The sequence below is a fragment of the Idiomarina ramblicola genome (assembly GCF_003987255.1).
Taxonomy (GTDB): Bacteria; Pseudomonadota; Gammaproteobacteria; order Enterobacterales; family Alteromonadaceae; genus Idiomarina; species Idiomarina ramblicola.
In genome coordinates this window covers 1-56342 of the sequence record NZ_PIQC01000004.1, presented here as the reverse complement: position 1 = coordinate 56342, position 56342 = coordinate 1, and the positions used below count along the sequence as shown (strand labels likewise).

The following is a 56342-nucleotide window of genomic DNA, read 5'->3' as shown; positions in this document are numbered from 1 at the left end:
GTTCCGCCAACAAGGGTTCACCTGCTGCAACCTGGCCTATTAAAGGAAGGCCTTCGGCGATATCGTAGTCATCGGCAATAAGACGGATGCCGCGCGACATGCCGGGAAGTATCTCAATAACGCCTTTACGCGCTAACGCCTTGAGGTGCTCCTCTGCGGAGTTTGCAGAACGGAAGCCTAACTTATGGGCAATTTCGGCGCGTGTTGGTGGCATACCGGTCGCGTGTAAATTATCCTTAATAAGCTCAAGAATTTCAGATTGTCTTGGTGTTAACGGGCGCATAATGTACCTGTTTATTTGTACAGTGATACTGTGAGTATATACAGGTAAAACGATTTCGCAAGTAATTTCTTGAACGACATTTTTAAACGAAGTTGGTATCCTGTCATTCTGTTTAAAACAGAGGTCTCTCTATGAAAGGAATAAGCCGCTTTTTTCCAGTCTTTAAATATCCGTTGCGCTGGCTAACGCGATTTCAGGAAATTTGGGACGGTACAGAAGAAGAACATTCAGCAACCGTTGGCAAGCCGGTTGTTTATGTGATGCGTTCAACTTCAAAGGCGGATCTATCCATTTTGCAGCGGGCGGCGTTAAAGCGCGGCTTGCCTGACCCTGTTGAACCTCTTGCGGTGAATGGAAAATCCTATAGTCGCATCATGTATCTGGAAGAATTGGCTAACGATGCTTCGGAACAGACAGTTTCTGAGTTCCATCAGCTGCTGACATTGCATAAAGACAATACTAAATTAGATGTTCAATTGATACCGGCTGGTGTTTTCTGGGGGCGTCAGGCAGGACAAGAGGCTCATGCAGGTAATGCCATGACGGGTGACTTGGAGAACCCGGGCCACTGGCGTAAATTCTGGCTCATTTTATTTTCTGGTCGACAGGTGCTGGTGCGCTTTTCACGTGCCGTTAGCCTGGGCACGATGGCGAATGACCACGGTACTGACATGCGTATTGCGCATAAATTGGCGCGCGTAGCGCGAGTTCATTTCGTGCGTATGCGGCACGCAGTTGCAGGGCCTAAATTGAGCCAGAGAAAAGAGCTGATGTCGGCATTAATCAATACACCGGCGTTAAAGAAAGCGGTACTAGATGAAGCGAAAGGCAAAAAGATCAGTGAAGAAGCGGCTCGTAAACGCGCTTTGTCTTATATCGATGAAATAGCGGCCAATTATAATTCAACCCTGATTCGGGTGTTGGATCGCTTTATGACCTGGATGTGGAACCGGATATACAACGGTATTCATGTCAAAGGCGGCGATACCATTCGTCAACTAGCGCAGCAAGGGCACGAAGTCATCTATGTGCCCTGCCATCGCAGCCACATGGATTACCTGCTGCTAAGCTATGTCATTTATAAAGAAGGCCTGGTTCCGCCACACATTGCCGCAGGCGTGAATCTTAACTTTTTCCCGGTGGGCGGTATTTTTCGTCGTGGCGGCGCCTTTTTTATCCGTCGCAGTTTCCGCGGTAACAAGCTCTACTCAGCGGTATTTCGTGAGTACTTGTGTTGGTTATTCCAAAAAGGCTATCCGGTAGAGTATTTCAGTGAGGGCGGGCGCTCCAGAACCGGGCGCTTACTACCACCTAAAACCGGAATGTTAGCCATGACGGTACAGGGCATGCTTCGCGACCAGCAACGCCCGGTATCGTTGGTACCAGTGTACCTTGGTTACGAGCATATTATGGAAGTGGCGACTTATCTTAAAGAGCTTAAAGGTAAGGATAAGGAGAAAGAGTCCGTCTTTCAGATTCTAAAGACAGTGGCCAAACTTCGGAATTTTGGACAGGGATTTGTGACATTTGGCCAGCCGGTAAATTTGAAACATTATTTAGATAAAGCCGCGCCTAACTGGCATGAGTCTGTTACCCGGGGCGCACAGGAACCCGAGCGGCCCGGCTGGTTAAACCCGGTTGTTAGTGGGCTAGCCGAGCAGGTTATGCAGGGCATCAACGATTCGGCTGCGGCAAACAGCGTTAACTTAACGGCGCTGGCGTTATTAAGCTCTGAGCATCACGCGCTAATGAAAGAAGAGCTACTGGCCCAGTTAGATGTTTACCTTGGAGTTCTGCGGGAAGTGCCTTACAGCAATATGGTCAGTATTCCTGAAGAAAGTCCTGAAGAGCTGTGGCAACAGGCGTTGCGTACGGATAAGTTTACCGTCAGCAGCGATACCATGGGTGAGGTTGTTTCGCTGGAACATATGTCAGCCATCGCTATGACGTACTATCGAAATAACATTCTTCACATGATGGTGGTGCCGGGCATAGCCGCCTCCATTATTATGGCGAAGAAGAAAGTGAGCGTGGCTGAAATTGCCGCGCGGACGCAGGCTATTTATCCGTCTTTGAAAGCTGAATTGTATTTAAGCCACGACGTTGATGATTTGCCGCTCTGGATTGAAGCCATAGCGGAGGAACTGACGCGACAGAAATTGATTACACTGGAAGACGGAATTTGTACTATTGCTCAACGGGAAAGCGCTGAGTGGTATCGGTTACGGTTATTGGCTAACAGTGCCAGTGAAACTCTTCAGCGTTACTGTATTGTGCTGGAACTGCTACAACAGGCGCAACCTATTATGCGTGCCGATCTGGAGAAACAGTCAATTACACTGGCAGAGCGGCTAAGTTCAATTCATGGCATTGATGCGCCGGAGTTTTACGATAAGAAAGTGATGTCGACACTCATTGCCAGCTTAAAACAGCAAGGTTTTGTTGAAATTAATGACGATGGTCAGCAAATTGCCGCACAACCAGTAGGTGAGCTCAGCGATCAGGTCGATGAACTCATTGATGGGCCGGTATTACAAACCATTCGTCAGTCAGTTGAGCAGTTTGTACAGCAGCTTAAGGAGCAAGCTGAAAGCAAACCGGCTAAGAGTGATCAGAACCAATAATGCACGGCTAAGCCAATAGCGAAGACCATGCCAACGTAATGATTATGCAGAAAAGCCCGGAAGCACTTTCCGGGCTCCCTTTCACGTATCAACCAGTGTTGGTAACCGAATAACGCAGACACCACCACTAAAGCCAGCCAGACCCAAGGCTCAGCATTTATCAGATAAAGCACCCAGGCCAGTAGCGCTAACGTGACTAACTGCATAATACCAATGGCCAGACGGTCAAAACGGCCAAATAAAATGGCGGTGCTTTGCAGACCTATTTGCAGGTCATCTTCACGATCTGCCATGGCGTATTCGGTATCGTAGGCCACGGTCCAGATAACATTAGCAAGAAACAGCAAGCCGGCAATGAACCACTGTTCGGATTCCAGCGCTGTAAAAGCCATTAAGATGCCGAAGCTGAAGGCAATTCCCAGGACAATTTGCGGTAAATGCGTCCAGCGTTTGCAAAATGGGTACAGTGCGGCGACACCGGCAGCCAAAAAGCTCAGCATCACCGTTTGTGTGTTCAACTGCATAACCAGTGCGAAGGCAATAGCCAACAAGGCGATAAAGCCGATCATGGCTTCCGTAGCCGATATTTTTCCGGCTGGAATCGGGCGTTGTCGGGTACGGCGCACATGGCCATCAAAATTGCGATCGGCAAAGTCGTTAATCACGCATCCGGCAGAGCGCATCACAAAGGTGCCCAGCAAAAATATCACCACAATTCGCAGCGGTGGTTCGCCAGCACCGGCTATCATTAGCGCCCAGAGAGTTGGCCAGGCAAGTAGGTAGGTACCAATGGGTCTGTCGGCCCGCATTAACTGCCAAAAAGCGACTAACTTTTGCATGATAATTCCTTTTATAGTGACGAAGGATAAAGTGACGACGGCTCCATAAAAATTTCACTCACTAAGAGTTGTTCACCGCTGGTTGAAAACATTCTCCGGCGGCCGAGCAAAGCCCGTTGCTGTTGAAACCATTGATGATTTAACCGTGCAACTGCATGCTCCGAATGCACCTTTGCGATTTCAATGGGGCCGCAATGTAAATCTTCGCGGGCGAACAATGACTCACCAAGTGACTGATTTCCCAGTTTTTGCAAATTCAGCGTGTCCGAACTTTCGGCGCTAGGCAAAAACAGGCTGCGCGCAAAAACCCATGGCCGCTCATTACAGTATAGTAGAACTTCACGAACAACGGCCTGGCCATGATGGTTTAATCTTTTGCTTTCTTCTGTATGCGGATCAAGCAATTGCTGACCAAGTAGTTTAACGGAAAATTGCTCACCTACTTGTTTTAACCGTTGGGTCAGAGAACCTTCGTAAAGCAGCCAGTCGGCTTGTTCCGGGGTTAAGTCCAGTTGTTGTGGTGGCACCCAATGCAGCGTTTCGCTTACGGGAAAAGCTGGGGTAGCATAAAACTCTGTTGTCATTTGTGTTGGCGTTATTAAGCTCTGTCGCTATGATAGCAGAGAGAATTTAATTGAACAGCAATCGGGCCGGGTAGGGCTATGAAACTTCTGATAACAGTATTCGCAAGTATTTTTCTTTGGCTTAGCAGTGTACCTGGCGCATCAGCACAGGATGTTGCCTACTATGGTTTTGAGCCGGACATCACCACCAATTACCTGAAAGAGGGTAATGATTATCGGCTGGGGTTTATCCGTGTTGCGGTTGAAGTGATGGTGCCTGACCCGAGCTACATTAGTGTGGTAGAGCACCATGCGCCATTGTTGCGTAACGCTTTTGTTTCCATTTTAAGTACGGCAACAGAACGCCAGGTCAGAACCATGACCGGGCGTGATCAGTTGCGCTTAAAGTGTGTGGAAAGAGCAAAGGAGTTAATGCAGCAGGAAACCGGTAATCCGGTTATCCGGGATGTTATTTTTACCAAATATATTTATCAGTAAAGTCGCCGCATTTTAGGGTTTAACCAACGCACCACAAAGCCTGCAAAGCAGCCGGAAAGTAACCCGGCTAAGTGGGCTTCATTCGCCACATTCACCCACAGCATGTCGGTGTAGCCAATAACCAGCCACAGCAGCATAAAAATGATCAGCCCCGGCGGCAGATAAAGTGGAGTTGGGCGGTTAAAGCTGTATATCCAGCAGAAACCGAGTAAGCCATAAACCACACCGGACAGACCACCAAAGTTAGGCCCGTTGAACAGGTATTGGATAACGTTCGCAGTAATCCCGCAGAATAACAGCAGTGCCAGTAACCAGGGTATACCCAGAGAGCGCTCAATACGTCCACCCAGATACCACCACCAAAATACGTTAAACACCAGATGCAGTAGCGTAAAGTGCATGAGAATGGGAGTCACAAAGCGCCAGGGCTGGTCATAAGGCAGGGCGGCAAAGTACCGGCTAATTTTTAGCGTATCCAGAACGGTTTCGGGGTACATCTGAACCGCGGCAAACACCAGCAGTGTCAGTACCGCAACAATACGCGTGAGCCATCCACTTTGTTTCAGCAAACTAAAAGACAAAGAGGTCGAATGCGATGCCATTTTTTCCTTTGCCGGCTCAGCGGCTAATTCCGGGTTATCTTTAAACTGTTGAATCAGCGTTTTCGCAGCAGCTTCATAGCTGCTTTGATGTAACCACAATTCCAATTGCTCACCGCGTTCTGTAACGCTGACTGGCATGCCTTGCTGACGTAAATACTGATACAGTTTGTGCATCCAGTCTGAGTCACGGCTGCTGAGCAATCGTCGCATGGTTTAACTCCTGTCGGTGTGTTCAGGAAAAGACATGGACCACGCGGTGTAGCCGCCGTCCATGCTGTGCACATCGGTGAAGCCGTTGCCCGCTATGTAGTCAGCAGCGCCCTGACTGCTAATGCCGTGATAGCAAACCACAATGACTTTTTGGTTTTTATCAACCGAACTCAGGAACTGTGGCAGGTTGCTGTTATCCAGATGCTGGGAGCCCGGAATGTGTCCCGCAGCAAAAGACTGCGGGTCACGGATATCAACAAAGACTGCCTCGCCATTTTGCCAATGCTCAACGGCGATAGGTAATTCCATTAGCTGATAGTTGCTCATCTATTCGTTAATCCCAGTTCAGTATGACTTTGCCAGATTGACCTGAAATCATGGTTTCAAAGCCTTTCTCATAGTCATCAATAGGCATTTCGTGCGTCAAGATAGGTGAAATATCCAGTCCTGACTGCAGTAAGCTGGCCATTTTGTACCAGGTTTCAAACATCTCACGGCCGTAAATGCCTTTAATGACCAAGCCTTTAAAAATAACCTGGTTCCAGTCAATGGCGACATTTTCCGGCGGAATGCCGAGCATGGCGATTTTGCCGCCGTGATTCATGGCTTCCAGCATTTGTGAGAACGCTGACGGTACACCTGACATTTCCAGACCGACATCAAAGCCTTCTTTCATCCCCAGTTCGGTCATAACGTCTGACAACTTTTCTTTACTGACGTCCACTGCGCGGGTCACACCCATTTTACGGGCTAAGTCCAGACGGTATTCGTTGACGTCGGTAATAACCACGTGGCGTGCGCCAACGTGACGGGCAACGGCTGCTGCCATAATACCAATTGGACCGGCACCGGTAATCAGCACGTCTTCACCCACTAAGTCGAATGCCAGAGCGGTATGAACGGCGTTGCCGAAGGGGTCAAATACCGCCGCCATCTCGTCAGTGACATCGTCTGGCAGTTTGAAGGCGTTCTCAGCCGGTAATGCTAAGTATTCGGCAAAAGCGCCCGGACGGTTTACGCCCACGCCATAGGTATTACGGCATAAGTGACGACGGCCAGCACGGCAGTTACGGCAGTGACCACAGGTAATGTGGCCTTCGCCGGAAACGCGGTCACCAATTTCAAAGCCGCGAACGCCTTCGCCCATAGCGGCAACTTCACCAACATACTCGTGGCCGACCACCATAGGCACCGGAATGGTTTTTTGCGACCAGTCGTCCCATTTGTAAATGTGAACATCGGTACCACAAATAGCGGTTTTCTTTATTTTAATCAGTAAATCGTTGTAGCCGCACTCAGGTTTCTCAACGTCCGTCATCCAGATGCCGGGTTTTGCGTGCAGTTTTGACAAAGCTTTCATTCTTTACTCCTTAAATCAAACCCAGCTCTTTACCTATGCGGGTAAAGGCGTCAATGGTGCGATCCAGTTGTTCGCGTGTGTGTGCCGCAGACATCTGCGTGCGGATACGGGCTTTGCCCTTAGGAACGACAGGGAAAGAAAAGCCGATCACATAAATATCTTCTTCTAACAGACGGTCTGACATTTCTGAGGCCAGTTTGGCATCGCCTACCATTACCGGGATAATGGCGTGGTCTGCGCCGCTCAAAGTAAAGCCTGCGTTAGTCATTTGCTCACGGAAGTAGCTCGCATTTTCCCACAGCTGGCTGCGCAGCTCATGGCCTTCGGCCAGCATATCCAGTACACGAATCGATGCCTGCACAATGGCTGGCGCTACTGAGTTAGAAAACAGGTAAGGGCGTGAACGCTGACGTAGCCAGTCAATCACTTCTTTTTTACCTGAAGTATAACCACCAGAGGCACCGCCCAGCGCTTTACCCAAGGTGCCGGTGATAATATCAACACGATCAATAACGTCGCAGTATTCATGCGTGCCTTTACCATTTTCGCCAAGGAAGCCGGTGGCGTGGCAGTCGTCCATCATGACCAGCGCATCGTATTTGTCGGCTAAGTCGCAAACGCCTTTTAAGTCGGCAATAACGCCATCCATAGAAAAGACACCGTCGGTAGCTATTAACTTGTGACGTGCACCGTCTGCGTCAGCTTGTTTTAACTGCGCTTCTAAATCTTCCAGGTTATTGTTTTTGTAGCGGTAGCGCTTAGCTTTACTTAAGCGGATACCATCAATGATGCTGGCATGGTTCAGTTCGTCACTGATAATGGCGTCTTCCGGGCCCATAATGGTTTCAAACAAACCGCCGTTGGCATCAAAACAAGAAGAATACAAAATGGTATCTTCCGTACCCAAAAACTCGCTCAGTTTTTGTTCCAGCGTTTTGTGAATGTCCTGAGTACCACAAATAAAACGGACAGAGGCCGTACCGAAGCCATGTTCGTCCAGGCCTTGTTTTGCGGCTTTAATTAAGTCCGGGTGGTTCGCCAGCCCCAGGTAGTTGTTGGCGCAGAAGTTGAGTACCTTGCGGTCATTTACTGTAATTTCAGAGCTTTGGTCCGAACTGATAATACGTTCTTTCTTGTACAGGCCTTCGGCTTTGGTTTCGGCCAGTTGGTCGGCCAATTGCTGATAAAAGGCTGAGCTCATATTTTACTCCACTATTAAAAAACGTCAGTTACCATCTAGTTTACTGATGTTAGTCGCAACTCGCATCCTTAATTTGAATATCGGGCTTTTGTTTGGTGTGCACTTGCGTGTACTCTTTACTGAAAACTAGAAAAGGCTCAATAACGGTTTAGGAGACTCTATGCACCGCCGAGCAATTTATCCGGGAACTTTTGATCCAATTACAAACGGTCACGCCGACTTAATTGAGCGTGCATCAACTCTGTTTAGTGAAATTGTGGTGGGTATTGCCGAAAGTCCGAGCAAGAAGCCTTTATTCAGCCTGGAAGAGCGTGTCCTGCTGGCGCAACAGGTCACCGAAAACCTCGACAATGTCACTGTAGTCGGCTTCTCCGGCTTATTGGTAGACTTTGCTCATGAATACGATGCAACGGTGCTGATTCGAGGGTTACGCGCAGTGTCAGATTTTGAGTATGAATTTCAACTGGCCAACATGAACCGGCGTTTAGCTCCTAATTTGGAAAGTGTATTTCTGACGCCAGCGGAGGAAAACTCGTTTATTTCCTCGTCGCTGGTGAAAGAAGTGGCCCTACATGGCGGCGACGTTTCCGGATTTACTGACGCACGAGTGGCGTCAGCATTAGAACAGAAGTTTTCAGGTAAGCGGCCGGGCAAAAGCTAGGCCGGGGTCAACTAAAAGCGACGTGATAAAACACGATGCTCATCAGTACCGGGCAGAGATAACGAATATGCCAACGTAATAAAGTGAGGCCTATACTGCCCGCAGCAATGGCTTTTAAGTGGTTGCTGCGGTGCCATAACCAGCCAACGACCAGCAAGTAGAATAACCCTGACAGCGGCAACTGGAACTGTGTGACCGCAGTAACAACCCAGCCGAACAGCGGCTCAAAGAACAGGATTAACAACAGCGAGAAGGTCGCGATAACACTCAACGATAAAGCCGTTGCCAGTGGCCTATTCAGTTTTCGTTCCTCTATGCAGTAAGAAACCGGCACTTCCGCCTGAGCAATGGTTGAGGTCAGTGCTGCAATACTCAGCAGAATAAAGAATGCGAATGCAACGAAAGGCCCGGCTACACCCATACTATTAAAGAGTTCCGGCAATACAGCAAAAATGAGCTGACCTTCGCCAATAAGTTGGGAGCCTTCGCCGACATTGACGCCCAGGTGGATACCGGCATACAAAGCCGGGATAATCAGCAGACCGGCCAGAAATGCGATAAAAGTATCCAGTGCAGCGACCGATAAACTCAAGCGCCCTAAATTAGCGCCGGGTTTAAGGTAAGAGCCGTAAATCATCATGCCGCCCAGGCCAATAGAAAGCGAGAAGAAGGCCTGGCCCATAGCCGCCACCAAAATGCTGGTATCGGTCATTAGGCTAAAGTCTGGCACTAAGTATTTCTGCAACCCTTCGTCAGCACCGGGTAAGGTCAGCATGTAAGCAATGAGGGCAACCAGCAAAACGACCAAGGTTGGCATTAAACGCTTAGACCAGCGCTCAATCCCTTTTTCGACACCCTGAAAAACCACATAGGCCGTGGCCAGCAAAAAGACAGCGGTAAAAATTAAGTCGCGGGTTAGCGAGCTGTTAAGCAAAAATTCGGCAGCCGCTTCAATGCCAAATCCGCGGGCCAGAAAGCCCAGGGCGTGAACCAACATCCAGCCGGCCACCACATGATAAAAGCTCAGCATTAAGCACGAGCCCAGCACATTCAGATAACCCATTAGGCGGCCGATGGGTCGAGCACGGCCTTCAGACAACTGTGTTAAGGAGCGAACCGGGTTAGCTTGCGCGCTGTGACCAATGAGCATTTCACTGTAAAGCGCGGGTATGGCAAGTATAAAGATTACGCAAAGATAGACCAGCAGGAAGGCGCCGCCACCGTGGTTGGCCACTTGTGTCGGAAAGCCCCAAATGTTGCCCAGACCAACGGCCGAGCCCGCGGCTGCTAGTATAAAGCCAATTCGGCTGTGAAAAGAATCACGCATAAATGATCAGAAACCCACTGCTGCTTGCTTAAGTCAGGCGGGCATTCTATCGAACTGACAAAATTTTGCTCTATCTTTTTTGCCTGAATCGGGTTAACATTCGCGGCCTGAAAATTGACCAGTAAACCAGCAGCAAAACAGGATGTTTTGCGCGGTATTACTGCTGTTAACGTTAACGAACAAGACCGTAATCTCAGGAGCCTTACGTCATGCCAAATCTGGATCTGAGCCGCTACGGCATCACCGATGTCGAAGAAATCGTCCATAATCCGTCCTATGACCTTCTGTTCAAAGAAGAAACTCGCGATGACCTGCAAGGTTATGAAAAAGGAACGGTAACGGACCTTGGAGCGGTAGCTGTCGATACAGGAATTTTCACCGGACGTTCCCCCAAAGACAAATACATTGTCCGCGATGACACGACTCGCGACACCGTCTGGTGGGCTGACCAGGGCAAAAACGACAACAAACCCCTGTCGACAGAAACCTGGAACGAGCTGAAAGGCTTGGTCACAGAGCAGCTGTCCAAAAAGCGCTTATTTGTGGTTGATACCTATTGTGGTGCTAACGAAGATACACGTCTTGCGGTTCGCTTCATTACGGAAGTGGCATGGCAGGCACATTTCGTGAAAAACATGTTCATCCGCCCAAGCGAAGAAGAGCTAGAAAACTTTGAGCCAGATTTCGTTGTTATGAATGGTGCTAAGTGCATCAATCCTAACTGGCAGGAACAGGAACTGAATTCTGAAAACTTTGTGGCGTTTAACTTAACTGAAAAAATTCAGTTAATTGGCGGCACATGGTATGGCGGCGAAATGAAGAAAGGTATGTTCTCAATGATGAACTACTTCCTGCCGCTAAAAGGCATCGCTTCTATGCATTGCTCTGCCAACGTTGGTAAAGAAGGCGATGTGGCCGTTTTCTTTGGCCTTTCTGGTACCGGTAAAACGACACTTTCAACTGATCCTAAACGCGCACTGATTGGTGATGACGAGCACGGCTGGGATGACGACGGTGTGTTTAATTTTGAAGGCGGTTGCTACGCAAAAACTATCAACCTGTCGAAAGAAGCAGAACCCGACATTTATAATGCGATTCGTCGTGATGCTTTATTAGAAAATGTAGCGGTTGATGACAACGGAAACGTTGATTTTGACGACAACTCAAAAACTGAAAACACCCGTGTTTCGTACCCAATTTATCACATCGACAACATTGTTAAGCCGGTGTCTAAAGCGGGCCACGCGAAAAAGGTAATTTTCTTAACAGCAGACGCTTTCGGTGTATTGCCTCCGGTATCTAAGCTGACTAAAGAGCAGGCGCAGTACCACTTCCTATCGGGTTTTACCGCGAAATTGGCGGGTACCGAGCGTGGTGTCACCGAGCCTACGCCAACTTTCTCAAGCTGTTTTGGCGCGGCGTTCTTAAGTCTGCACCCAACTCAGTACGCAGAAGTTTTAGTGAAGCGTATGGAAGCGGCTGGCGCAGAAGCTTACCTGGTTAATACGGGCTGGAACGGCACTGGCAAGCGTATCTCTATTAAAGCGACTCGTGCCATCATCGACGCCATTTTAGATGGTTCGATTGAAGACGCTGAGTTCGTTGAGTTGCCGTACTTCAATCTGGCTATGCCAACTGAACTGGCCGGCGTTGCAGACAGTAACATTCTGGATCCGCGTAAAACTTACGAAGAGGACGGTGAGTGGGACGTTCGCGCCAAAGACTTAGCCGGCCGTTTTGTTGCAAACTTTGAGAAATTTACCGATACCGATAACGGTAAAGCGCTGGTAGCTGCTGGACCTCAGCTGTAAATTCATAGTTTGATACAAATTAAAGGGCTCGTAACACTTGTTACGGGCCCTTTGTGTTTCTAAGATAGGCGCTTCATAAGCAAATAACAGAAAAATAACATGCGCCTTTCAGTTAATAATGTCACTAAGCGTTATCGGACCGTTACTGCGGTAGATGCCATTTCGCTTAATATTGAACCCGGTAAGATACAGGCTCTGCTTGGACCCAATGGTGCCGGTAAATCGTCTTTGGTTCGTATGCTGGTTGGCCTGACCCGGCCCGACGAAGGAGAAATCCTCGTTGAGAACAACGGCGAGAGTATCGAACTGACCTATCACGACTTTGCTTACTTACCTGAAGACCGCGGTTTATATCAGGACCGATCTATTCTCGATAACCTCAGTTATATCGCTAGCTTACGTGGACTGAAGCTGAGTGATATTCGTGATGATATTGACAGATGGCTGGAACGGTTTGAACTGACTGACCGGAAGGACGAGCCATTGCGTCAGATGTCTAAAGGTAATCAGCAAAAAGTGCAGCTCATTGCAACATTGTTGCACGATCCGCAGTTAGTGATTCTGGATGAGCCTTTCTCAGGCCTGGATCCGGTGAATCAGGAGCATGTGTTGACGGTACTCAGTGAGCTCCGCGAGCGTGGTAAAACGGTGGTGCTCAGTGCGCATCAGATGGCACTGGTAGAACGTTTAGCCGATACCATGCTGTTAATGAATAAAGGCCGGGCTGTTGCGCAGGGAAGCCTGCAGGAAATTCGTAATACGTTGCTGCCCGAACCGATCTACCGTGTAACTACCGATGCCCAGCTGGCGATGGAAAAATGGAGTGGCTCTGAGCAGGTAGAGTCAATCCGTAAAGTGAATGATGAGCAAGTTGAGTTAATTTTTAACAAGGGTACTGAAATTGAGCAGTTGTGGCCTTCGCTGGCGAAACAGGTGCCAATAAAAGCTTTTGCGCCCATACAACCCGGGTTACATGACTTGTACCTGGACACGATACGCAAGCAAACCGGGGAGGTGCAGTCATGAAAGTTAGTTACTTACAACAGCTGAAAGCCATTGCCTGGTGGGAGTTCAAACGCTTTTTTAAGTGGAAGCAGGAGCTGTTCTCAGTTGCGATTTTAGTGCTGATTTTTGCAGTGAGCGCTGGCTGGGGCGCTATTACCCAAATTTTTTCCGACCAATATCAGGGCGCTATTTTCTATCAGGAGGATAAGCCACAAGGTTGGGAGTTCAAGGCGCCAAAAGATTTAACCCTGCGTAGCGCCGGCACCATGGAAGTGGATAAGTGGCAAACGCAGCTACCGGAAGACTTAGACACCTTGATTGTGATTACACCGGAGTTAACCGCTAAGGTTTGGGTGAAGAAGTCACAAAGCTGGCAGCAGGAGTTACGCAGCGAGCTGCAGGAGCAGTTGCAGACCCTTCGTATTCAACAACTGACACTGACGCCGGAAGAGCGCACAGTCATTGATGAGAAACCAGACATAACCTTTGCTATTGAAGAAAGCGAAGACGCTTCGATAGACGATGCCAGCGACGCTTCCGCCACCATGTTGCTGATGGTGATCATGGTCGGTGTTTTCACCGGTTTCGGATTGATGATGATGTCGATTACTGCCGAGAAGCAACAACGTGTGACGGAACAGTTGCTGACGATTGTGACACCCACGCAGTGGATGGACGGAAAAATCATAGGTATTACTCTGCACAGTATTAAGTCCATGGCCTTTATCGGTTTAATGATTTTGGGCGTGAGTATGGTTATCGCCACATTTTCTGAAGACGGTGGTTCAGGACTCGACTGGGGTATAGGAACCGCTTTGCTCAGTATTCTGTTTGTGGTGCTGGGAGCCGTTTTAATTAACGCAATGTTGGCTGGTTTTTCGGCAACCATCGACGACCCGAATCACTCATCGCGCAGTACGGTGATGTTGGTTCCGCTATTACCGGTGTTTTTAAGTTTCAGTGTGATTGGTGAGCCAGACTCTACTATCGCGACTGTTATGAGCATTATTCCGGTCAGTTCATTCGCAATGATGCCTGCGCGCTTAATGCAAACCGATGTTGCAGTATGGGAGTGGTTGCTGAGTTTAGTGCTATTGGGCGCCTTTGTTTACTGGATGCGAAATGTAGCGGGCCGGTTATTTGCCATGGGTATTCAGTATTACGGGAAAGAACCGGGCTGGAAGGAAATTTGGCAGGCCATAAAAGGCTAGAGAAGGAAGTTATCGTTTAAACATAAAAAGGCCGGGAGCTCGCTAAAAGTCCCGGCCTTTTTATTGGGCCTTCGTTTATTTAAGCTGTTCGGCGTGTGGCAGCTCAAACGATGGTTTCTCTTCCGCTTTCTCAACCAGGAAGCTATCCATCCAGCGCATTAGGCGCATGCTGTAGTCCAACTGTGCTGCAACTTTACGGTTACCGTGGCCTTCGCCGGGGTAAAGTACTAAGCGAACCGGCACGTTATCGTGTGTCTTCAGGTAACGGTACAGTTCCATCGACTGCGACGGATGAACGCGTGTGTCTTCTTTACCGTGCATGATCAGAATTGGCGTACGCGCTTTTTCTGCGTGGTAAATCGGACTGCGTTCTAAGTACCATTGCCATTTGTCCCACGGGTAGCTGCGGGCATGAACAGCGTGCATTTCTTTAGCAATGTCGGTCGTACCAAACTTAGATAAGTTGTCGCTGATACCAACGAACATGACACTGGCAGCGAAGTGCTCTGTCTGTGCGGTTGCACCCCAGGCTGAGGCATAACCACCGTATGATCCGCCGGTGATACCCACGCGAGACTCGTCCGCCAAGCCAATATCGACTAGGTGTTTCTTAGCATCAACAATGTCGTCGAACTCTTTACCCGCGTAATCGTTTTGACCCAGCTTAGAGAACTCAACACCGCGACCTGTGCTGCCACGATAATTCGGGAAGAACAGCGCATAGCCATTAGCTGCTGCGTGCTTCACCGGTGACGCGTAACGATCTAACCAGCCGTTACTGTAATGCGACTCAGGACCGCCGTGAATCACCATCACTAATGGATAGCTTTTGCTTTCATCGTAGTCTTTTGGATAAACCACAATACCTTCTAGTTGAAGCCCATCGCGCGCTTCATAGGTCATTGTTTCCTGGCGCGGCATGTCGATGTCAGCCAGCCATGGGTTGGAGTCGGTTAAACGCTCAAGACGGCCGTTGCTGTATTTGAACGCTTCGTTCGGGTGGCTTGGGCGGTGGCCCGTCAATACAAACTCTGACTTACCAGCTTCGCCATCCAGGCTGGTGAAAATGGCTTCACCCAGTTCTAGTAAGCTGCGGCTTTCCAAAAATTTAAGTGTTAAAGCCTGAACTTCCGTTTCGGTACCACGGTGTCCCAGCCAGACAATCTCTTCATTCGTGCGCCAGCTAAAGTCTTTAACGGCGCCTTTGTAGTCGGGTAACACGTTACGGTGTTCTTGCTCACGTGTATCGTAAACGAACAAGGTGCTGGCAGATGGGTCGTTATAGTCAGCCGCGCGGATCATCGCCAAATAACGACCATCCGGTGAAAACTCTGCGCGACCCAGTTTGCCTTCGCTTTTAAACGAAGTACTTACTTCGCCATCGAGCTCAATTAACTGGTACTGGCTGCTCATGTAGTTGTCATCGACAAGCGAGGTTGGCGCGGTACGTACCAACAGCTGTTCGTTGTTCGGGTGGAAGCTAACGGAAAGTGCGTGCTGGTTGTCTGCGGTAACCGCTTTTGCTTCCGCGCTCTCGTCGTTCAAAGCAACGTGGTAAACCTGAGTGTAAGTTAAGTCTTCTTCGTACACTTCGGCTTTAAAACCCTTTTTCGAAAGCTTTTCCTTATCGCTGTCTTTCGCGCCAGAAGATAAAAACACCAGTTGCTTGCCATCGTCGCTCAGTGCGTAGCTGCCAATGTTACCGTCAAACTCAAAGACCGACTGAACACCACCGCCACGTACCGGCATGCGATACAATTCCTGGTACTCATCGCCTTCTTCTTTTGCGGTAAAGTACAGGTATTCGCTCTGCGGACCAAAGCTGACCCGGCTGAACTTCTTATCTTTGCTTAGGTAAGAGGTTTCCTCGCCGTCAGCGTTAATAAGGACTAACTCACTGTAGCTGGAGCCGTCGTCGTCTTCGTACGGGGTACGAGGCGTTGAGCGGATAACCGCAGTGAACTGACCATCCGGTGACAATTGAGCCGAGCGAATGGCTTTTGTGGTTACGGTTTCCATTAGCGTCATTTCACGGGCGTCTAAATCTGCCGCCCAGACCGCTAATGCCATACCACCTACAGCGCGTAAAAGCATAGGTATTCTCCGTTGTTCTAGTTTATGTTCTGATTAAGTTTGTTTTTTTAGTAATCGGCGAGTCGCTTCGGCGCCTCTGGCAACTAAGCGAACTTGCAGAATCGTTTTTTCGGTAATGATTTCGCGTTCTTCTTCATCAACATCAAAGCAGTCTGCTCCGGCACTGAATACGATTTTAGCTATGGTATCGGATTGCAATTCGGCCAACTCGCGGGTAAAGGACTGTTCGTTAACTAAGTAATCTTCCAGCTCCGCTTTAAAGTGGTCTATTTCTCGCACCACCGCCAAACGGAAACTGCGCGAACGACCGGAGCGTTCTTGCAGCAGCAGCCGGAAAGTGGCGGTATTGTCCGCTACAAACTGCATAAAAGTTTCAATCGATACCCGAATAATAGAGCCGCCGGATTCTATTCGTTGGCGTGCCTGACGAAGTAGCTGACGTAGCGCCAGGCCACATTCGTCAACCAAAGTGAGCCCTAACTCATCCATGTCGCGGAAGTGTCGGTAAAATGAGGTGGGGGCAATACCGGCCTCGCGTGCCACTTCACGCAAGCTCAAGCTGGAGAAACCGTTTTCCGCGTTTAACTGATTCATTGCCGCGTTAATCAAGGCTTGTCGGGTTTTCTCTTTTTGCTTTGCGCGAATTCCAGCCATAGTCGTAGAGTCATTTTTGCGTGTGTATAAAGAATGATAACACAGCTTTTTACACTTTTACCGCTTGTAATTTGAACGGGAAACGCGTACATTCGGCGTACAGGTGTACGCTGTTTCGATACCTGCCTTTATTTGATTGTTTTAGGTTATATGCATGCAACAGATTTCTGAAAAGCCCCCCATCATTTGGTTGAACACCTTAGTTTTTGCCATTACTTTTGTCGTCGCCCTTATAGGCGTGCCTTTATACGCGTACAGCGTAGGTATTGGCGCCGCATTTTGGTGGGTGATGTTAGGCACGGCGTGTTTCGCCGGGCTATCGATTACCGCTGGCTACCATCGCTTGTGGGCTCATCGCACTTACGATGCCAACCCCGTAATCCGTTTTATTTTTGCCATTGGCGGTGCGGTTGCGTTACAAAATAGCGCACTTCATTGGTCTTCTGACCACCGTGAACATCACAAGCATGTTGATGACAACGACAAAGACCCGTATTCCGCTAAACGTGGGTTTTGGTACTCGCACATCGGCTGGATGATCCGTGAATATCAGGCCAGTCGTTATACCGATTACGACAATGTTCAGGACTTACAGAAAGATCCGATTGTTATGTGGCAGCATAAGTATTACCTGCCGCTGACCCTGTTTGTAAACTTTGGCTGGCCAATTGCCGCCGGTTTCATGCTGGGTGACGTGTGGGCCGGGTTACTGGTTATTGGTGTATTGCGTCTGGTGTTGAACCACCACACCACGTTCTTTATTAACTCGCTGGCGCACATTTGGGGTAAACAACCTTACACCGATAAAAATACCGCACGCGACAACGGCGTACTGGCCTTTTTAACCTTTGGTGAGGGTTACCATAATTACCATCACATTTTTGCAGCGGACTACCGCAACGGCATTCGCTGGTGGCAGTTTGATCCAACCAAATGGCTGATTGTTACCAGTAAATGGTTAGGGCTGGCGAAAAACTTAAAACGCAGCTCGCCGTATCAGGTCGAGCGGGCGAAATTGCAAATGCAGCTAAAGCGTGCTCAGAAAAAGGCTTTGTCAGCGCCGGAGTCTTTGTTTGAAAGAGCTCAGGAGCACTACGATCAAATGGGTCAACATTTGAAGGCTTACTATCAGGCTCGTAAAAAGCTTCTGGATACCAAAACGAAAGCGTTGAAAGAACATGTTCATCACGATATTGATGCGTTGAAGCATCAGGTAGATGAAATGAAAGCGGCTTTAGAAGAGCAAAAGCGTTCATGGAAAGCGTTGCTAAACCAAATTCAACAGCACGCGTAACTGGCGTTTAAAGTGGCAAGCGACGGTAGCGGTGAATGGTATTTGTCAGTACTTGAAAATGTTTAAAATATGACCGATACTGACAAGTACATTTGCGGTAACACGCCTTAGTGCGTGGGAGGAATGATTATGGAGATTGGCGCAGCTATGAACTCAGGCTTGCAGGGTATGCAACGTGCAAACCAGCAAGTGTCACAAGCGAGCCAGGAAATTGCTTCTGCTTCTACATCAGGTCGTAACGATGTTCAGCAGCAAGACAATGCCAATATCAGTGGTGGTGAAGTTGCAACGGAAGCGGCAGCAGAAACCAGCCAAAGCGTCACCGCTGCAAGCACAACGGATTCGCTGGTTTCCCTAAACCAGGGGCAAACCAATTTTGAATCTAACACCCGTACGGTGGAAACCGCCGACGAGATGTTGGGCACAATGATTGATACCAGCGCTTAATGTTCTAGTATGAATATCTCACCAGCGTTACCGCCTATTCCTGTAACGTCGGCACCACCTGCGGAGTCGATGAACAGAGATAATGTCGAGCGGCCGCTGGTGAAAGAACCTTCCAAATCTGACCAGTCCGGTAATAAAGCCAACACCCAAGCCGACAAAAAAGCCACCGACAAAGCTAGCAAAGAGGTCACTGACAATGCTGAGAAAAATCAGCAAAAACTCAGTGAAGAAGAAATTGAAAAAGTCGATGAGCTGAAAAGTCGTGATCAGGAAGTTCGTGTACACGAGCAGGCTCACGCAGCTGTCGGTGGTCGATACGCCAGTTCACCGTCATACGATTATGAACGAGGGCCCGACGGGAAGTCTTACGCTGTAGGTGGCGAAGTCCAGATTGACGTTAGCCCGGTTAATGGTGACCCGGAAGCAACTATCCAGAAAATGCAGGTGGTCCGTCGTGCTGCTATGGCACCGGCACAACCGTCACCAGCAGACAGGGCAATAGCTTCTGAAGCAACCAATAAGGCAACTCAGGCACGGGCTGAATTAGCTCAGATGCAAATTGAGTCAGGTGAAGAGGGCGAAAAACCGAACCTGGACATTAGCATTAATGCTCCATTCAATAAGAGCCTGGAAGAGGACGGTGAGAAAAAGGCGGATCCGTCAGATTCTGTTGCTCCTGCAGAGCAGGGCAAAAAGACTCTATCCTCACCAGAGCGAGGTGAAATGATAGCTTCTTTCTACGATAAGCGAGTTAGTCCTTCCGTGGACTCATTCAGCGCTAGCGCTTAATTCTTCCTGTTTAATCTTTTTTCGCTTTTTTAAAGGCATCGGCCAGTGCACTGCCCATAGCCGAATTTTGTGGTTGTGGCGCACGACCACCATTACCTGAGGACTTTTTCTTAGGACCGTTACCGGTTTTCGCCTTAGGTTTATCACTACTGGCGGTATTGGCAGGTGTTTCATCGCTCAGGCGCATGGTTAAACCAATGCGCTTACGCTCAATGTCCACTTCCAGTACTTTCACTTTCACAATATCACCAGCTTTCACCACTTCGCGTGGGTCGCTGACAAACTTGTCGGCCAGTGCCGAAATGTGTACCAGACCGTCCTGATGTACGCCAACATCGATAAAGGCACCAAAGTTAGCAACGTTAGTCACTACACCTTCCAGCAACATACCGGGCTTAAGATCGCTGACTTTCTCAACGCCTTCTTTAAATTCTGCCGTCTTGAATTCCGGACGCGGGTCACGGCCGGGTTTTTCCAGTTCAGAAAGAATGTCGGTGACCGTAGGTAAGCCAAAGCGCTCGTCGGTGTAGTCCTTGGCGTTAAGGCTCTTAACTAATGAATGATTGCCAATCAGTTCCTGAACCGGTAAGTCATTCGCTTTCGCCATGCGCTCAACCACCGAATAGGCTTCGGGGTGAACCGAAGAGGCATCCAGTGGCTGCTCGCCGTTATTAATGCGTAAGAAACCCGCGGCCTGTTCAAAAGCTTTTGGCCCCATGCGCGCAACATCCAGCAACTGCTTACGGTTACGGAACGCACCATGCGCATCGCGGTGTTCAACCAGATTCTTCGCTAGAGTTTTCGACAAACCTGACACGCGCTGAAGCAAAGCCGCAGACGCCATGTTGGCATCCACACCCACCGCGTTTACGCAGTCTTCAACCACTGCATCCAGACTCTGCGCCAGTTGTGACTGACTAACGTCGTGTTGGTACTGACCAACACCAATAGATTTAGGCTCAATTTTCACCAATTCCGCCAACGGATCCTGCAAGCGGCGGGCAATAGATACGGCCCCACGTAGCGACACGTCCATATTCGGAAACTCTTGCGCAGCCAGTTCAGATGCTGAGTAAACCGAGGCACCGGCTTCGTTCACAATGACCTTTGTGGCTTTAATGTCGCTGTGCTGCTTGAGCATATCGCCGACCATTTTGTCGGTCTCGCGTGAATGGGTGCCGTTACCAATACTGATCAACTCCACTTTGTACTGCTTGCACAAGGTGGCCAGCGTTCGCATGGATTTATCCATCTGGTTTTGTGGCTGGAACGGGAATACCGTGTTAGTGGCAACCGCTTTACCGGTTTCGTCTACCACCGCAACCTTAACACCCGTACGAACACCAGGATCTAAGCCCATAGTGGTTTTGGCACCGGCAGGGGCCGCCATCAGCAAGTCTTTTAAGTTGCTGGCAAATACCTGAATGGCGGCTTCCTCGGCACGCTCGCGCACGCGAGCCATTAGCTCGGTTTCCATGTGCAGCGACAATTTCACCCGCCAGGTCCATTGAATAACCTGACGCAACCAGTCATCGGCAGCGCGGCCTTTGTGCTCAAAGTTCAGGAAGTCGGCAATAATCACTTCGCAATGTGAGCCTGCGGTTTTATCTTCACTGCCCGGGTCGGCGTCCATAGAAAGCTGTAAAAAACCTTCGTTACGGCCACGCAGTAAGGCCAGCGTGCGGTGCGACGGAATGGTTTTAAACAGCTCAGAAAACTCAAAGTAGTCGCGGAATTTCGCACCTTCTTTTTCTTTACCGGCGGCAACGGTGCTGGTTAGGTGCGCGTTCTGCCATAAGTGCGAGCGTAAGCGTTTAAGTAACTCCGCTTGCTCAGCAAAGCGCTCCATTAAAATGGCGCGGGCACCGTCGAGTGCCGCTTTCGCATCGGCAAAGCCTTTGTCGGCGTCAACGTAGTCAGCTGCAGCCTGTTCCGGGTTCTTTGTTGGGTCTTTCCACAGCAAGTCCGCCAGCGGCTCAATGCCCGCTTCAATAGCAATTTGGCCTTTAGTACGGCGCTTAGGCTTGTAGGGCAGGTATAAATCTTCCAACTCGGTTTTCGAGTCTGCGGTTTTAATGTTCTGAGTCAGTTCGTCGGTCAGTTTGCCTTGCTCATCAATGGACTTAAGAATCACCTGGCGGCGGTCGTCCAGCTCGCGAAGGTAGTTCAGACGCTGATGCAGCTGACGCAACTGAGTGTCGTCTAAGCCGCCGGTCACTTCTTTACGGTAGCGCGCAATAAAGGGAACCGTTGAGCCTTCATCCAGCAATTGGATAACAGACGAAATCTGGCGTTCATCAACCTTCAGTTCATTAGCAAGTAATTGCGGTATCTGGCTCATAGTACATCTCTTAGTTTTGAAACTTTACGACAAATAATGGGGACGAATACTATCACGAATTGGCTAAGCGGGCTGTTGGTAACTTATCTTATTAATGAACCAGGTCTTAGTGCCCTGTGGTGTGGTTACGTCAGCTTCGTCGTCCACCTGCTTTTTCAGCAAGGCGCGCGCCATAGGCGAATCAATCGACACCGCGTCTTTGCGATCATAAATCTCATCCGGGCCGACAATTTGAAAGGCGCGGACATTCTCATCCTCGTCCTCAATTTCTACCCAGGCACCAAAAAACACTTTCCCATCCTGTTGTGGAGAATAATACACCACTTTTACCTGCTCCAAGCGCTTGGTTAAGTAGCGAATACGGCCGTCAATTTTGCGTAGCTTTTGTTTGTTATATTTGTAGTCTGCGTTTTCAGACCGGTCACCGAGGCTCGCCGCCCAGGAGACCTTCTCCACCGTTTCGCGGCGTTCAACCCGCCAAAGGTGTTCAAGCTCCTGTTGTAACTTTTCATAACCGCCAAGGGTAATTAAATTGGTTTTCATACGCTGATTCGTTACTGCCTGCGTTGAATGATAAACGGGGATTTTACTGGGTTATGGGTTTGAGGGAAATGGGGGATTGGTAAGGATATGTAAGTTTTGTATATAAGCTATTATGTAGGTTATTGCTCAAATAAGGCTCCACCCAGCAATGTTAAAGATTAAATGAACAATCGATTCGTAGTCACCGGCGGACCCGGCGGCGGCAAAACAACAATCCTTGCTGCTCTGGCGGAGCGTGGATACAACTTCGCACCGGAGTCTGCCCGGAAGATAATCAAAGAGCGTTTAACGGCGGGGTTGTCGCCTCGCCCAGAACCGATCTCGTTTGCCCATGAGATACTAAGCGCAGATATCGCAAAGTATCGAAAGGCCGATAAAGGTTGCTACACGTTCTTTGATAGAGGTGTGCCGGACGCGCTGTACATGCTTGATGCGGAGAGCGCGTTGACCCATGAGCAGGCAGAGCAGTACATGCAAGATTTTCCATACAATAGGGTCGTATTTCTTCTACCTCCGTGGAAAGATATCTATGTCACCGATTCTGAGCGCGATCAAACGTTTGAACAAGCTATTGAAGTGTACGACGGTATTAAGAGGTGGTATCTGCAATGGGGCTATGAAGCTTTGGAAGTGCCGCTTAGTCCTGTTGAAAAGCGCGTTTCATTTATTCTGGACATCTTAGATAATACACTAACAACTACGAGATAAAACGCGCTTTACGTCTGGCTTTTATAGTAGGTTTGAGCTTGACGGGAAAACGGACGGAGAGGTATGTGAGAGGATAAATGCGTAATAGACGCACGGTATTTTTAATAATAGGTATCAGTTTTATTGTGTTGACGAGTTTGGCTGATACGTTATATCGGGACTGGTCGTACGCCAATGATATTGCTGACTTTGGCTTAGCTGATTATTTGCCTAGTATAACGGGTACGGTTGCTGCAGTATTTACTTTATTAGGTATTTCAAAAGATCTGAAACAAAAAACAATAAGCAACGCGGTTGCGGGCGTGGTTGGCTGTGTAATCTATGAAATTGTTCAGCCATTTTTGGGTACCGGAGTATTTGACTGGCAAGACCTAGTTGCTGTCATATTTACTGGCGCTGTTTGTTCTTACGTCTTAACGCTGGGCTTGGGAATGTCTGGTAATACTCAGGAAAGGCAACACTCGCTATTAAGACAAAGGATTAACATGAAAAAGCTCTATCGATACCTCATTGCTTTCGCATTGCTGATAGCGGCGATATCGTCATATAGTTTCGGCAATCAAACGGGATTATTTGTATTTATCATTCTTGGTTTCGCCTTTGAGGCTGCGTTTTGGTTTGGCTTATTTCCAGTCAGGAAGCGCAAATGAACGACGTTGAAGAGAGAAAACACACGCTATGAAAGAATCAGATCTAGAGGGTGTTCTTGAGTTCCTCAGAGGCGCAGAGCAGTTGAAAAATACATTACGTTCATCAAGAACATCGAATGGCAGGCACGAGAGTACAGCCGAGCACACCTGGCGGTTATGCTTGATGGTTATGCTGTTCGCCAAGCAGTATCCTGGTATCGATATATTGAAGTTAATGAAAATATGCGTGATTCACGATTTGGGTGAGGCGATAAACGGTGACATTGCCGCTGTTGACCAAGTTGAGGGCGTCGATAAAGGGGCGGAAGAGCGGAGGGATTTGGAACTACTGATCCGCCCGCTGCCAACCAACCTCCAGGATGAAGTTCTCATGCTGTGGGATGAGTATGAGGACGCTTCATCGGATGAAGCATTGTTGGCGAAAGCATTCGATAAGCTCGAAACTGTATTGCAGCACACCCAAGGCAAGAATCCAGGCGACTTTAACTACGGCTTCAACCTATCGTATGGTAAAAAGTATACTGATTATGACGACCTTACGTCTGTGCTAAGGGCTCTGATAGATCGAGACACCGCGCGACTGGCAAAGGGTAACAACAGCATTTGAGAACGTATTTTCATTGGCAAGTCGCCGAGTCTGCGATCACATGAGTTTCGACTACCGTCACGAAATTTCCAAAGATTGAATTTTGCCATCGCTCAGTAAAAATGAATAAGTGAGTAAGGCCGGGCTGCCTGGGAAGTTTCCACTGACTTCTGCTTCGACAATCTGGTGCTTATCCTTCGTTGTCATCTTTATTGGGTTTGAGCTAAATTCATACTTTTGCCGTGTTTCTTTAATCCACGAAGCAATAGCAGTATGACCTTGATAGGTACCGCCCTCATCTAGTACCGCGGCATCTTGAGAAAAGCATTCACTTGTTTGGATGGGAATCGAGCCGTTGCTCATTTCAAAGTAGCTTTTTATGGTATCGGGTAGCTGAATAGTCATGTCAATTTTCCTTGTTGAAAAGTTGCTGAACAGCAAGTTTCTGCTTAGGCTTACTAATAATCAAGAACGCACAAAAAAGTAAGTTACTTACACATGAGAAAGATTTATATGCCTTCTACTGCAGCGGCTGATACGCTTAAAGCCATTAAATTGTTAGAGGGGCGCTGGAAGCTGATTATTTTGTTTCATCTGTTCGACGGTAAGGTGCAACGTTATTCTGACCTTGAGAGACTGATCCCTGATATATCGCAAAAAATGCTGGCGCAACAACTGAGAAGGCTTGAGTTTGACGGGATTGTGCATCGTACGGTCTATCCGGAGGTGCCGCCTAAGGTTGAATACCGGCTGACAGAATGGGGGCAGGCGTTATGCCCTGCTCTGGACGCGCTTCTGAGCTGGGCAGATCAGAAAGATAGCTTTGAGGAACCCGCGTAAAGAAAGCAATGAGTAGATCGAAAAATTATGTCTAAAATTTCCGGTGGTCTTGTACATGAAATGCCTGCTGATTTGGCAAATACCCTGCGTCAGAAAAAGGAAACGTTGCCTCTATGGGAAAATCTAACTCCTATTGCTCGTAATGAATTTATTTACTGGGCGCTGCATCCATCGTACCGACAAAAAGCTTGGTAAGTGGCAGCAAGATGTTCTAATTGACAAGAAGCCAAAAAGTCGAATTCGTAATCTTTTTTACTCTCAGGATAATTCCGTGAATTTGCGTCACCGAACACAGTGACGTAAATATTTCGTCAGCGCTTTGAAGCCTTTGAATAAACCGCTTATATTTAAATCAGCGCTTAATAGGAAGGGACAAGACATTGCAGCATGCGTTGTTAGTTATCAATCCGAAAAGTCGGAATGGGCATTCTGAGGAGCTAACAGAAGCTACTGACTTGCTCAGAAATTCCGGCATCGACGTCGAGGTTTGCGTCACTGAAAGTCCATCTCACATGGCTTCTTGCATTGAAAATTACCGTGAAAAGAAAGGCATAGTCATTGTTGCCGGGGGCGATGGAACCATCAGCTCGGCGTTGGAGTCGATTTATAAAAGCAAACAAACCTTAGCCATTTTGCCTATGGGTACGGCGAATGATTTTACGCGTTCGCTGGGGCTTCCACAGGACGTTGTCGCAGCCGCACGGGCTATTATTGACGACAAGCGAGAGCGCATAAACTTGGCCAAGGTGAACAATAATTACTTTGTGAATGTCGCTCATGTTGGCTTAGGCGTAGAGGTCACCCGTGAGCTGACATCAGAAATGAAGAAGTATTTTGGTGTATTTGCTTATCTGGGCGCGTTTACCAGCGTTGTAAAGCGTAATAAGAGTTTTAGAGTGACGATAAAAGCGGATGGTTGGGAGGACTCAGTAAGAGCCATTCATCTGGCGGTGGGTAATGGCCGCTACTACGGTGGCGGAAATATTGTTGATGATGACTCCACACTACTGGATGAACAACTGAACTTATTCTGCTTGAAGCCAATACGGTGGTGGCGGTTGTTATTATTGGGAGTCAATTTTCGTAACGGTAATTTGGAAACGGCAGAGCGGGTTGTCTGTAAAAAGGCCTGTAAAATTAGTATTAAAACTTCCAGACCTAAGCGAATTCAGGCTGACGGCGAGTTTAAAACCGATACTCCGGCTGAGTTTGAAGTGATCCCAAAGGCTATTGAAGTTATTGTTGGCGATATGCCACTGCCTAATATAAACAAGGATTAATATGTCGATATTACGCACAGATAATGAAGCCGATGGCGTTGAAATTCTTAAGTTAGTCATCGAAACAGCAGATTACTACCGCGAGATAGCGAATGTGGTTGAGGACGATAACCTCGCTAGTCAGCTTAGTAATATTGCCAATGAGAGAGCCTCCTATATTGAACCATTTCAAGATGTTGTTAAGAAATTAGGCGAACTGCCGGCTAACCCGGACCCCGACAAAGAGCTTTTGCAAAAAATCGAAGGGGGACTGACCCAGTTTTTTACCGACAATTCCAAAAACGCTATTTTAGATAAATGCCTGCAGGAAGATGAAAAGCTGGCTGATGTGGTCAAAGAGACCCAGCTTGGTGAGAAATCAGCTGAGTTTCAAAAACTACTCGATGCGTTGGCTGAGCATATTAATAACACCAAAAAATCAATTCAGGGGTTAAAAGGTTAGGTTGCCGGTCCCAATAATATTTTGGAAAACGTGTTTTTATTCGGCGGGCAATAGCGGTGTGATATTCTTAAAAAGTTGCTAGATTAGGTATGCAAGACAGTATCGTTTACACAGGAAGTAAAAGCGTTGTCACAACAACAAAAACAAGATGACATACATTGGCTCACGGGGCAGTTTTACAACGATAGCAAAGAGTCAAAATATCGTAGCTCAATTGAAACCAGGGTGCGGTTTGAATCGCGCCTTGCGTTAATTTTAGTGTCTGTAGTCTTTGCCATGTTCGGCATTACCGATTACAACCTGCTGGGCTTAACCCGTGAGTATTATCTGCTGCTTACCATGCGCATTGCCGTGGTTAGCCTCTGTTTATTGCTTGCCGTTGTTATTGGGCGCAGCGGCAGTTATTCCCGTAAGGCCTGGTTGCACGCATTACCGCTGTGGATACTGGCAACCGGCATTATCTTAATTATTCCGTTGCGGCCCGAAAGTCTCCTTACTCAGATCACCGCGGTGGTGGTCGCTATCATGGCCTTTTACCTTCTGATTCCGAATTTGCTTACCGTGGCAGCGTTAGCGAGCCTTTATTTAAGTGTTGGTTTTTTGGCCGCCGCCGTCATTTACGCGGGAATTTCACCGACCGATGCGCTTCGTCTGGCGCTGTTGCTGGTAATGGCTAATATCGTAGGCTACTGTGCCTTATTGCGTCTGGAGTCCTTGCAGCGCAAGCAGTTCGCACTACTTCATGAAGAGCGAGACCAAAATCGAGACTTACTTAAAGAAATTAAGCATCGGAAATCGCTGGAGGCGCAGTTACGTATGGTGGCTGAGCGAGATGCTTTAACGGGAGTTGATAGCCGGAGTCATTTTATGAAGCGGGCTGAAGCGCTCTTGCAAAGAGCGCAGTTGGAAAAAACACCGTTCTGCCTGTTTATGATAGATGTGGATCACTTTAAACGCATTAATGATACTTGGGGACATACCCGTGGCGACTTGATTTTAACCAAAATAGCAGAGGTTTGTGAGCAGTCTCTGCGCCCCACAGATGTGATAGGACGTTTTGGTGGCGAAGAATTTGTGGTGGGTCTGCCGCATACGAGTCCCAGCGACGCGCAAGCTGTGGCAGAGCGTCTGAAGAAAAATGTTGAAGCACTGCCGTTCACCGATGAATTAAGTGAGCTACGCCTGAGCGTCACCATCGGTATTGGCATAGCGCATATCGAAGATGTTGACCTCGATTCTCTTATAACGCGAGCAGATGAAATGCTTTATGTAGGCAAACGCGAGGGCAGGAATCGAGTGGTGATGTTTCGCGAAGAGGAAGATGATACTTCCGTGGGTGAATGGCGTAATGGCTCTGATGGATACTCGCGATGATTTCATACCAACCCACGACGAACTTATCGAAATCTGCAGATATCACTTATCAAAATATGCGCTCCTACTACGAGCGTTATTCTGTCGACTGGGATCAGCCGAAAATAGTGGAGCAAATAAGCTGCTTACAGAACTGGGATATTTTGCTTGATGGTGAGGTGGTTGGCGCCCTCCGTCTGGAGTTTGACGACGGTGGTTGCTATCTGAGAGATCTTCAGGTGAGTGAACCGTTTCAAAATAAAGGTATTGGTGCCGCTGCTCTAACGGAGTCATTTCGTTTGGCTAGAGAATCTCACGCGCAACAGATTCGGTTACGGGTTTTCAAAATCAGTTCTGCGCATAATCTATACAAACGGTTTGGTTTCAAGGTGGTTAGTGAAGACGACCGATTCTTCAATATGGCATTGGATACCGCCTGACAATGAAGTCAATATTACGGGTAATGAATGATGGGCGCATAAAAACAACCACTATGGCGTTATATGCTGGCCTGATTTCTCTAATTATTGGATTAGTATCATTTGCGATCAGCTGGAATTTTTGGGATCTGCGGGGTGGGCCAATGCCTGGTATCCAGGTATTGCTGTTCCCAGGAAATTTAACGTTAATCTATGTTTGGCACCCGCTGTTTACAGAAGAAATGAATTTTTGGCCAAAGCTCGCATTGCATATGTTTGGTCAGTTTTTTGTTGTCACATTCATAACAATGCTTTGCGTGAGCTTAGTGAGAAAATTGGTTCGTGTGTTTGCCTCATAGCCATGTGGGGAAAGAGTAGAAAGTCGACTGTGACGGAATCATCATGATAAAAATTCGAGGTTATAAAGAATCCGATGCGAATGCGTTGTGGGCGATTTTCTACCATACAATTCGCAATATTAATGTTCGAGACTACTCTCAGGCACAAGTAGAGGCCTGGGCGCCGGACTCGCCCGATGCCGAAGTCTGGACGAATAAAATGCGGTCAATTTCTCCGTTTGTTGCTGAGATAGAAGGCAAAATAGTGGGTTATACAGACCTTCAAAATGACGGCTTAATTGATCACTTTTTCTGCCACTATGAGTATCAGGGGAAAGGTATTGGCCGACGCTTAATGGAATACGTTTTAGCGGAAGGTCAGGCGCGTGGGGTTAAGCGCTTTTACTCTGAAGTAAGTATTACCGCTCGTCCTTTTTATGAGCGCTTCGGGTTCAAAGTGATTGAAGAGCAAGTCGTCACTCTTCGTGGGCAAAAGCTAAAAAACTTTGTTATGGAAAGAAACGCCACTATAAAGTGACTTTCGTATTCTGGAGCTTCGCTTATTGGTACGCCGTGTCTATCCGATGGATTGATAGCAAGAAGCTGTGGTTGTAAGAAAATAGGTTCTTTTATTAAAGGTTATCATCTATGCTGGAGGCGTTATCAACTCAAAAGGATGTGAGGATGTTCAAGCTAACCCCCTTTGTGAAGCGTCTATTAATACTTTCCGTATTGCTTAATTTACCGCCAATTATTGCCCCTGTTTTTATGCAGATTGGGTTAGAACCTGTCTTGCTCATTGCGTGGTTGGCAGCTTGGGTAAATGTTCCGTTTTTACTCGGGTTAGAACACCTGTTTGGTGACCAGACAATGATGTTCAGCGAATTTGGGGTCAATGAGGCTCCAATGATGGTGTGGTTATCGATCGTTGTTTTCTGGCTTCTGTTGGCAGGAATTCTAGCGGGTATTAGTCTAGTATTTTCGAGACAAGCAAGCGACGCTAACTAGAAATAAGAAATGGAATTCGATAAAGACAAATACAAAGTATGGAGACTGCCTCATCCAATGCTAATTCATTGGGTTGTCAATCCGGGCGTTGCATTTAATGAGTTAGCTCTGGGCCAGAGAATTCCAAAGATTACGCTCATTGATAAAGCAAGCGATGCGCCTTTAATGGAAAGACAAAGCATAACCATGTTTAAAAGAATCCAGGAACAAACCCATCAGTTGGGAGATACGCAAATAACGGTATCCTATGATCGCCTTACAAGCCGGTTCGTTATTACCTCTGGGAGTGAGGTTAGCTACAGCAAGTTGCTATTCTTTATTCCATTTACGACGTCAAAAGTGAGCATTTCTCAAACAATATATTCAGTGAAAATTTTGTCACTGATTATATGGCGTGCGAAGCTTCTGCATAACGGGCTTACTGTTATCCCCGAGTTGCTTGAAAAAAGACGTTCAAAATCGATTGGCTCGTTAGTATACAGTACGTTGATGGGTGTACTTAGGGTGTTTAGTTGAGAGGATACCATGGTTGATTCTATAATCTGGCGTAAGCTCGAACACTCAGGACACGAAGTGGCAAACCTTACGCCAAAAGAGAAAAGCTGGGAGTTATCCGGCACAGCTATTTTCTCTTACGACGGCAGCCCGTGCCGGATAGACTATTCAGTGATATGTGATTCATCATGGTCGACGAAATTGGTCAATGTGCATGGCACAATAGGAGCCAAAAAGGTGGCTATCGACTTAGAAGTCGATGCTGATAAGCGGTGGTTCCTAAATGGAACGGCTCTGCCTTTATTGTCCGGCTGCGTCGACATCGATCTTGGTTTTAGTCCGTCTACGAACCTTCTCCCAATTCGCCGGCTTGCGCTCGGCATCGGCCAGGAATCTGAAGTTAATGCCGCCTGGCTACACTTCCCATCATTTGAATTAAAGGTTTTACCACAGACGTATCGACGGGATGCGGAAAGGGAGTATCGATACGAATCAGCAGGCGGCTCATTTGTTTCAACGCTGAAGGTGAACGACGCAGGTTTTGTTACAGATTACCCCGGATTGTGGCAGGCGGAATCAGAGAAAAGCATCCTGTAAGGAAATTAGAAAATGTACGTACCGAAGCACTTCAAGGAAGATGACAACGCAAAGCTACACCAATATATTCGCGATTATGGTTTTGGGGTGTTGATTATTGCCGATGAAGATGGAATTGAGGCAAACCACCTTCCATTCCATTTAATTTGTAAAGAAGGTGAGTCTCTTGGAACGCTTCAGTGCCACGTGGCACGTAATAACACGGTATGGCAGCGTCTTAAAAATGGTGGCCGCGTGTTAGCTGTTTTTCAGGGGCCGGACGGATATGTTTCTCCCTCGTGGTATCCCTCTAAAGCAGAAACAGGGCGAGTTGTACCAACCTGGAATTACCTGGCTGTGCATGCTGCCGGGAAAGCGAGAATCGTTGAAGATGCAACTTGGCTGAAACAACATTTAACGGAATTAACGGACCAACATGAGTCTGGAATGAAGGAACCTTGGCAAGTAGATGACGCCCCTGAGAATTTCACCGACCGCTTAATCAAAGCTATTGTTGGTATAGAGATAGAAGTTGAAACGCTGACAGGTAAATTGAAAGCGAGTCAAAACTTGCCGGAAAGAAATAGAGCAGGAGTTAAAGCGGGTCTTAAAGAAAGTGAACGACCGCATAGCTGTGCGATGTCTAAATTCGTTAGTTAGTAAAACAGACTCGTTTGAGGTATTGAAAAATAAATCTAAGGAGAAACTCCTGTGCTACAGAACAGTTACGTTTGTCTTATGGCCGAGTATAACCATTGGATGAACCTAAAACTCTATGGTGCATGCTCTCAGCTATCTAACGAGCAACTCAGCGAGGACCGAGGGGCATTCTTTGGATCGATAATAGGCACACTGAATCACCTGGCCGTGGCTGATACCATCTGGTTAAAGCGTCTGTCTACCGACTTAAGCCACCACCGTGAACTTAAAGCGCTTTCCCGGCTACCTATGCCTCAAACATTGAATGCCATTCTTTATCCAAAGTTCGAAGAACTGGCTGAATACAGGCAACATCTCGACAAACTATTCCTGTCCTTATCTAAGGTCGTAACGGACAGCGAGTTGCAACAAATAATTACCTACAAAAATACCAAAGGCACTGAGTTTAAGAAGGTGCTATTTAGTTTACTGGTTCATATTTTTAATCATCAAACACACCACCGAGGGCAAACCACTACGTTACTCTCACAGGCGGGTGTCGATATCGGCGTCACTGATTTGCTGGCTCTTATTCCAAATGAGTAACTGGTTTCATGCCCGTTAAATACCTACGGTATTTAATCAAAGTTGAAAGGGTGGTTATGACGCCACCCTCCAATTGTTTTTGTGATACCGCAGTTGAATAACTGTTCTATAAAAACCTGTTCGAACCGTCAGCGACATAGCGAATTACTTACAGCTTAACAATCAATTTGCCTTTGTTTTCACCCGAGAAGAACAAGTTTAAGCCTTCAATGGCAGATTCCAGGCCTTCAAGAATGTGTGAACGGTGTTTGATTTTTCCTGACATAACATAAGGTGTCAGTTTACTTAGCAAGCTCGGGATTTCATCGAAATGATCCGGCATTGTGAAGCCCTGAATGGTCAGGCGCTTTTTAATGACCGGTACCCAACTTGGACCCGGGCTTGGTACTTCTTTGTCGTAGTCGGCTATCATGCCGCAGACCACCACCCGACCATGGGCGTTCATGCGTTCAACGACCAGATTCTGAATGGGGCCACCGGTGTTTTCAAAGTACAAATCTATGCCTTCAGGGGTCAACTTGGTTAGCTGGTCGTGTAAGTCACCGGTTTTGTAATTAATGGCACCGTCAAACCCCAGTTCGTTGACAATCCAGTTGGCTTTTTCATCGCTGCCGACAACGCCAATAACTTTTAGCCCTTCGGCTTTAGCCAACTGCCCGACAATTGAGCCGACCGAACCTGCGGCGCCGGTGACCACCAAAGTCTCACCGTTTTTAGGTTTACCAACATTAAACAGCCCTTGTGTGGCCGTCAGGCCGGGCAACGCAAATACCGACAGCATGGTCTCGTCGGGCACATCGGCCTGCACTTTATTAATACCCTGGCCATTGCTCAGGGCATATTCCTGCCAGCCCATCATTCCCATGACGCGGTCACCGACGTTAAAGTCTGGATGGTTACTCTCAACAACTTCACCGACACCCGAGCTGCGCATAACCGTTCCCAACTCAACGGGTGGAATATAACTTTCGGTATCCGGACTCATCCAGCCAAACATGGCAGGGTCCAGTGACATTTGCGTTTGTTTAATGAGTATTTCACCGGAACCCGCCTTGGGTAGTTCCTTTTCCACAACGTCAAATACGTCCGCTGTGACTGGGCCCGGTTCTGGGCGTTTAATTAGGTTAATAGCTTTATAGGTGGTCATAACGTGTCCTTGTTAACTAGTAGATGTCTGTGCCTAGTTACGAGTTAAAGTAGCTTTAGATCACTCTAGCTTACTTCTAGTTTATGCGAAATTGAGAAGAGGCGTGCAAGACTTACAGTGTAAGAAAAGGTATAGTTTTCAAAAAAATATAAAGGAATTTACCTGCTAATGATTGCTATGCATTTTACTTTAACCCGTCAAATGCCACCAGCGGCCGGAATGATGGCTCTGTTAGGCCTTGCTGTTGTTGTCGGCGCCGTATCACAAATTTACCTAGCGAATATTCTGACCTACCCCATGGAATGGTTTGATGCAATTGCCTACGAACTAGAGGTTATGCTGGCTAGTGTCTTGCATCTGGTTGGCGTTTATTCTGAACTACCCTGGCCGACACCGTCGCGCATAGCCCGATCTATTGACGCGGGTGTGTTTGGTGGCCTTCTCTATATTGCATCCGAGGTTTTGTACGTTATTGCCGTGGTGGTTGTAGCGACCCGGCAGGCAACTCAGAGCGGATCAACGCCGAGCGCGAACGTGCCAAAGAAGCTGATTTCCGTTTATCTTGTAATGGGGTTAATTTATACATTCAGCTTCTTTTACCTTGGTCTGTTTATCAAGGGCATAGCCAGCAGTTACGAAATGGCGTTTTCCATGATTCTGGACGCCGATAGTATACAAAAGCTGATCTTGTACGGCTTGCCCTGGAAACTGGTGCTTTTTGTGCCGCTTCAGTTGGCTTTGTTGGTTGGACTCTGGACAAAGCAAAGCTGGTTCAAACGCGCTTTTCTGGCATACCTTCTGCTCGACATTTTTTACTACGCCGCATTTACTCTGTCGGCGTTAAGTTACGGGATTTATGTCGGGCTTATTGTCAGTCTACTTGCGTTGCTTCTATTTTTACCTTACTTCCTTAGAAAGTGAGTTATTGATAACTAAATGTCCGCAGCAGTAACAGGGCTTTTCTCGAAGTGGAAATAGGCCTATTCTAGGCTTATACAACTTATTAACTTAAGGTACCTTTTTGCGAAACCTTCTTGTTACTGCTTTTCTGTTATTAGCGGCGATGCCTTTAATGGCGCAGGATAAAGCACTCAAAGTGGGTGTGTACCATAATCCGCCAAAAATCATGTTCGATGAATACGGAGAGTTAAGCGGTATTCATGGTGAACTATTAACGGTGATTGCCGAGCGCAACAATTGGCAACTGCTGCCGGTTGAGTGTGATTGGGAGCAGTGCCTGAGGTTTTTGCGTGAGGGCAGTATTGATATTCTGCCTGATGTAGCCAAGACTGATAAGCGAGCTGAGTGGGCAAATTTTCATGAAGAAGCGGCTCTACTCAGTTGGTCTCAGCTCTACGTGTCTAAAGAAGAAAAAATCACCAACTTACTAGATTTAAACGGCAAGCGGGTTGCGGTCTTGCAGGGATCCGTGCAGGAAGAGTATCTACAGCAACTCATTGATAGTTTTGAGTTAAAAAGCGAACTATATCCTGTGCAGAGTTTCAGTGAAGGCTTTGATTCGGTGTTGACGGGTAAGGCCAACGCAGTAGCAACCAACCAGTTTTTTGGTAATCAACAGGTGGCTGATCGCAATGTTGAAATGACGCCCATTATGTTCATGCCCAGCAAACTCTTTTTCGCTATGTCCCCGGGCTCGAGCCCAGAGTTTTTGGCGGCTATAGACAAAGAGCTGAAACGCCTGAAGGCGGGTGACAATTCGGTTTATTACCAAATTATAGAGCGCTGGACTTCACTGACAAATGATATAAAGATTCCTGTTTATGTCTGGTGGATAATAGCCGCACTGACGTTGCTGGCGCTGGCCTTTATTGGCTTTAATCAGTTGCTGCGGCGTAAGGTGAAAGAGAAAACAAAAGCCCTGGCTCAAAGCAAGTACCGCTTAAATACCATTTTAGATAGCGTCGAAGCCTACATTTACATCAAGGATAAAGACCTTAAATATCAGTATGCGAACTGGCAGGTTTTAAAGCTGTTTAAGCTGGAGCTTAAGGACGTTATTGGTAAAACAGATTATGACCTGTTTGATAAGACCACGGCCGATCAGCTTAAGAGTTATGACAGTAAAGTACTGGAAAGTGGACAAAGGCTAGCTCAGGGAGAAGTGAATAACCTGCCCGGAGAGAAAGAGCTGCACCAATACTGGTCGGTAAAGGTCCCCTTATTTGACGCACAAAATCAAGTGACCGGTTTGTGTGGTATTTCTTCTGATATCTCAGAGTATCAGAGCATGAGAGAAGAAATTCAGTCTCTGGCTTACTTTGATCCCTTAACGGGTTTGGCCAATCGACGCTTTATGCTGGAGCGCCTGAATGAGGAGTTTGCTCGCTACCAGAGAGGTGGGGAGGATGGCGTATTGGTTCTGTTGGACATTGATCATTTTAAGAAAATTAACGACAGCTTTAGCCATGATACCGGGGATGAACTGCTGATCTTATTTGGTCAAAGGCTAGAGTCTGAACTACGTCAGGCCGATAACGCCGGACGTTTAGGTTCGGATGAGTTTATGGTGTTACTGAAAAGTGAAAAGGCCCACAATTTACGGGACGACAATAATCTGCGTCACCGTTTGCAAGTGCTTTTAGAATGTCTCGGGGAGCCCTATCAGCTGGGAGTCAGCGTGGAGTCAGTGTCAGTGAGTATGGGGATCACCTTGTTTTCCGATGCGCAAAGTACGGGCGATTTAATGCAAGCTGCTGACCTGGCATTATCGCAGGCAAAAGAAGACAACGCATCGAAGCTGCAGTTTTTTAACACCGGAATACAGCGAGAATTTAATTACCGACAACAACTGCTTGCAGCTTTACGAAAGGTGATAAAAGCGGAGTCTCTGGAAGTCTACTTACAGCCGCAGTACCAGCAGTTGTCAACTGATTCGACTTTAAGCTGTTTAGGTTTTGAAGCTTTGCTACGCTGGCGCGATGATGAGCTTGGTTGGGTTTCTCCGGCGGAGTTTATTCCACTAGCAGAAAGTCAGGGGTTAATGCCTGATCTGCATAGACTGGTACTTGATCAGGTACTGGTTGCCATTGCGGAACTGCAGCGTTCAGCTCCCGATTGTAGCGCGCGAGTGGCAATCAATGTCAGTGCCAGTCAGTTTAAAAGTCCGGGTTTTGTCGAAGATATTGAAGAACGTCTACGGGCAACAGGCCTATCCGGTAAATTGATTGAGTTAGAAGTCACAGAAAGTATGTTAATCGATGATATTGAGCGTACGGCGGCTAACATGGAGCGGCTTAAAACCTTGGGTATCACTTTTGCGTTAGACGATTTTGGTACGGGGTACGCGTCGTTAGGTTACCTCAAACGCTTGCCCCTAAATTCGCTGAAGATAGACCAGTCTTTTATTCGCGATTTACACACCAATAATAGCGATGAAGCCATTGTGCGTACCGTTATTGCGCTAGGCAAAAGCCTGGACTTAGACATTATTGCTGAGGGAGTGGAAACCGAAGAACATTTACGGAAGCTTCAGCAAATGGGGTGTTTTCGGTTCCAGGGATACTATTTTGCCCGGCCTGAGCCCGTCAGTTTTTGGTTGAAATCAGAAACATTTGCTAACAGAAGCTAGCTTCTATAACGCGCTTAAGCGGTGTATCTTTGTAATTAAGGCATAGCAGCTTGGAAAACAAAACTGATGATGCAGGAAACATTAAAAATTTTGGTAGTGGACGACGACGCAAGACTTCGAAGTTTGCTGGAACGTTACCTTACTGAGCAGAACTTTCAGGTACGAGTTGCACAAGACTCGGAGCAAATGGACCGTTTACTGACCCGGGAAAATTTTAATTTATTGGTATTAGACCTGATGTTGCCGGGTGAAGATGGCTTGTCTATTTGTAAACGTTTACGCAGTCAGGGAAACAACCTGCCGGTTATCATGCTGACAGCAAAGGGTGACGAAGTTGATCGCATTATTGGTCTCGAGCTAGGCGCCGACGATTACCTGGCAAAACCTTTTAACCCTCGTGAGCTGCTGGCTCGAGTCAGAGCTGTGCTGCGCCGCCGTGGCACCGAAGCGCCTGGTGCGCCGTCGCAGGAAGACCAGGAAGTGACGTTTGGTGAGTTCCGGTTGAACTTGGGAACCCGCGAGATGTTCCAGGGTGATACACCAATGCCGCTGACCAGTGGTGAGTTCGCGGTACTAAAAGCCCTGGTCAGTAATGCCCGTCAGCCGCTTTCCCGCGACAAATTAATGCATCTGGCCCGAGGCCGTGACTACAGTGCGCTGGAACGCTCTATTGATGTTCAGGTATCGCGCTTACGCCGCATGTTGGAAGTCGACCCGACCAAACCTCGTTATATACAAACGGTCTGGGGCTTAGGCTACGTGTTTGTGCCGGATGGTCAACTGAAGTCCTGATGAAACTTTTCCCCAAGTCAGCGTTTGCCCGCACGGTTGCGCTGCTGGCCTTAGTGTTGCTTATTAACCAGCTCGTCTCTTACGTGATGGTGAGCAATTATGTTGTCAGACCCTCCATAGAACAAATTAATGAACTGGTAGCTAAACATATCCGTACCATGTTCATTCCCCGCCAGCACTCAGCAGAAACAGAGCGGGAGTTAATGTCTTATTATACGGAAGCCACTGGCATTGACGTGTTTAATGATGCTGAAGCTGAGCAGCAAGGCTTGGGCAATTCGACCTATTATGGTTATTTGTCAGACGATATGAGCGACATGCTGGGTGGCGAATCACACGTTCGGGTTGCTCAGGGGCAAAAATTTTACTTGTGGGTAAAGCCCCCCCGAGCGCCGGATTTCTGGATACGAGTACCACTGGAAAGTATGCAGCAAGGGCAGTTTTCGCCACTAGTGATGTACCTTGTGCTTATTGGTCTTTTGAGTGTGTTTGGCGGGATGCTGTTTGCTAACTGGCTGAACCGACCGTTAAAAGCACTGGAAGAATCGGCTCGCAGAGTTGGCCGGGGCGAGTTTCCTGAACAACTGCCTGAAAAAGGGGCCAGTGAGATCATGGCGGTAACCCGGGCGTTTAACCAAATGTCGCGCGGTATCCGCGAGCTCGAAAATGACCGTAACCTGCTAATGGCTGGCGTTTCGCATGATTTGAGAACGCCGCTGACTCGAATTCGGCTGGCTGCTGAAATGATGCCACAGGAAGATGACTCTCTGGCGCAGGGCATTATTGAAGATATCGATGATATGAACGATATCATCGACCAGTTTATTGATTACGTTCGTCTTGACCAGCAAGAATGCAGCAGCAAAGAATCGTTGAATGAATTAATAGAGCAAACCGTGGCTAATGTGCCGGACAACTGGACTAAGCAATTTGAACTCGAATTAGGGAGACTGCCGTTAGTCTGGCTTCGACCGCTGTCGATGAAACGCGTGATCATCAATTTGCTGGAAAACGCTGAGCGTTACGGCAAGCATCGCGTTGTGGTGAGCTCCGGTCATGATAAAAAGCAAAAACGCGTTTGGTTCCGGGTAACCGACGATGGCCCGGGTATTCCTGAAGAGCAACAAGACAAGTTATTTGAACCCTTCACGCAGGGCGATAAAGCGCGTGGTGGTGTTGGTTCAGGGCTCGGCTTAGCGATTATTAAGCGCATTGTTGATCGTCACGATGGTGATATAAAACTGCAAAACCGCCCTGAAGGCGGTTTGTGTGTCAGGATTGAACTGCCGCTGTATCAGCAACGGCAGTAACCCGCAGACTTATTGCAGCAAGCGGTTAATGCCGTTTAGTGCAGCAACACGATAAGCTTCGGCCATGGTCGGGTAGTTAAAGGTGGTGTTGACGAAGTAGTCGATGGTGTTACCACCGTTTTTTTGCTCCATAATGGCCTGACCAATGTGGATAATTTCTGAAGCTCGTTCGCCAAAGCAATGAAGGCCCAGAAGTTCGCGGGTTTCGCGGTGGAACAATAACTTCAGGCAGCCGACATCCGCACCGGAAATTTGCGCCCGCGCAAGGTGCTTAAACTGCGCGCGGCCGACCTCATAAGGCACTTTCATTTCAGTCAGCTCCTCTTCGGTTTTACCGACCGAGCTAATTTCCGGAATGGTATAAATACCGGTAGGAATGTCGCTGACCAGCGCTTTGTCGCAGTTGCCGTTAATAATTGCCGACGCGCAAATGCGGCCTTGATCATAAGCCGCACTGGCTAAGCTGGGGTAGCCGATGATATCGCCTACCGCGTAAATGTTTTCCACGGCGGTCTGGTAGTTGTCATCTACTTCCAGTTGTCCGCGGTAGTTAGGCTCGAGCCCCACTTCCTGACAGTTAAGTTCTTCAATGTTACCGGATCGGCCATTAGCGAAGAGTAAGCAGTCAGCGGCCATGGTCTTACCGGACTTGGTTTTTAGAACCACTTTGTCTTCATAACCGGTAATGGTGTCGTATTCTTCGTTGTGACGAATCACCACACCGCTGTTACGTAAGTGGTAACTTAACGCATCAGAAATCTCGGCATCCAGGAAAGACAATAAGCGTTCACGTTGATTAACCAAGTCGACCTTGACGCCCATACCTCGGAAAATACTGGCGTATTCACTGCCAACCACACCGGCACCATAAATCAGAATGGTTTTAGGTTCGTGAGACAAAGAAAGCACTTTGTCCGAGTCGTAAATTCTAGGGTGCGAGAAGTCGACATCTTCTGGGTTGTAGGGGCGTGAGCCGGTGGCTATCACCACGTGTTTCGTTATTAAGTCATCGACAGAGCCGTCGAGTTTGGTCACTCGAATGCGGTTCTTATCTAAAAATGAGGCGGTGCCGTGTACAACGGTGACATCATTGCGGTCGTAAAATGAACTGCGTAGCTTGACCTGTTTACGGATAACCGACTCGGCGTAGTGCAATATGTGGCTGAAGGTCATACCGCTCTGCCAGCCCGGGCCTGAGAATAAGGGGTTATTGTTGTATTCAATTAAGCGACTGACCGAGTGGCGCAAGGCTTTTGAAGGAATGGTTCCCCAGTGAGTACAGCCGCCGCCAAGGGCTTTGTGCTTTTCTACTATGGCAACGTTGTAGCCGCTTTTGGCCAGTTGCATGGCGGCACCTTCGCCGCCGGGGCCAGTACCGATGACAACCACATCGTATTCAGTTTCGGTTTCAGGCTTTATTGCAGTCATATTACTCGCTTCACTACCGGGTGGACGGGCTTTAGATAGTAGCACTCTATAAGAAAAGCGTAAATTGACACTGTTTTCTGTGCGCAGAGTCGTTATAGTAAAGAGAGACAATGACTTGGATCTGTCGTATGAGTAAAGAAAAACAAGTCCCGCAAATTTTATCCCGCCGCGTTGTTGCGCAAAGCCGCCTGATGCGCGTAGAAGCGGTCGATCTTAAGTTCAGCAATGGTGAGCAGCGTCAGTTTGAGCGCATGAAAGGCAGTGGCCGCGGCGCGGTGATGATTGTCCCTTGCCTGGATGACGAGACCTTGTTGCTGATTCGAGAATACGCGGCAGGTGTGCACGACTACCAGTTAGGCTTCCCGAAAGGGCTTATCGATGCAGGCGAAACGCCAGAAGAAGCGGCTCAACGTGAGCTGAAAGAAGAAGTCGGTTACGGTAGCCATCAACTTGAATTTTTAATGGAATTAAGTTTAGCGCCTCAGTTCTTTTCAGCCAAAATGAGTGTGTTTGTTGCTCGCGATTTGTATCCTGAGAGCTTGCCGGGCGATGAGCCTGAGCCGCTGGAAAAAGTGACCTGGCGGCTGGACGACATGAATAACCTACTGGCTCAGCCTGACTTTTCTGAAGCCCGCAGCGTTGCTGCGCTGTTAATGCTTTTACGTAATCAGGGCGAGAGGCGCTAGTGGCAGGAACCATGCTGGAACGACTCAAAGAAATAGCAATAGAAGCCGGCGGAGTGATTCTGTCGATGTACGAACGACGTGACTACAGTACCGCAGAAAAAACCGATGACTCGCCAGTCACAACCGCCGATATTATTGCCAGCGAACTTATTGAAGACCGACTTAAGCAGGCGTTTCCGGGCATTCCCGTTATTTCGGAGGAAAGCGAACATCAGGACTATAATGAGCGTCGCCAGTGGGGAGCTTATTTCATTATTGATCCCATCGATGGTACTCAGGAATTCATTGCTCGCTCTGGCGATTTTGCGGTCAACATAGCGTATGTAGAAAAGAACGAACCGGTTATTGGCGTTATCTTCTGGCCAGTAGGTGAAGCGCTCTATTATGCAGAAAAAGGCGCAGGTGCTTTTAAACAAGATGCGCTGGAATGCCGGCCCATTAATGTGCGCAAATTCGCTGATCCACAAGCGGATCCTATCGTTATTGCCATTAGCCGTCGACAGGCCAGAGAACCGGTGCTTAAACGGTTGCAAACCGAGCGTGATGTCCAGCCTTTTCCAACCGGGAGTTGCTCTCTAAAAGCCTGTTTAATTGCTGAAGGGAAGGCTGACTGCTTCTTAAGACTTGGGCCAACGGGCGAATGGGATACGGCCGCTTCACAAGTGATTGTGGGTGAAGCGGGTGGGCGTATCGTCAATGAGAACTTTGAACCCATTACCTACAACCGCACGGTCAGTTTGCTGAACCCCAACTTTTTAATCTTGGGTGATCAAAACGTTCCCTGGGAAGAAATATTTATTGCCCGTCAGGCTCGTTTCCGGTAACGCTGTCTTTGTCTACTACATCGACACTCTCGTGTAATTCAGAGTAAACAATTACAGCTTCGCCGGACTTCAGGCGTTGCTTTAACTGGTCCACTTTTGTTGCAAAGCTGAGTTCCTGACTGCCGTAGTCAGTGCCTTCGCGCAGCACAATGGATTCCATTAAGTTGTTCAGTGTTTCCTGATCAATTTCCTGCCAGGGAATAATCATTTATCCTCCGCTTGCTGCAGTTCTTCGGTTAATTCTGCCAGTTCTTCTTCTGCCGTCATCCAGAGGCTTTCGTGATGCTGCAAATCTTTTTGTGCCTGCGCCTGTTCATCTAACAACGTCTGCAACCTGGCTTTGTTGGCCTCGTCATAAAGATTGCTGTCACTCAGTTGTTCGTGAATATCGGCTAACTTCTGCTCCAGCGTGTGAATGCTCTTTTCAGCTTTTTCTATTTGCTGGCGCAAGGGTTTGGTTTTCTGCCGAGCTTCGGCTTCTTTGCGTTTTTGTTGCTTGCGGTCGTCCCGTTGCCGTGTGACTGGTTGCTCGCTGCGTTTGTCATTAGCCGCCTGTTGCTGCAGCCAGTCATGATAAGCTTCTAAATCGCCGTCGAACGTTTCTGCTTTGCCGTCGGCAACCAGGCAGAATTCATCCACCGTAGTGCGCAGCAAGTGTCTGTCGTGCGAGACCACAATCAGTGCGCCCTCGTATTCCTGCAAAGCCGCAACCAGAGCGTCACGTAAGCCTAAGTCTAAATGGTTGGTCGGCTCATCCAGCAGCAATAAATTTGGCCGTTGATAAATAATCAGCGCCAGGGCTAAACGCGCTTTTTCACCACCGGACATGGGCTCAACTGAGCGGGTTGCCTGGTCACCGGAAAAACCAAAGTTACCTAAAAAGTCACGCAGCTTCTGCTCACTGGCTTGTTTATCAATGCGTTGTAAATGCAACAGCGCCGACGCTGCCAAGTCCAGCGTTTCCAGCTGATGCTGTGCAAAATAGCCAATGCTGAGGCCAGGGTTAACCAGTCTATCACCGGCCATAGGTTCGAGCTCGCCAGCCAGTAGTTTAATCAGTGTTGATTTACCGGCCCCGTTGCGGCCAAGTAACCCTAACCGGGTACCGGGTACCAGGTTGAGCTTAATTTTTTCAAGAATGGTGGTGTCACCATAGCCCGCTTGGGCGTCGCGAAGCGTTAACAGCGGATTAGGTAACTTTTCCGGCGTCAGAAAGTGAAAATCGATGCCGCTTTCGGCGCGAAGTGGCGCCTGGTTGGGCAGCTTTTCAATGGCTTTTAAGCGGCTTTGTGCCTGTTTGGCTTTGCTGGCTTTATAGCGAAACCGGTCAACGTAGGCTTGCAAATGTTGACGCATAACCTGTGCTTTTTCGTACTCACTCTGTTGTTGAGCCATATGCTCTGCACGCTGGCGCTCAAACTGCGAGTAGTTACCGCGGTAGCTATTCAGTTTCTTATGCTCAATATGGGTTATGTCGGTGGTAACCGAGTCGAGAAAGTCACGGTCATGCGAAATCAGTAACAGCGTTCCGTCGTATTGTTTTAACCAGCTTTCCAGCCAGAAAATGGCGTCAACATCCAGGTGGTTGGTTGGTTCATCCAGCAGCATTAAATCGGCACGGGCAATCAGTACCTGTGCCAAATTAAGACGCATACGCCAACCACCGGAAAACGCCTTAACTGGCTGCTGCAGTTGCGTTTGGGTAAAACCCAGGCCGGCCATTAAACTGGCGGTTCGGGGCTGAATGTCGTAGGCACCAATGGCGGCGAGCTTGTCATGACAGTGCGCGATGGCTTCACCGTTATTATCATTTTCAGCTTTTGTCAGCTGCGCTTCCAGTTGGCGAAATTCAGTATCACCGTCCATGACATAGTCAATAGCGGACTGATCCAGTGCCGGAGTATCCTGTGCCACGCTGGCAATTCGCCAGTCGGCTGGCAGGTGGATATTGCCGCTGTCGGCACTTAATTCTCCCCGTAACAAGGCGAACAACGACGACTTGCCACAGCCATTGCGTCCGACTAAGCCCACTCGGTGGCCCGGAAAAACTTGTAAGTCACTGTCTTCAAATAAAACATCACCGCCACGCATTAAGGTGATAGCTTCAGCACGGATCATAAACTACTCTTCATTTTGTACAGCTGTTCAGCTGCGGTATCATAGACGTGTTCTGCTCACAATTCTAACACAGGAGCTGTTGTGGCTAGAGAAAAGAAGCGATTTATTGCCGGGGCCGTTTGCCCCAAATGCGATGCCATGGACACGCTCATGCTCTTTATCGAAAACGATATCGAACAAGTTGAGTGCGTGCAATGTAAGCACCGATTCAGTGAGCCCAAGGAGCAGGGCGGTGGCAGCCAGCGTCAGTTTGACCAGGTTATTGGTGTGTTTAAACCAGACTAAGCCAAGAGTAGCAAGCCATGATGAAAAACACCGACAACAACTATTTTAGTAATTGCCTTTATCGCGTTGAGCAACTGCAGCAAGGCGAAGAAAAAGCGGCTAAAGCCTGCTCAATGACCATGACGCAGTTAATGTCGGCGGCCGGTAAAGCTGTCTTTAAACAGTTAAAGCAGCGCTTCCCTGCGCCTGCGAACATAGCGGTGTGCTGTGGCGAAGGTAACAATGGGGGCGATGGTTATATTGTTGCCCGACTAGCTCAGGAAGCCGGCTATCAGGTACAGGTGTTTGCTCTAAAACCCAACGCAGAACTGCCAAAGCCGGTAGAGTCCGACGCGCACCGCGCGCGCTCAGCGTGGCGGGAGCAGGGCGGTAGAGAAAAAGCCTTGCTTGACTGTGCGCCTGAACAGTTTGATGTTGTGGTTGATGCCTTATTCGGTGTGGGTTTAAACCGGGCGCTAGAAGGCGACCCGGTTATCTGGGTACAGCGCGTTAACGCCAGCACTACGCCAGTAATTTCAATTGATGTACCGTCTGGGTTGAACGCCGATAACGGTCACGCTCCGGGGGCTGCTGTGCGGGCTCACTTGACGGTTAGCCTGGTGGCATTAAAACGAGGTTTGCTGACGGGCCAAGCGCAAGATCATATTGGCGAACTGGTGTTGGAAGATTTAGGTGTTGGTGAGAGTTTTCAGCAGCAAAATGAAACGGATTGGTTCCGGGTCGACTCCGGTGCACTTGGCGACTGGCTGCCAGTCCGGCCACGTTGCACTCACAAAGGCGAGCAAGGGCATGTTTTAATTGTCGGTGGACAACCTGGCATGTCAGGGGCGGTGATACTGGCAATGCAATCGGCTCTGCGTGCAGGTGCTGGTAAAGTTTCAGTGGCCTGTCATCCAGAGGTGCAAGCCATTGTTGCAGCAGCACAACCTGAAGCCATGGTGCATGGCATTCGGGACGAAGAGAGTCTGCAACCGTTATTGCGTCAGGCATCGGTCATTGCGCTCGGACCTGGTTTGGGGCAGAGCCATTGGAGCCATGATGTATTCAAACAGGTCATGAAAACCGATGTACTGAAAGTCATTGATGCAGATGGGTTGAATTTACTGGCCAGTTACCCGATTCGGTCGGCAAAAATGTTGCTTACTCCGCACCCGGGAGAGGCCGCAAGATTATTGAAAACAACAACCGGAGAAATTGCGGAAGACCGTTTTGCGGCAACCCTACAACTTCGTGAAAAGTATGGCGCCCAAGTGTTGTTAAAAGGGGCGGGTTCATTGTTAGTTACGGACCGGGGTAAGTCCCTGATTGATCGCGGTTCTCCAGCGATGGCGTCTGGCGGAATGGGGGATCTCTTAACCGGGCTGGTTAGCGGTTTATTGGCACAGAAAATGGCGCCAGCGCAGGCACTGATTGCGGGTGCGTTATGGCATGCGATGGCAGGCGAAGAAGCAGGAAAAGAAGGTGAACGGGGAACCTTAGCCTCGGACTTGTTGCCTTATATAAGGCGTTTGGTGAATGGATATGGAAGGGATGATGACTGAGGTACACCAATGTGAGTTAGCCGATGAAGAGGAAACACTGGCGCTTGCGAAGAAATTTTCAGAAGTTTTACAGACCCCTTTAGTGGTCTACCTGGAAGGCGAGTTGGGTGCAGGTAAAACTGCGTTTTGCCGGGGGGTTATTCAGGCTTTGGGGCATTCCGGTGCGGTGAAAAGCCCCACTTATACTCTGGTAGAACCCTATCAACTGAAGGGATGGCGGATTCACCATTTTGATTTGTATCGACTTGCTGATGCTGAAGAACTTGAGTACATGGGAATTCGTGATTATTTTGCCGAAGATACGCTAAACTTTATAGAATGGCCTGATAAAGGCTATGGCTGGCTGCCCGGAGCGGACATTGAGATCCGAATCAAGTATGCTGGCAATGGACGTAAAATGACTTTCAGTGCGCTAACTGAAGCCGGACAAAGAATAATTAAAACATTATGATGAAGCGATTTTGGGTATTCTTGTTTGCTTGTGTTCCTTTGTGGGCATGGGCTGACAACAGTGTAGACAGTGTAAGGGTATGGCCATCCCCGGATAAAACGCGGGTGGTGTTTGACCTGTCTGATACACCGGACTATTCCTATTTCACTCTTTATCAGCAAAAACCTTACCGCCTGGTAATTGACTTTAACAATACCTCGCTCAAAGCCGACTTGAATAATTTGGGCAAAGACTCCCTGTTGGTGGACAAGATTCGCACCAGCTCGCCTAAAAACTCCCGCAGTACCCGTATTGTTATTGAGCTGGACTCGAAAAGCGACGCGAACCTGTTTACTCTTCCTGCTAATGAGTCCTACAAAGATCGTTTAGTGGTGGACTTACCGGGTAAATCGATAGAGCGCAGCGGGCCAGCAAAGTCAGTGTCTGAATTGAAAGACAGACGAGTCACTGTGGCGATAGATGCCGGGCATGGTGGCGATGACCCCGGTTCTATTGGTCCGCGGGGTACTTATGAAAAACACGTGGTTATCCGCATAGCACGAGCGTTAGCGAAATTGATTAACGACGATCCGGGTATGCAGGCTTACTTGATTCGTACCGGTGATTATTACGTGGGTCTGAACGAGCGCCCGCAAAAAGCCTGGGACGCCAAAGCTGATTTCTTTGTTTCCATTCACGCTGATGCGTTCCGCACACCTCAGCCTAATGGCGGTTCTGTCTGGGTGTTATCAAAACGTCGGGCGGATTCCGAAGTGGGTCGCTGGTTAGAGAACCGGGAGCAGCAATCTGAATTGCTGGGTGGAGTGACCGATATTCTGAGTAAAAATGGGCATGAACCTTATCTGGCGGAAACCCTATTGGACATGTCAATGGACAGCTCTATTGCTGGCGCCTATAGTGCGGCAAAACACATTATCGACGAGATGTCAGCAGTAACCAAGATGCATAAACGAACACCGCAGGCTGCAAGTCTGGCAGTGTTAAAGTCGCCGGATAAACCGTCCTTGCTGGTGGAAACCGGGTTCATTTCAAACCCAAGAGAAGAGCAACTGCTGACCAGCAATGCTCATCAGCAGAAATTGGCTCGAGCCCTTTATAACGGCATTCGTCGTTACTTTGTCAGTAACCCGATAGACAATACCTATTTGGCTAACCAAAGCAGTTTTACCTACACGGTGAAGTCGGGAGATTCCTTGTCAGTACTGGCGCAGCGTTACAACACCACCGTTAAAGCCATTAAGTCTGAGAATAATCTGGCCAGCAACGCGCTGAATATTGGTCAAAAGCTCACAATTCCGAGTCGCTGATGACGATTCAGCAGTTACCGATAGAGCTTGCGAACCAAATTGCTGCGGGTGAGGTGGTTGAACGTCCTTCGTCCGTAGTGAAAGAGCTCGTTGAAAATGCATTGGATGCTGGCGCAACGCAGTTAGTGCTGGATATAGAGCAGGGTGGCAGCAAGCGCATAAGAATCCGCGATAATGGCAGTGGTATCGTTAAGCAGGAACTGACTTTGGCGTTAAGTCGGCATGCGACCAGTAAAATTAAGAGCCTGGATGATTTGGAGCATATTGGCAGCCTTGGCTTTCGTGGTGAGGCTTTGGCCAGTATTAGTTCGGTTTCCCGCTTACGTTTAATATCAAAACCGCCGGAGCAAGAAGAGGCCTGGCAGGCCTGGGCCGAAGGTCGGGACATGCAGGTTAATATCGAGCCTGCGGCACACCCCGATGGCACCACGGTTGATATTCAGGACTTATTTTTTAACACGCCGGCAAGACGTAAGTTTCTGCGTACGGAAAAAACTGAGTTCAGCCACATAGATGAAGTCATCAAGCGTATTGCGCTCAGTCGTTTTGAAGTTGGTTTTCAACTGAATCATAACGGCAAATCAGTCCGTATGTTTCCGCAGGCGCTGAGCGAAAAGCAACAGTTGCAGCGGCTGGCAAAAATTTGTGGTGGTGGCTTTGCTGAACAAGCTTCGACTATCGATGCGGTGGACGGAGATTTTCATTTAACTGGCTGGCTCGTTCCCCCTGAGCACTGCCGGCACCAGGGTGATATTCAATATTTTTTCGTAAATGGTCGCATGATGCGGGACAAGCTGTTGTCGCATGCAGTACGCCAGGCGTATGAAAAGTATTTGCCAAACGAGCGAGTCCCTACTTTTGTACTCTATTTTGAATTGCCGTCAGAACAGGTGGATGTGAATGTGCATCCGGCCAAGCACGAAGTGCGTTTTCACCGCCAGCGGCAAGTGCATGATTTTATTCTGACGCGTATTGAGCAGGCTTTGATGCAGTTGGTTGCGACAGATAGCTCGCAATCTGCAGTCAGCCATCAACATCATTATGGTTCACAAGAACAGGCGTCAGAACAAACGTCGTTTCCTTCCGGTAGAACCTCAGGCGGAAGTTTCCTTGGAGAAAGAAAGGCATCGGGTTCATTGCTGCCAAATGCCGCCCCGACTCAAAATAATAGAACGGACACGCAACACCGGACAGAGTCCGGTGCGGCAATAAAAGCCGAAGAAAACTGGCGAGTTCTTACCGTTTTTTGTGGTATTTATGCGCTTATTCGAAACGAATCCAGTCTGGCGTGGCTAAACCTTGCCGACGTGCATATCGAATGCGTTAGTCAGAAGCTCATGCAACAATTGCAGGATGGACTGAATGGCCAACCATTGTTAGTGCCGGTGGCTATTAATTTAGCCAACTTACCTGGCCCGGCAAGCCAATGGCCGCAACAGGCGTTGAACCAGTGCGGTGTGGTGTATAAATGTCAGCGAGAACAGGCCATTATTGAACAGATGCCGGAAATGCTGCGCCAGGGCAATGTGGTTAGCGGTTTCAGCAACTTGCTTACATTATTGACAGAGGGTGCTGAACATAAGCAACTGGCCAACTGGCTTGCGCAGTTTGCTGGCCTTGAGTCATACAGTTTGACCCAGGCCGAGCACTGGCTTATTCAGTGGCGTTCACAACTGTCTGAAACACCGAGTATGCTCCAACGCTTATCGTTACCAGGAGAAGGTCATGCTTAGCAAGGATGCCGTTATTGCTATTTATGGTCCAACGGCCTCGGGTAAAACGGCGTTGTCGTTGGCGCTTTGTGAGCAACTGGACTGCGAAATTGTTTCTGTGGATTCAGCGTTGATTTATCAGGGCATGGATATTGGCACGGCTAAGCCCAGCGCAGAAGAACAAGCTCAGGCTCCTCATCATTTACTGGATATTCGAGATCCGGCTGGCACCTATTCCGCGGCCGATTTCCAAAAAGATGCGACAGCTTTGATTGAGGACATTCAGCAACGCGGCAAGGTGCCTTTGCTAGTCGGCGGCACCATGCTGTATTTTAAAGCCTTGCTGGAAGGGCTTTCTCATTTGCCGGAATCGGATTCAGCGGTACGCGAAAAGCTGACTGGTAAATTGCATGAAAAGGGGTTATCGACACTGCACAAACAACTGCAGCAAGTTGACCCGGTAAGCGCAGAACGTATTCATCCGAACGACCCACAGCGTATATTGAGAGCTCTGGAAGTGTACGAAATTACGGGTAAAAGCCTGACAGAACTTACCAAAGCGCGTTATGGTCAGCTCGTTCAACCAGTTTATCAGTTTGCGGTGGCTCCGGCAGAACGGCATGTTTTACACGAGCGTATCGAACAGCGTTTTGATCAAATGCTGGCACAACCTTTTGAAGACGAAGTCAAAAAACTGTTTTCGCGCCCGGACTTACACCCGGATCTTCCCTCCATACGCAGTGTCGGTTATCGGCAAATGTGGCAGTATCTGGCAGGTGAACTCAGCTATGATGAAATGCGCGAGCGCGGCATTATCGCAACCCGGCAGTTGGCAAAGCGTCAAATGACATGGTTACGAGGTTGGCCAGGTGTTCATTGGCTGGAAACCGGTGATGCTGATATGCCGGCTAAAGTACTCTCCCTAATGCAGCAACCCGCAAAGAAATTTGATGGTAAGGATTGAAATTCAGTCTTTGAGACCGCAGATCCAGTTTCTGACTAAATAAGTAATTCTTAACGTTTTTCTTATTGCAAAAATTCTTTACTGGTCTAGTGTGTCTTTACAGGTGACTGCAAATTGGCAGTCCTGTTGCTTACTGTTTACACATTGGATATTAATAACGATAAAAAGGAATCCAAGATGGCTAAGGGGCAAACTTTACAAGACCCATTCTTAAATGCGTTACGTCGTGAGCGCATACCAGTATCTATTTACTTGGTAAATGGCATTAAACTACAGGGACAAATTGAGTCTTTTGATCAGTTTGTTGTCTTATTAAAAAACACGGTTAGCCAAATGGTGTACAAGCACGCAATCTCAACGGTTGTGCCGGCGCGTATTCCACAAAATTACTTGCCGCAGCAAGCTGCAGAAGATATGGCTGAATTAGAAGATTAATGATGAAAGAGAGGTCTGAACAACTTGTTCGATAGGTATGAAGGTGGCGACTACGCAATATTGGTTCATGTGGATTTACCCGCAGAAGTTGACCGAGAAGATCTCTCAGAATTACAACTCTTAGCTGACTCTTCGGGCGTAAAAACGATGGGAGTGATGACATCCAGTCGTAGCTCCCCAACTCCCCGATATTTTGTTGGTAGTGGCAAAGCGGAAGAAATTGCCGAACAGGTAAAGCTGCTTGACGCCAACATTGTGATATTTAATCACGCATTGTCACCCACCCAGGAACGTAACCTGGAAGCTGTTTGTAAATGCCGGGTATTGGATCGCACGGGTTTAATCCTGGATATATTTGCTCAACGAGCTCGTACGCACGAAGGTAAATTACAAGTTGAACTTGCACAACTGCGTCATATATCGACACGGTTGGTACGAGGCTGGACCCACCTTGAAAGACAGAAGGGCGGTATCGGTTTGCGGGGGCCGGGCGAAACCCAGCTTGAAACAGACAGGCGCTTAATTCGCGGGCGAATAAAGAACATTCTGAAACGCTTGGAAAAAGTCCAGAAGCAGCGGGAACAGGGGCGCAGGGCTCGTAAAAAAGCGGATATTCCGACGGTATCGCTAGTGGGTTATACCAACGCGGGTAAATCAACACTATTTAATGCGTTGACCGAAGCTGGTGTTTATGCGGCTGACCAACTGTTCGCAACATTGGATCCAACGTTGCGAAAGCTGGCGGTAGAAGACATCGGTGAAGTCATCCTGGCTGATACTGTCGGCTTTATTCGTCACTTACCGCATGACTTAGTGGCAGCTTTTAAAGCCACTTTGCAAGAAACGCAGGAAGCAAACTTATTATTGCATGTGGTTGATGTCAGTGATGAACAGCAGCAAAATAATATCGATCAGGTCGCTGAGGTTTTAGAAGAAATTGATGCTGGTGATGTACCTCAGTTAATTATTTGTAATAAAATAGATCAAGTAGACGGTGCCGAACCACGAATTGATTACGACGATAACCAAAAACCAATAAGGGTTTGGGTTTCAGCGCAGCAAGGTCTTGGCATTGAGCATGTGCTTGAAGCATTAAGGCAGATACTTGGGCCACAAATGGTCGAGCTGACCCTGAAAATCCCGCACTCAATGGGTAAATTACGTGGTACATTATACCGTTGGGATTGCGTAACATCGGAAGATGTTGACGAAAATGGTGAACTTGCATTGCAAGTGCGTATGTCATCGGTAGACTGGCAGCGTTTACATAAGGCCTACGGCAATCAACTGGACGACCTGGTCGTGCAGCAATAATATTTTTTAGCAACAGTTTTATTAAAAACTTGGAGCACTCAATGGCTTGGAATCAACCGGGGAACGGTAACAACAACGACCGTGACCCATGGAAAAATCAAGGTGGCAAAGACCAAGGGCCGCCTGATCTCGATGAAGCAGTTCGCAAACTGCTTTCCAAATTTGGTTTTGGTGGCAAGAAAAACGGCGGCTCGGGCGGCAGTTCAGGTATACCGAGTAAAGGTATCGGTATTATCGCAATTATTGCGTTAATCGTCTGGTTTATTGCTGGTTTCTATACAGTAAAAGAAGCCGACCGCGGTGTTGTACTGCGTTTTGGTCAGTTTCATTCACTGGTTGAGTCGGGACTTCATTGGCGTCCGGTGTTTATCGACTCGGTAGAGCATGTTGACGTGAATAATATTCGCTCGGATAAAACCGATGGTTACATGCTGACTCAGGATGAAAACGTGGTTCGGGTTGAACTGGATGTTCAGTATCGCGTCGTTGATCCGCGTGCTTACTTGTTTAATGTCGAAGATGCTGATGGCGTTTTATCTAGAGCGACTGACAGCGCATTGCGTTACGTGGTTGGTCACACAACCATGGACGAAGTCTTGACTCGTGGTCGTGAAGAAGTGAGAGCGAATACGCTGGAAATGCTAGAAAAAACGATGAACCCGTACACTGTTGGTTTACAGGTTGTCGATATTAACCTGTTGCCGGCGCGTCCACCGGAAGCTGTGAAAGACGCTTTTGACGATGCTATTTCAGCACAGGAAGATGAAGAACGTTTCATTCGTGAAGCGGAAGCCTATGCTCGCGAAGTAGAACCGCTGGCACGTGGTCAGGTACGTCGTATGTTGCAGGAAGCACAGGCTTATCGTGAACAAATTATCCTGGAAGCTCAGGGTGAGGTTGCTCGTTTCGAAGAGCTTCTGCCGCAATATAAAAACGCCCCTGAAGTTACTCGTGAGCGTATCTATCTGGATACCTTGCAGGAGCTTTATGCGAAAACGCCTAAGGTACTGGTCGATGTCGAAGGTGGTAATAACATGATGTATTTGCCGCTCGAAAAACTTCTTGAGAAGCAAGGTCGAAGTACCAACACATTTTCTCCGGCGCGTGTTCCTGAAGATGGTTCAGGAGGTTCTGTAAACAGTGGAACAGAATCACAAAATACGCGCAGCAGTAACCGTAGCGGAGGTCGAAACTAATGAAAAACCTAATCGCAATTATTGTTGTGGTCCTGGTCGTTCTGGGTCTGTCCTCCGTTTATGTGGTTAAGGAAGGCGAACGGGCTATCTTGATTCAATTCGGTAAGGTCGAACGTAACGCCCAAACGGGTGAAGCGATGGTTTTCGAACCCGGTTTACACCTTAAAATTCCTTTCATTGAGCAAGTGAAAAAGCTTGATGCGCGTCTACAGACGTTGGATGGTGACCCTGACCGCTTTGTGACCAGTGAGAAGAAAGATTTGATTGTTGATACCTACGTGATGTGGCGTATTAACGACTTCTCAACCTTTTATCTTAGTACCAATGGCGGTAACTACCTCCAGGCTGAGGCACTGCTGACACGTCGTATTAACAGTGGCTTACGTAGCGAGTTTGGTAACCGCACAATTTCAGATATCGTTTCTGGTGAGCGTGATGAGTTAATGCGCGAAGCTTTGATTCAGGGCTCAGAAAGTGCATCTGATTTAGGTGTTGAGGTGCTGGATGTTCGCGTTATGCAAATCAACTTACCTAATGAAGTGAGTCAGTCGATTTACCAGCGTATGCGTGCCGAACGTAACGCAGTGGCGACAGAACACCGTTCTGAAGGTCGTGAGCAGGCAGAGTTCATCCGTGCTGATGTTGATGCCCGGGTAACGGTAATGCTTGCCGATGCGAAGCGTCAGTCACGTGAATTACGTGGTGAAGGTGATGCGCAAGCAGCTAAAATTTATGCTGACGCGTATCAGCAAGACGCTGAGTTCTTTGCTTTCATTCGTAGCATGGAAGCTTATAGCGGCTCATTCGGTAATGGTAACGATATGTTAGTACTGGATGCGAACAGTGACTTTTTCCGTTATTTACAGAATATGATGGGAAAAACTGAAGAGTAATCATGACCGAGCGTCTGATGTGATCATCAGGCGCTCTCCTCCGATGTACAAACTCTCCGATAAAAGGTAAGATCGCTCCGATTTTTTTTACGCGGGGCAATCATGAGTCAGAACGTTGTAATTCTAGGCACCCAATGGGGTGACGAAGGCAAAGGTAAAATTGTCGACCTGTTAACCGATAAAGCCACGATGGTTGTGCGGTATCAGGGTGGACATAACGCCGGACACACATTGGTTATTGACGGTGAAAAAACCGTTCTGCATTTAATTCCTTCAGGCATTTTGCGCGAAAATGTTCAGTGCATCATTGGTAACGGTGTGGTGTTGTCACCCGAAGCACTGATGGAAGAAATGGCGATGCTGGAAGCTCGTAATGTACCCGTTGCTGACCGCCTGCGAATCAGTAAAGCCTGCCCTTTAATTTTGCCATTTCATATTGCGCTTGATCAGGCACGTGAACGTGCACGTGGTAAAGAAGCCATTGGTACAACGGGGCGTGGTATCGGTCCTGCGTATGAAGATAAAGTGGCTCGTCGTGGTCTGCGTGTTGGCGACTTATTTGATATGAAACGCTTCGGTGAAAAGTTGAAAGAGTTGGTTGATTACCACAACTTCTCCCTGGTTGAGTATTACAAAGCCGATGCAATTGACTTTGACACTGTTTTGAAACAATGCAAAGAGTTTGCGGAAGTACTGAAGCCAATGGTAGCCGACGTACCAGCGCTACTGGATAAGGCCCGCAAGAACGGTGACTCTATTATGTTCGAAGGCGCCCAGGGTACCTTACTGGATATCGATCATGGTACTTACCCCTACGTTACCTCTTCAAATACGACTGCCGGTGGCGTTGCTACAGGCGCCGGATTCGGGCCGCGTTATATTGACTACGTGTTAGGTATTGTTAAAGCGTATACCACCCGTGTGGGTAGTGGTCCTTTCCCTACAGAACTTGATTGCGAAGTAGGGCAGCACTTAGGTGAAAAAGGCCACGAGTTTGGCGCAACTACAGGGCGTAAACGCCGTACTGGCTGGATAGATGCTGTTGCCATGCGCCGTGCAGTACAAATTAACTCTATCAGCGGCTTCTGCTTAACCAAGCTGGATGTGTTAGACGGGCTTGAAGAACTGAAGATTTGTACTGGCTATCAACTTGCTGACGGCACTGTGATAGAGCACCCACCGCTATCAGCAGAAGATTATGAGGTTGTCGAACCTATTTACGAAACCATGCCGGGCTGGCAGCAAAGTACGGTTGGGGTAACCGAGCATAAGCAGTTACCGCAAGAAGCGTTAGCGTATATTGCCCGCATAGAAGCATTAACCGAAGTTCCGGTGGATATCATTTCAACCGGACCTGATCGTAAAGAAACCATCATTTTACGACACCCGTTTGGTAAATAAACCACAATAGTATAGGTTACTAAAAGGCGGTCAGTTTTCGTCCGATATAGATAAAAACTGACCACTCAGACCAAAAAAGTTAAAAAAATTGCACGCATCTATTGCACTATCAAATTTAGTACCATAGAATGCGCTCCACCTAACCGGGGTGCCGGCATAGCTCAGCTGGTAGAGCAACTGACTTGTAATCAGTAGGTCGGGAGTTCGACTCTCTCTGCCGGCACCAATTCAAATTGCAAAATGCGGGAGGGGTTCCCGAGTGGCCAAAGGGATCAGACTGTAAATCTGACGGCTCAGCCTTCGCAGGTTCGAATCCTGCCCCCTCCACCACGCAATTTCCTTGGTTTTGAGGTGGCCTCACAAAATTGTGAATTTGCGGGTGTCGTATAGTGGCTATTACCTCAGCCTTCCAAGCTGATGACGCGGGTTCGATTCCCGCCACCCGCTCCAAATTCCGTCAGTGCTGATATAGCTCAGTTGGTAGAGCGCACCCTTGGTAAGGGTGAGGTCGGCGGTTCGAATCCGCCTATCAGCACCATTTCAATTTAGGCCCCTAATAAACCTCGGTTATGCTTTTTAGCTTAGGTAACACACCGAAAGAATTTTGTTAGAGAGGCTGCAATGTCTAAAGAAAAATTTGAACGTTCGAAGC

Annotated in this window: 59 protein-coding genes and 4 tRNA genes (1 of these 63 running past the window's edge); 46 read left to right on the top strand and 17 right to left on the bottom strand. The window is 48.1% G+C overall.

Annotation, left to right across the window (positions count from 1 at the left end):
- Positions 1-283, bottom strand: partial view of a transcriptional repressor LexA gene (lexA, locus tag CWI78_RS05820; RefSeq protein WP_126781159.1) — the start only. It extends 335 nt beyond the left edge of the window; 283 of the gene's 618 nt are visible here — the first part of the coding sequence; it begins with the start codon at positions 281-283; its stop codon lies beyond the left edge, outside the window.
- Between the two features lie 131 nt (positions 284-414).
- Between lexA and plsB the strand changes: the two genes are divergently transcribed.
- Positions 415-2907: a glycerol-3-phosphate 1-O-acyltransferase PlsB gene (plsB, locus tag CWI78_RS05815; RefSeq protein ID WP_126781158.1), complete on the top strand. Its 2493-nt coding sequence runs from the start codon at positions 415-417 to the stop codon at positions 2905-2907.
- On the opposite strand, the gene ubiA is transcribed toward plsB, so the two are convergent.
- Together ubiA and CWI78_RS05805 are read right to left on the bottom strand one after the other, a co-directional pair.
- On the bottom strand, positions 2895-3746 hold the full coding sequence (gene ubiA / locus CWI78_RS05810) for a 4-hydroxybenzoate octaprenyltransferase (protein WP_126781156.1): 852 nt from the start codon (positions 3744-3746) through the stop codon (positions 2895-2897). The genes plsB and ubiA overlap by 13 nt on opposite strands.
- A gap of 11 nt (positions 3747-3757) precedes the next feature.
- Positions 3758-4330 (bottom strand): chorismate--pyruvate lyase family protein, encoded by a 573-nt coding sequence (locus tag CWI78_RS05805; RefSeq protein ID WP_126781154.1) that lies wholly within the window; start codon positions 4328-4330, stop codon positions 3758-3760.
- A gap of 78 nt (positions 4331-4408) precedes the next feature.
- Here CWI78_RS05805 and CWI78_RS05800 point away from each other — a divergent pair, with 78 nt between their 5' ends.
- Positions 4409-4807, top strand: a complete 399-nt coding sequence (locus tag CWI78_RS05800) for a flagellar basal body-associated protein FliL (RefSeq protein WP_126781152.1) — start codon at positions 4409-4411, stop codon at positions 4805-4807.
- Here CWI78_RS05800 and CWI78_RS05795 read toward each other — a convergent pair.
- The 4 genes from CWI78_RS05795 to CWI78_RS05780 are packed head-to-tail and all read right to left on the bottom strand — an operon-like array spanning position 4801 to position 8180.
- A complete protein-coding gene (locus CWI78_RS05795) occupies positions 4801-5619 on the bottom strand; it encodes a rhomboid family intramembrane serine protease (protein ID WP_126781150.1) in 819 nt (272 codons plus the stop codon). The two genes, CWI78_RS05800 and CWI78_RS05795, sit on opposite strands and share 7 nt — an antisense overlap.
- A 3-nt stretch (positions 5620-5622) precedes the next feature.
- Positions 5623-5946, bottom strand: coding sequence for a thiosulfate sulfurtransferase GlpE (glpE, locus tag CWI78_RS05790; RefSeq protein WP_126781148.1), 324 nt, complete (start codon positions 5944-5946; stop codon positions 5623-5625).
- Between the two features lie 7 nt (positions 5947-5953).
- Positions 5954-6979: an L-threonine 3-dehydrogenase gene (gene tdh, locus CWI78_RS05785; RefSeq protein WP_126781146.1), complete on the bottom strand. Its 1026-nt coding sequence runs from the start codon at positions 6977-6979 to the stop codon at positions 5954-5956.
- Positions 6980-6989: 10 nt separating this feature from the next.
- Entirely contained in the window at positions 6990-8180 is a 1191-nt protein-coding gene (locus CWI78_RS05780) for a glycine C-acetyltransferase (RefSeq protein WP_126781144.1), read from the bottom strand.
- 160 nt (positions 8181-8340) lie between these two features.
- Here CWI78_RS05780 and coaD point away from each other — a divergent pair, with 160 nt between their 5' ends.
- Complete coding sequence (gene coaD, locus CWI78_RS05775; RefSeq protein ID WP_126781142.1) at positions 8341-8841, top strand: pantetheine-phosphate adenylyltransferase; 501 nt, start codon at positions 8341-8343, stop codon at positions 8839-8841.
- Between the two features lie 7 nt (positions 8842-8848).
- Here coaD and CWI78_RS05770 read toward each other — a convergent pair whose 3' ends face one another.
- Positions 8849-10168, bottom strand: a complete 1320-nt coding sequence (locus tag CWI78_RS05770; RefSeq protein WP_126781140.1) for a sodium-dependent transporter — start codon at positions 10166-10168, stop codon at positions 8849-8851.
- Between the two features lie 209 nt (positions 10169-10377).
- Between CWI78_RS05770 and pckA the strand changes: the two genes are divergently transcribed.
- The 3 genes from pckA to CWI78_RS05755 all read left to right on the top strand — a co-directional run bounded on the left by pckA (position 10378) and on the right by CWI78_RS05755 (position 14195).
- The gene (pckA, locus tag CWI78_RS05765; protein WP_126781138.1) at positions 10378-11979 is read left to right on the top strand and encodes a phosphoenolpyruvate carboxykinase (ATP); all 1602 of its coding nucleotides are present in this window, start codon (positions 10378-10380) and stop codon (positions 11977-11979) included.
- 99 nt (positions 11980-12078) lie between these two features.
- A complete protein-coding gene (locus CWI78_RS05760; RefSeq protein ID WP_126781136.1) occupies positions 12079-13005 on the top strand; it encodes an ABC transporter ATP-binding protein in 927 nt (308 codons plus the stop codon).
- The gene (locus tag CWI78_RS05755) at positions 13002-14195 is read left to right on the top strand and encodes an ABC transporter permease (protein ID WP_126781134.1); all 1194 of its coding nucleotides are present in this window, start codon (positions 13002-13004) and stop codon (positions 14193-14195) included. The genes CWI78_RS05760 and CWI78_RS05755 overlap by 4 nt, the downstream gene beginning before the upstream one ends.
- A 75-nt stretch (positions 14196-14270) precedes the next feature.
- On the opposite strand, the gene CWI78_RS05750 is transcribed toward CWI78_RS05755, so the two are convergent.
- Positions 14271-16289, bottom strand: a complete 2019-nt coding sequence (locus tag CWI78_RS05750; RefSeq protein ID WP_126781132.1) for a S9 family peptidase — start codon at positions 16287-16289, stop codon at positions 14271-14273.
- A 33-nt stretch (positions 16290-16322) separates the two neighbouring features.
- Entirely contained in the window at positions 16323-16943 is a 621-nt protein-coding gene (fabR, locus tag CWI78_RS05745) for an HTH-type transcriptional repressor FabR (protein ID WP_126781130.1), read from the bottom strand.
- Between the two features lie 154 nt (positions 16944-17097).
- On the opposite strand from fabR, the gene CWI78_RS05740 reads away from it, so the two are divergent.
- From CWI78_RS05740 to CWI78_RS05730, 3 genes are all read left to right on the top strand, one after another.
- The gene (locus CWI78_RS05740) at positions 17098-18237 is read left to right on the top strand and encodes a fatty acid desaturase (RefSeq protein WP_126781128.1); all 1140 of its coding nucleotides are present in this window, start codon (positions 17098-17100) and stop codon (positions 18235-18237) included.
- Positions 18238-18366: 129 nt separating this feature from the next.
- Complete coding sequence (locus tag CWI78_RS05735; RefSeq protein WP_126781126.1) at positions 18367-18684, top strand: flagellar basal body rod C-terminal domain-containing protein; 318 nt, start codon at positions 18367-18369, stop codon at positions 18682-18684.
- Positions 18685-18693: 9 nt separating this feature from the next.
- A complete protein-coding gene (locus tag CWI78_RS05730; RefSeq protein WP_244213083.1) occupies positions 18694-19473 on the top strand; it encodes a putative metalloprotease CJM1_0395 family protein in 780 nt (259 codons plus the stop codon).
- Between the two features lie 10 nt (positions 19474-19483).
- Here CWI78_RS05730 and CWI78_RS05725 read toward each other — a convergent pair whose 3' ends face one another.
- Positions 19484-21814: a Tex family protein gene (locus CWI78_RS05725; protein WP_126781124.1), complete on the bottom strand. Its 2331-nt coding sequence runs from the start codon at positions 21812-21814 to the stop codon at positions 19484-19486.
- A 63-nt stretch (positions 21815-21877) separates the two neighbouring features.
- A complete protein-coding gene (gene greB, locus CWI78_RS05720; RefSeq protein ID WP_126781122.1) occupies positions 21878-22357 on the bottom strand; it encodes a transcription elongation factor GreB in 480 nt (159 codons plus the stop codon).
- A gap of 162 nt (positions 22358-22519) precedes the next feature.
- On the opposite strand from greB, the gene CWI78_RS05715 reads away from it, so the two are divergent.
- From CWI78_RS05715 to CWI78_RS05705, 3 genes are all read left to right on the top strand, one after another.
- Entirely contained in the window at positions 22520-23065 is a 546-nt protein-coding gene (locus CWI78_RS05715; protein ID WP_126781120.1) for an AAA family ATPase, read from the top strand.
- Between the two features lie 77 nt (positions 23066-23142).
- Entirely contained in the window at positions 23143-23715 is a 573-nt protein-coding gene (locus CWI78_RS05710) for a hypothetical protein (RefSeq protein WP_126781118.1), read from the top strand.
- A gap of 28 nt (positions 23716-23743) precedes the next feature.
- The gene (locus CWI78_RS05705; protein ID WP_126781116.1) at positions 23744-24322 is read left to right on the top strand and encodes an HD domain-containing protein; all 579 of its coding nucleotides are present in this window, start codon (positions 23744-23746) and stop codon (positions 24320-24322) included.
- A gap of 57 nt (positions 24323-24379) precedes the next feature.
- Here CWI78_RS05705 and CWI78_RS05700 read toward each other — a convergent pair whose 3' ends face one another.
- Positions 24380-24706, bottom strand: coding sequence for a nuclear transport factor 2-like protein (locus CWI78_RS05700; RefSeq protein WP_126781114.1), 327 nt, complete (start codon positions 24704-24706; stop codon positions 24380-24382).
- 93 nt (positions 24707-24799) lie between these two features.
- On the opposite strand from CWI78_RS05700, the gene CWI78_RS05695 reads away from it, so the two are divergent.
- The 13 genes from CWI78_RS05695 (at position 24800) to CWI78_RS05635 (ending at position 32297) form a co-directional block, all read left to right on the top strand.
- Positions 24800-25141 (top strand): winged helix-turn-helix transcriptional regulator, encoded by a 342-nt coding sequence (locus CWI78_RS05695; protein ID WP_126781112.1) that lies wholly within the window; start codon positions 24800-24802, stop codon positions 25139-25141.
- A 27-nt stretch (positions 25142-25168) separates the two neighbouring features.
- Positions 25169-25336: a YdeI/OmpD-associated family protein gene (locus CWI78_RS12950; protein WP_244213082.1), complete on the top strand. Its 168-nt coding sequence runs from the start codon at positions 25169-25171 to the stop codon at positions 25334-25336.
- 185 nt (positions 25337-25521) lie between these two features.
- Positions 25522-26421, top strand: a complete 900-nt coding sequence (locus tag CWI78_RS05685; RefSeq protein ID WP_126781110.1) for a lipid kinase — start codon at positions 25522-25524, stop codon at positions 26419-26421.
- Between the two features lies 1 nt (position 26422).
- The gene (locus CWI78_RS05680; RefSeq protein ID WP_126781108.1) at positions 26423-26863 is read left to right on the top strand and encodes a DUF2383 domain-containing protein; all 441 of its coding nucleotides are present in this window, start codon (positions 26423-26425) and stop codon (positions 26861-26863) included.
- Positions 26864-26989: 126 nt separating this feature from the next.
- Positions 26990-28237 carry a GGDEF domain-containing protein gene (locus CWI78_RS05675; protein WP_126781106.1) on the top strand — a complete coding sequence of 416 codons (1248 nt, stop codon included), beginning with the start codon at positions 26990-26992 and terminating at the stop codon, positions 28235-28237.
- The gene (locus tag CWI78_RS05670; protein WP_126781104.1) at positions 28234-28656 is read left to right on the top strand and encodes a GNAT family N-acetyltransferase; all 423 of its coding nucleotides are present in this window, start codon (positions 28234-28236) and stop codon (positions 28654-28656) included. Before CWI78_RS05675 ends, CWI78_RS05670 begins: the two co-directional genes overlap by 4 nt.
- Positions 28657-28658: 2 nt before the next feature.
- Positions 28659-28994, top strand: a complete 336-nt coding sequence (locus tag CWI78_RS05665) for a hypothetical protein (RefSeq protein WP_126781102.1) — start codon at positions 28659-28661, stop codon at positions 28992-28994.
- Positions 28995-29037: 43 nt separating this feature from the next.
- Positions 29038-29511, top strand: coding sequence for a GNAT family N-acetyltransferase (locus tag CWI78_RS05660; RefSeq protein WP_126781100.1), 474 nt, complete (start codon positions 29038-29040; stop codon positions 29509-29511).
- A gap of 110 nt (positions 29512-29621) precedes the next feature.
- Complete coding sequence (locus CWI78_RS05655; RefSeq protein ID WP_126781098.1) at positions 29622-29981, top strand: hypothetical protein; 360 nt, start codon at positions 29622-29624, stop codon at positions 29979-29981.
- 9 nt (positions 29982-29990) lie between these two features.
- A complete protein-coding gene (locus CWI78_RS05650) occupies positions 29991-30497 on the top strand; it encodes a hypothetical protein (protein WP_244213081.1) in 507 nt (168 codons plus the stop codon).
- Between the two features lie 9 nt (positions 30498-30506).
- Positions 30507-31073, top strand: a complete 567-nt coding sequence (locus tag CWI78_RS05645) for a putative glycolipid-binding domain-containing protein (protein WP_126781096.1) — start codon at positions 30507-30509, stop codon at positions 31071-31073.
- Positions 31074-31085: 12 nt separating this feature from the next.
- Entirely contained in the window at positions 31086-31712 is a 627-nt protein-coding gene (locus tag CWI78_RS05640) for an FMN-binding negative transcriptional regulator (RefSeq protein ID WP_126781094.1), read from the top strand.
- Positions 31713-31763: 51 nt separating this feature from the next.
- A complete protein-coding gene (locus CWI78_RS05635; protein ID WP_244213080.1) occupies positions 31764-32297 on the top strand; it encodes a DinB family protein in 534 nt (177 codons plus the stop codon).
- A gap of 148 nt (positions 32298-32445) precedes the next feature.
- Here CWI78_RS05635 and CWI78_RS05630 read toward each other — a convergent pair whose 3' ends face one another.
- Positions 32446-33444: an NADP-dependent oxidoreductase gene (locus tag CWI78_RS05630; RefSeq protein WP_126781092.1), complete on the bottom strand. Its 999-nt coding sequence runs from the start codon at positions 33442-33444 to the stop codon at positions 32446-32448.
- Positions 33445-33612: 168 nt separating this feature from the next.
- Here CWI78_RS05630 and CWI78_RS05625 point away from each other — a divergent pair, with 168 nt between their 5' ends.
- The 4 genes from CWI78_RS05625 to envZ all read left to right on the top strand — a co-directional run bounded on the left by CWI78_RS05625 (position 33613) and on the right by envZ (position 39135).
- The gene (locus CWI78_RS05625; RefSeq protein WP_126781091.1) at positions 33613-34365 is read left to right on the top strand and encodes a hypothetical protein; all 753 of its coding nucleotides are present in this window, start codon (positions 33613-33615) and stop codon (positions 34363-34365) included.
- 100 nt (positions 34366-34465) lie between these two features.
- Positions 34466-37033 (top strand): EAL domain-containing protein, encoded by a 2568-nt coding sequence (locus tag CWI78_RS05620; RefSeq protein ID WP_126781089.1) that lies wholly within the window; start codon positions 34466-34468, stop codon positions 37031-37033.
- A 66-nt stretch (positions 37034-37099) separates the two neighbouring features.
- Positions 37100-37825: an osmolarity response regulator transcription factor OmpR gene (ompR, locus tag CWI78_RS05615; protein ID WP_157982697.1), complete on the top strand. Its 726-nt coding sequence runs from the start codon at positions 37100-37102 to the stop codon at positions 37823-37825.
- On the top strand, positions 37825-39135 hold the full coding sequence (envZ, locus tag CWI78_RS05610; protein ID WP_126781087.1) for a two-component system sensor histidine kinase EnvZ: 1311 nt from the start codon (positions 37825-37827) through the stop codon (positions 39133-39135). Before ompR ends, envZ begins: the two co-directional genes overlap by 1 nt.
- Positions 39136-39144: 9 nt before the next feature.
- Here envZ and sthA read toward each other — a convergent pair whose 3' ends face one another.
- Positions 39145-40563 (bottom strand): Si-specific NAD(P)(+) transhydrogenase, encoded by a 1419-nt coding sequence (sthA, locus tag CWI78_RS05605; RefSeq protein WP_126781085.1) that lies wholly within the window; start codon positions 40561-40563, stop codon positions 39145-39147.
- A gap of 110 nt (positions 40564-40673) precedes the next feature.
- Between sthA and nudE the strand changes: the two genes are divergently transcribed.
- Both nudE and cysQ read left to right on the top strand, forming a co-directional pair.
- Positions 40674-41249, top strand: a complete 576-nt coding sequence (gene nudE / locus CWI78_RS05600; protein WP_420809835.1) for an ADP compounds hydrolase NudE — start codon at positions 40674-40676, stop codon at positions 41247-41249.
- Positions 41249-42073 (top strand): 3'(2'),5'-bisphosphate nucleotidase CysQ, encoded by an 825-nt coding sequence (cysQ, locus tag CWI78_RS05595; protein WP_126781083.1) that lies wholly within the window; start codon positions 41249-41251, stop codon positions 42071-42073. The genes nudE and cysQ overlap by 1 nt, the downstream gene beginning before the upstream one ends.
- Here the strand turns inward: cysQ and CWI78_RS05590 are convergent.
- Positions 42045-42281, bottom strand: a complete 237-nt coding sequence (locus CWI78_RS05590; protein WP_126781081.1) for a YheU family protein — start codon at positions 42279-42281, stop codon at positions 42045-42047. The two genes, cysQ and CWI78_RS05590, sit on opposite strands and share 29 nt — an antisense overlap.
- Positions 42278-44191 (bottom strand): ATP-binding cassette domain-containing protein, encoded by a 1914-nt coding sequence (locus tag CWI78_RS05585; protein ID WP_126781079.1) that lies wholly within the window; start codon positions 44189-44191, stop codon positions 42278-42280. Before CWI78_RS05585 ends, CWI78_RS05590 begins: the two co-directional genes overlap by 4 nt.
- An 81-nt stretch (positions 44192-44272) precedes the next feature.
- Here CWI78_RS05585 and CWI78_RS05580 point away from each other — a divergent pair, with 81 nt between their 5' ends.
- The 15 genes from CWI78_RS05580 (at position 44273) to CWI78_RS05510 (ending at position 56228) form a co-directional block, all read left to right on the top strand.
- Complete coding sequence (locus CWI78_RS05580) at positions 44273-44476, top strand: YheV family putative zinc ribbon protein (protein ID WP_126781077.1); 204 nt, start codon at positions 44273-44275, stop codon at positions 44474-44476.
- Between the two features lie 17 nt (positions 44477-44493).
- On the top strand, positions 44494-46017 hold the full coding sequence (locus CWI78_RS05575; protein ID WP_244213079.1) for an NAD(P)H-hydrate dehydratase: 1524 nt from the start codon (positions 44494-44496) through the stop codon (positions 46015-46017).
- Positions 46010-46468 (top strand): tRNA (adenosine(37)-N6)-threonylcarbamoyltransferase complex ATPase subunit type 1 TsaE, encoded by a 459-nt coding sequence (tsaE, locus tag CWI78_RS05570; RefSeq protein ID WP_126781075.1) that lies wholly within the window; start codon positions 46010-46012, stop codon positions 46466-46468. The genes CWI78_RS05575 and tsaE overlap by 8 nt, the downstream gene beginning before the upstream one ends.
- A complete protein-coding gene (locus CWI78_RS05565) occupies positions 46465-47775 on the top strand; it encodes an N-acetylmuramoyl-L-alanine amidase (RefSeq protein ID WP_126781073.1) in 1311 nt (436 codons plus the stop codon). Before tsaE ends, CWI78_RS05565 begins: the two co-directional genes overlap by 4 nt.
- A complete protein-coding gene (gene mutL, locus CWI78_RS05560) occupies positions 47775-49508 on the top strand; it encodes a DNA mismatch repair endonuclease MutL (protein WP_126781071.1) in 1734 nt (577 codons plus the stop codon). The genes CWI78_RS05565 and mutL overlap by 1 nt, the downstream gene beginning before the upstream one ends.
- Positions 49501-50451 (top strand): tRNA (adenosine(37)-N6)-dimethylallyltransferase MiaA, encoded by a 951-nt coding sequence (gene miaA / locus CWI78_RS05555; RefSeq protein WP_126781069.1) that lies wholly within the window; start codon positions 49501-49503, stop codon positions 50449-50451. Before mutL ends, miaA begins: the two co-directional genes overlap by 8 nt.
- A 177-nt stretch (positions 50452-50628) precedes the next feature.
- On the top strand, positions 50629-50886 hold the full coding sequence (gene hfq / locus CWI78_RS05550) for an RNA chaperone Hfq (RefSeq protein WP_054490705.1): 258 nt from the start codon (positions 50629-50631) through the stop codon (positions 50884-50886).
- Between the two features lie 24 nt (positions 50887-50910).
- Positions 50911-52200: a ribosome rescue GTPase HflX gene (gene hflX, locus CWI78_RS05545; protein ID WP_126781067.1), complete on the top strand. Its 1290-nt coding sequence runs from the start codon at positions 50911-50913 to the stop codon at positions 52198-52200.
- A gap of 41 nt (positions 52201-52241) precedes the next feature.
- Positions 52242-53396 carry an FtsH protease activity modulator HflK gene (gene hflK / locus CWI78_RS05540; RefSeq protein WP_126781065.1) on the top strand — a complete coding sequence of 385 codons (1155 nt, stop codon included), beginning with the start codon at positions 52242-52244 and terminating at the stop codon, positions 53394-53396.
- Entirely contained in the window at positions 53396-54289 is an 894-nt protein-coding gene (hflC, locus tag CWI78_RS05535; protein WP_126781063.1) for a protease modulator HflC, read from the top strand. The genes hflK and hflC overlap by 1 nt, the downstream gene beginning before the upstream one ends.
- A 102-nt stretch (positions 54290-54391) precedes the next feature.
- Positions 54392-55690 (top strand): adenylosuccinate synthase, encoded by a 1299-nt coding sequence (locus tag CWI78_RS05530; protein WP_126781062.1) that lies wholly within the window; start codon positions 54392-54394, stop codon positions 55688-55690.
- 150 nt (positions 55691-55840) lie between these two features.
- A tRNA-Thr gene (locus CWI78_RS05525) sits at positions 55841-55916 on the top strand.
- 19 nt (positions 55917-55935) lie between these two features.
- A tRNA-Tyr gene (locus CWI78_RS05520) sits at positions 55936-56020 on the top strand.
- A gap of 45 nt (positions 56021-56065) precedes the next feature.
- Positions 56066-56140: transfer RNA gene (locus CWI78_RS05515), tRNA-Gly, on the top strand.
- 12 nt (positions 56141-56152) lie between these two features.
- Positions 56153-56228, top strand: a tRNA-Thr gene (locus tag CWI78_RS05510).
- Positions 56229-56342: the final 114 nt, after the last annotated feature.

Bases quoted from the DNA above. Each gene is read 5' to 3' on its own strand.
- plsB (WP_126781158.1), top strand. From the start codon at position 415: ATGAAAGGAATAAGCCGCTTTTTTCCAGTCTTTAAATATCCGTTGCGC.
- ubiA (WP_126781156.1), bottom strand. From the start codon at position 3,746: ATGCAAAAGTTAGTCGCTTTTTGGCAGTTAATGCGGGCCGACAGACCC.
- CWI78_RS05805 (WP_126781154.1), bottom strand. From the start codon at position 4,330: ATGACAACAGAGTTTTATGCTACCCCAGCTTTTCCCGTAAGCGAAACG.
- CWI78_RS05800 (WP_126781152.1), top strand. From the start codon at position 4,409: ATGAAACTTCTGATAACAGTATTCGCAAGTATTTTTCTTTGGCTTAGC.
- CWI78_RS05795 (WP_126781150.1), bottom strand. From the start codon at position 5,619: ATGCGACGATTGCTCAGCAGCCGTGACTCAGACTGGATGCACAAACTG.
- glpE (WP_126781148.1), bottom strand. From the start codon at position 5,946: ATGAGCAACTATCAGCTAATGGAATTACCTATCGCCGTTGAGCATTGG.
- tdh (WP_126781146.1), bottom strand. From the start codon at position 6,979: ATGAAAGCTTTGTCAAAACTGCACGCAAAACCCGGCATCTGGATGACG.
- CWI78_RS05780 (WP_126781144.1), bottom strand. From the start codon at position 8,180: ATGAGCTCAGCCTTTTATCAGCAATTGGCCGACCAACTGGCCGAAACC.
- coaD (WP_126781142.1), top strand. From the start codon at position 8,341: ATGCACCGCCGAGCAATTTATCCGGGAACTTTTGATCCAATTACAAAC.
- CWI78_RS05770 (WP_126781140.1), bottom strand. From the start codon at position 10,168: ATGCGTGATTCTTTTCACAGCCGAATTGGCTTTATACTAGCAGCCGCG.
- pckA (WP_126781138.1), top strand. From the start codon at position 10,378: ATGCCAAATCTGGATCTGAGCCGCTACGGCATCACCGATGTCGAAGAA.
- CWI78_RS05760 (WP_126781136.1), top strand. From the start codon at position 12,079: ATGCGCCTTTCAGTTAATAATGTCACTAAGCGTTATCGGACCGTTACT.
- CWI78_RS05755 (WP_126781134.1), top strand. From the start codon at position 13,002: ATGAAAGTTAGTTACTTACAACAGCTGAAAGCCATTGCCTGGTGGGAG.
- CWI78_RS05750 (WP_126781132.1), bottom strand. From the start codon at position 16,289: ATGCTTTTACGCGCTGTAGGTGGTATGGCATTAGCGGTCTGGGCGGCA.
- fabR (WP_126781130.1), bottom strand. From the start codon at position 16,943: ATGGCTGGAATTCGCGCAAAGCAAAAAGAGAAAACCCGACAAGCCTTG.
- CWI78_RS05740 (WP_126781128.1), top strand. From the start codon at position 17,098: ATGCAACAGATTTCTGAAAAGCCCCCCATCATTTGGTTGAACACCTTA.
- CWI78_RS05735 (WP_126781126.1), top strand. From the start codon at position 18,367: ATGGAGATTGGCGCAGCTATGAACTCAGGCTTGCAGGGTATGCAACGT.
- CWI78_RS05730 (WP_244213083.1), top strand. From the start codon at position 18,694: ATGAATATCTCACCAGCGTTACCGCCTATTCCTGTAACGTCGGCACCA.
- CWI78_RS05725 (WP_126781124.1), bottom strand. From the start codon at position 21,814: ATGAGCCAGATACCGCAATTACTTGCTAATGAACTGAAGGTTGATGAA.
- greB (WP_126781122.1), bottom strand. From the start codon at position 22,357: ATGAAAACCAATTTAATTACCCTTGGCGGTTATGAAAAGTTACAACAG.
- CWI78_RS05715 (WP_126781120.1), top strand. From the start codon at position 22,520: ATGAACAATCGATTCGTAGTCACCGGCGGACCCGGCGGCGGCAAAACA.
- CWI78_RS05710 (WP_126781118.1), top strand. From the start codon at position 23,143: ATGCGTAATAGACGCACGGTATTTTTAATAATAGGTATCAGTTTTATT.
- CWI78_RS05705 (WP_126781116.1), top strand. From the start codon at position 23,744: ATGAAAGAATCAGATCTAGAGGGTGTTCTTGAGTTCCTCAGAGGCGCA.
- CWI78_RS05700 (WP_126781114.1), bottom strand. From the start codon at position 24,706: ATGACTATTCAGCTACCCGATACCATAAAAAGCTACTTTGAAATGAGC.
- CWI78_RS05695 (WP_126781112.1), top strand. From the start codon at position 24,800: ATGAGAAAGATTTATATGCCTTCTACTGCAGCGGCTGATACGCTTAAA.
- CWI78_RS12950 (WP_244213082.1), top strand. From the start codon at position 25,169: ATGTCTAAAATTTCCGGTGGTCTTGTACATGAAATGCCTGCTGATTTG.
- CWI78_RS05680 (WP_126781108.1), top strand. From the start codon at position 26,423: ATGTCGATATTACGCACAGATAATGAAGCCGATGGCGTTGAAATTCTT.
- CWI78_RS05670 (WP_126781104.1), top strand. From the start codon at position 28,234: ATGATTTCATACCAACCCACGACGAACTTATCGAAATCTGCAGATATC.
- CWI78_RS05665 (WP_126781102.1), top strand. From the start codon at position 28,659: ATGAAGTCAATATTACGGGTAATGAATGATGGGCGCATAAAAACAACC.
- CWI78_RS05660 (WP_126781100.1), top strand. From the start codon at position 29,038: ATGATAAAAATTCGAGGTTATAAAGAATCCGATGCGAATGCGTTGTGG.
- CWI78_RS05655 (WP_126781098.1), top strand. From the start codon at position 29,622: ATGCTGGAGGCGTTATCAACTCAAAAGGATGTGAGGATGTTCAAGCTA.
- CWI78_RS05650 (WP_244213081.1), top strand. From the start codon at position 29,991: ATGGAATTCGATAAAGACAAATACAAAGTATGGAGACTGCCTCATCCA.
- CWI78_RS05645 (WP_126781096.1), top strand. From the start codon at position 30,507: ATGGTTGATTCTATAATCTGGCGTAAGCTCGAACACTCAGGACACGAA.
- CWI78_RS05640 (WP_126781094.1), top strand. From the start codon at position 31,086: ATGTACGTACCGAAGCACTTCAAGGAAGATGACAACGCAAAGCTACAC.
- CWI78_RS05630 (WP_126781092.1), bottom strand. From the start codon at position 33,444: ATGACCACCTATAAAGCTATTAACCTAATTAAACGCCCAGAACCGGGC.
- CWI78_RS05625 (WP_126781091.1), top strand. From the start codon at position 33,613: ATGATTGCTATGCATTTTACTTTAACCCGTCAAATGCCACCAGCGGCC.
- ompR (WP_157982697.1), top strand. From the start codon at position 37,100: ATGATGCAGGAAACATTAAAAATTTTGGTAGTGGACGACGACGCAAGA.
- envZ (WP_126781087.1), top strand. From the start codon at position 37,825: ATGAAACTTTTCCCCAAGTCAGCGTTTGCCCGCACGGTTGCGCTGCTG.
- sthA (WP_126781085.1), bottom strand. From the start codon at position 40,563: ATGACTGCAATAAAGCCTGAAACCGAAACTGAATACGATGTGGTTGTC.
- nudE (WP_420809835.1), top strand. From the start codon at position 40,674: ATGACTTGGATCTGTCGTATGAGTAAAGAAAAACAAGTCCCGCAAATT.
- CWI78_RS05590 (WP_126781081.1), bottom strand. From the start codon at position 42,281: ATGATTATTCCCTGGCAGGAAATTGATCAGGAAACACTGAACAACTTA.
- CWI78_RS05585 (WP_126781079.1), bottom strand. From the start codon at position 44,191: ATGATCCGTGCTGAAGCTATCACCTTAATGCGTGGCGGTGATGTTTTA.
- CWI78_RS05575 (WP_244213079.1), top strand. From the start codon at position 44,494: ATGATGAAAAACACCGACAACAACTATTTTAGTAATTGCCTTTATCGC.
- tsaE (WP_126781075.1), top strand. From the start codon at position 46,010: ATGACTGAGGTACACCAATGTGAGTTAGCCGATGAAGAGGAAACACTG.
- CWI78_RS05565 (WP_126781073.1), top strand. From the start codon at position 46,465: ATGATGAAGCGATTTTGGGTATTCTTGTTTGCTTGTGTTCCTTTGTGG.
- mutL (WP_126781071.1), top strand. From the start codon at position 47,775: ATGACGATTCAGCAGTTACCGATAGAGCTTGCGAACCAAATTGCTGCG.
- miaA (WP_126781069.1), top strand. From the start codon at position 49,501: ATGCTTAGCAAGGATGCCGTTATTGCTATTTATGGTCCAACGGCCTCG.
- hfq (WP_054490705.1), top strand. From the start codon at position 50,629: ATGGCTAAGGGGCAAACTTTACAAGACCCATTCTTAAATGCGTTACGT.
- hflK (WP_126781065.1), top strand. From the start codon at position 52,242: ATGGCTTGGAATCAACCGGGGAACGGTAACAACAACGACCGTGACCCA.
- hflC (WP_126781063.1), top strand. From the start codon at position 53,396: ATGAAAAACCTAATCGCAATTATTGTTGTGGTCCTGGTCGTTCTGGGT.
- CWI78_RS05530 (WP_126781062.1), top strand. From the start codon at position 54,392: ATGAGTCAGAACGTTGTAATTCTAGGCACCCAATGGGGTGACGAAGGC.